Annotated in this window: 43 protein-coding genes and 1 pseudogene (2 of these 44 running past the window's edge); 15 read left to right on the top strand and 29 right to left on the bottom strand. The window is 72.5% G+C overall.

Features of this window, described 5'->3' with window-relative positions; genetic code table 11:
• Positions 1-338, top strand: partial view of a hypothetical protein gene (locus WME75_RS41930; RefSeq protein ID WP_437482880.1) — the end only. The gene continues 859 nt to the left of window position 1, outside the view; 338 of the gene's 1,197 nt are visible here — the last part of the coding sequence; its start codon lies off the left edge, out of view; its stop codon occupies positions 336-338.
• Positions 339-400: 62 nt separating this feature from the next.
• On the opposite strand, the gene WME75_RS41925 is transcribed toward WME75_RS41930, so the two are convergent.
• From WME75_RS41925 to WME75_RS41910, 4 genes are all read right to left on the bottom strand, one after another.
• Entirely contained in the window at positions 401-1,201 is an 801-nt protein-coding gene (locus WME75_RS41925; protein ID WP_437482877.1) for an MlaE family ABC transporter permease, read from the bottom strand.
• 242 nt (positions 1,202-1,443) lie between these two features.
• A complete protein-coding gene (tsaE, locus tag WME75_RS41920; protein WP_437482874.1) occupies positions 1,444-1,995 on the bottom strand; it encodes a tRNA (adenosine(37)-N6)-threonylcarbamoyltransferase complex ATPase subunit type 1 TsaE in 552 nt (183 codons plus the stop codon).
• 3 nt (positions 1,996-1,998) lie between these two features.
• On the bottom strand, positions 1,999-3,147 hold the full coding sequence (locus tag WME75_RS41915) for a hypothetical protein (RefSeq protein ID WP_437482871.1): 1,149 nt from the start codon (positions 3,145-3,147) through the stop codon (positions 1,999-2,001).
• Positions 3,148-3,269: 122 nt separating this feature from the next.
• On the bottom strand, positions 3,270-5,144 hold the full coding sequence (locus WME75_RS41910) for an ABC transporter substrate-binding protein (protein WP_437482869.1): 1,875 nt from the start codon (positions 5,142-5,144) through the stop codon (positions 3,270-3,272).
• 161 nt (positions 5,145-5,305) lie between these two features.
• Between WME75_RS41910 and WME75_RS41905 the strand changes: the two genes are divergently transcribed.
• The 3 genes from WME75_RS41905 to sdhB are packed head-to-tail and all read left to right on the top strand — an operon-like array spanning position 5,306 to position 8,973.
• Entirely contained in the window at positions 5,306-6,079 is a 774-nt protein-coding gene (locus WME75_RS41905) for a succinate dehydrogenase (protein ID WP_437482866.1), read from the top strand.
• A gap of 55 nt (positions 6,080-6,134) precedes the next feature.
• Positions 6,135-8,150, top strand: coding sequence for a succinate dehydrogenase flavoprotein subunit (gene sdhA, locus WME75_RS41900; protein WP_437482864.1), 2,016 nt, complete (start codon positions 6,135-6,137; stop codon positions 8,148-8,150).
• 1 nt (position 8,151) lies between these two features.
• Positions 8,152-8,973 (top strand): succinate dehydrogenase iron-sulfur subunit, encoded by an 822-nt coding sequence (gene sdhB, locus WME75_RS41895; protein WP_437482861.1) that lies wholly within the window; start codon positions 8,152-8,154, stop codon positions 8,971-8,973.
• A gap of 43 nt (positions 8,974-9,016) precedes the next feature.
• On the opposite strand, the gene WME75_RS41890 is transcribed toward sdhB, so the two are convergent.
• From WME75_RS41890 to WME75_RS41865, 6 genes are all read right to left on the bottom strand, one after another.
• The gene (locus WME75_RS41890) at positions 9,017-9,583 is read right to left on the bottom strand and encodes a hypothetical protein (RefSeq protein ID WP_437482858.1); all 567 of its coding nucleotides are present in this window, start codon (positions 9,581-9,583) and stop codon (positions 9,017-9,019) included.
• An 84-nt stretch (positions 9,584-9,667) separates the two neighbouring features.
• Positions 9,668-10,540, bottom strand: coding sequence for a branched-chain amino acid ABC transporter permease (locus WME75_RS41885; RefSeq protein WP_437482855.1), 873 nt, complete (start codon positions 10,538-10,540; stop codon positions 9,668-9,670).
• A gap of 57 nt (positions 10,541-10,597) precedes the next feature.
• Complete coding sequence (locus WME75_RS41880) at positions 10,598-11,797, bottom strand: ABC transporter substrate-binding protein (protein ID WP_437482852.1); 1,200 nt, start codon at positions 11,795-11,797, stop codon at positions 10,598-10,600.
• A gap of 245 nt (positions 11,798-12,042) precedes the next feature.
• A complete protein-coding gene (locus WME75_RS41875) occupies positions 12,043-12,789 on the bottom strand; it encodes a TlyA family RNA methyltransferase (RefSeq protein WP_437482849.1) in 747 nt (248 codons plus the stop codon).
• A complete protein-coding gene (locus tag WME75_RS41870) occupies positions 12,786-13,790 on the bottom strand; it encodes an ABC transporter substrate-binding protein (protein WP_437482846.1) in 1,005 nt (334 codons plus the stop codon). The genes WME75_RS41875 and WME75_RS41870 overlap by 4 nt, the downstream gene beginning before the upstream one ends.
• A complete protein-coding gene (locus WME75_RS41865) occupies positions 13,783-14,967 on the bottom strand; it encodes a trypsin-like serine peptidase (protein WP_437482843.1) in 1,185 nt (394 codons plus the stop codon). The genes WME75_RS41870 and WME75_RS41865 overlap by 8 nt, the downstream gene beginning before the upstream one ends.
• 310 nt (positions 14,968-15,277) lie before the next feature.
• Here WME75_RS41865 and WME75_RS41860 point away from each other — a divergent pair, with 310 nt between their 5' ends.
• The 5 genes from WME75_RS41860 to WME75_RS41840 all read left to right on the top strand — a co-directional run bounded on the left by WME75_RS41860 (position 15,278) and on the right by WME75_RS41840 (position 21,130).
• Positions 15,278-17,761 (top strand): DNA internalization-related competence protein ComEC/Rec2, encoded by a 2,484-nt coding sequence (locus WME75_RS41860; RefSeq protein WP_437482840.1) that lies wholly within the window; start codon positions 15,278-15,280, stop codon positions 17,759-17,761.
• 29 nt (positions 17,762-17,790) lie between these two features.
• Positions 17,791-19,275 carry a B12-binding domain-containing radical SAM protein gene (locus WME75_RS41855; RefSeq protein ID WP_437482837.1) on the top strand — a complete coding sequence of 495 codons (1,485 nt, stop codon included), beginning with the start codon at positions 17,791-17,793 and terminating at the stop codon, positions 19,273-19,275.
• 30 nt (positions 19,276-19,305) lie between these two features.
• A complete protein-coding gene (locus WME75_RS41850) occupies positions 19,306-19,554 on the top strand; it encodes a glutaredoxin family protein (RefSeq protein ID WP_437482834.1) in 249 nt (82 codons plus the stop codon).
• A gap of 67 nt (positions 19,555-19,621) precedes the next feature.
• Positions 19,622-20,272, top strand: a complete 651-nt coding sequence (locus tag WME75_RS41845; protein ID WP_437482831.1) for a TlpA family protein disulfide reductase — start codon at positions 19,622-19,624, stop codon at positions 20,270-20,272.
• Between the two features lie 159 nt (positions 20,273-20,431).
• The gene (locus WME75_RS41840) at positions 20,432-21,130 is read left to right on the top strand and encodes a GbsR/MarR family transcriptional regulator (RefSeq protein WP_437482828.1); all 699 of its coding nucleotides are present in this window, start codon (positions 20,432-20,434) and stop codon (positions 21,128-21,130) included.
• A 34-nt stretch (positions 21,131-21,164) separates the two neighbouring features.
• Here WME75_RS41840 and tssI read toward each other — a convergent pair whose 3' ends face one another.
• The 9 genes from tssI to WME75_RS41795 all read right to left on the bottom strand — a co-directional run bounded on the left by tssI (position 21,165) and on the right by WME75_RS41795 (position 31,261).
• Positions 21,165-23,264 carry a type VI secretion system tip protein TssI/VgrG gene (gene tssI / locus WME75_RS41835; RefSeq protein WP_437482825.1) on the bottom strand — a complete coding sequence of 700 codons (2,100 nt, stop codon included), beginning with the start codon at positions 23,262-23,264 and terminating at the stop codon, positions 21,165-21,167.
• A gap of 171 nt (positions 23,265-23,435) precedes the next feature.
• Complete coding sequence (locus WME75_RS41830; RefSeq protein ID WP_437482822.1) at positions 23,436-23,702, bottom strand: hypothetical protein; 267 nt, start codon at positions 23,700-23,702, stop codon at positions 23,436-23,438.
• A gap of 13 nt (positions 23,703-23,715) precedes the next feature.
• On the bottom strand, positions 23,716-25,422 hold the full coding sequence (locus WME75_RS41825; RefSeq protein ID WP_437482820.1) for a DUF2169 family type VI secretion system accessory protein: 1,707 nt from the start codon (positions 25,420-25,422) through the stop codon (positions 23,716-23,718).
• 58 nt (positions 25,423-25,480) lie between these two features.
• Positions 25,481-26,263, bottom strand: a complete 783-nt coding sequence (locus WME75_RS41820; protein ID WP_437482817.1) for an FHA domain-containing protein — start codon at positions 26,261-26,263, stop codon at positions 25,481-25,483.
• 603 nt (positions 26,264-26,866) lie between these two features.
• Positions 26,867-27,505: a signal peptidase I gene (gene lepB, locus WME75_RS41815; protein WP_437482814.1), complete on the bottom strand. Its 639-nt coding sequence runs from the start codon at positions 27,503-27,505 to the stop codon at positions 26,867-26,869.
• A 72-nt stretch (positions 27,506-27,577) separates the two neighbouring features.
• The gene (locus WME75_RS41810) at positions 27,578-28,426 is read right to left on the bottom strand and encodes a trypsin-like serine peptidase (RefSeq protein ID WP_437482811.1); all 849 of its coding nucleotides are present in this window, start codon (positions 28,424-28,426) and stop codon (positions 27,578-27,580) included.
• 360 nt (positions 28,427-28,786) lie between these two features.
• The gene (locus tag WME75_RS41805; RefSeq protein WP_437482808.1) at positions 28,787-29,314 is read right to left on the bottom strand and encodes a hypothetical protein; all 528 of its coding nucleotides are present in this window, start codon (positions 29,312-29,314) and stop codon (positions 28,787-28,789) included.
• Between the two features lie 140 nt (positions 29,315-29,454).
• On the bottom strand, positions 29,455-30,615 hold the full coding sequence (proB, locus tag WME75_RS41800) for a glutamate 5-kinase (RefSeq protein WP_437482805.1): 1,161 nt from the start codon (positions 30,613-30,615) through the stop codon (positions 29,455-29,457).
• A complete protein-coding gene (locus tag WME75_RS41795) occupies positions 30,608-31,261 on the bottom strand; it encodes a hypothetical protein (RefSeq protein ID WP_437482802.1) in 654 nt (217 codons plus the stop codon). The genes proB and WME75_RS41795 overlap by 8 nt, the downstream gene beginning before the upstream one ends.
• A gap of 858 nt (positions 31,262-32,119) precedes the next feature.
• On the opposite strand from WME75_RS41795, the gene WME75_RS41790 reads away from it, so the two are divergent.
• From WME75_RS41790 to WME75_RS41780, 3 genes and pseudogenes are all read left to right on the top strand, one after another.
• A complete protein-coding gene (locus WME75_RS41790; RefSeq protein WP_437482799.1) occupies positions 32,120-32,491 on the top strand; it encodes a hypothetical protein in 372 nt (123 codons plus the stop codon).
• Positions 32,492-32,498: 7 nt separating this feature from the next.
• Entirely contained in the window at positions 32,499-33,209 is a 711-nt protein-coding gene (locus WME75_RS41785) for a DUF1835 domain-containing protein (RefSeq protein WP_437482797.1), read from the top strand.
• Positions 33,210-34,140: 931 nt separating this feature from the next.
• Positions 34,141-40,188, top strand: a pseudogene (locus WME75_RS41780) (RHS repeat-associated core domain-containing protein); the annotation flags it as partial.
• A gap of 3,331 nt (positions 40,189-43,519) precedes the next feature.
• Here WME75_RS41780 and WME75_RS41775 read toward each other — a convergent pair.
• From WME75_RS41775 to WME75_RS41755, 5 genes are all read right to left on the bottom strand, one after another.
• The gene (locus tag WME75_RS41775; RefSeq protein ID WP_437482794.1) at positions 43,520-44,701 is read right to left on the bottom strand and encodes a hypothetical protein; all 1,182 of its coding nucleotides are present in this window, start codon (positions 44,699-44,701) and stop codon (positions 43,520-43,522) included.
• Complete coding sequence (locus tag WME75_RS41770; RefSeq protein ID WP_437482791.1) at positions 44,695-45,591, bottom strand: hypothetical protein; 897 nt, start codon at positions 45,589-45,591, stop codon at positions 44,695-44,697. Before WME75_RS41770 ends, WME75_RS41775 begins: the two co-directional genes overlap by 7 nt.
• 270 nt (positions 45,592-45,861) lie before the next feature.
• A complete protein-coding gene (locus WME75_RS41765) occupies positions 45,862-46,590 on the bottom strand; it encodes a Crp/Fnr family transcriptional regulator (protein WP_437482788.1) in 729 nt (242 codons plus the stop codon).
• A gap of 98 nt (positions 46,591-46,688) precedes the next feature.
• Entirely contained in the window at positions 46,689-47,414 is a 726-nt protein-coding gene (locus WME75_RS41760; protein ID WP_437482786.1) for a Crp/Fnr family transcriptional regulator, read from the bottom strand.
• 66 nt (positions 47,415-47,480) lie between these two features.
• Positions 47,481-48,389: a hypothetical protein gene (locus WME75_RS41755; protein WP_437482783.1), complete on the bottom strand. Its 909-nt coding sequence runs from the start codon at positions 48,387-48,389 to the stop codon at positions 47,481-47,483.
• A gap of 433 nt (positions 48,390-48,822) precedes the next feature.
• Between WME75_RS41755 and WME75_RS41750 the strand changes: the two genes are divergently transcribed.
• Both WME75_RS41750 and WME75_RS41745 read left to right on the top strand, forming a co-directional pair.
• Positions 48,823-49,416: an RNA polymerase sigma factor gene (locus tag WME75_RS41750; RefSeq protein WP_437482780.1), complete on the top strand. Its 594-nt coding sequence runs from the start codon at positions 48,823-48,825 to the stop codon at positions 49,414-49,416.
• 203 nt (positions 49,417-49,619) lie between these two features.
• Complete coding sequence (locus WME75_RS41745; RefSeq protein WP_437482777.1) at positions 49,620-50,414, top strand: hypothetical protein; 795 nt, start codon at positions 49,620-49,622, stop codon at positions 50,412-50,414.
• A gap of 371 nt (positions 50,415-50,785) precedes the next feature.
• Here the strand turns inward: WME75_RS41745 and WME75_RS41740 are convergent, their stop codons facing one another.
• Genes WME75_RS41740 through WME75_RS41730 form a run of 3 tightly spaced genes read right to left on the bottom strand, consistent with a single transcriptional unit; the run spans position 50,786 to position 54,862 of the window.
• Positions 50,786-51,733: an ABC transporter ATP-binding protein gene (locus tag WME75_RS41740; RefSeq protein ID WP_437482774.1), complete on the bottom strand. Its 948-nt coding sequence runs from the start codon at positions 51,731-51,733 to the stop codon at positions 50,786-50,788.
• 4 nt (positions 51,734-51,737) lie between these two features.
• Complete coding sequence (gene sppA, locus WME75_RS41735; protein ID WP_437482772.1) at positions 51,738-54,368, bottom strand: signal peptide peptidase SppA; 2,631 nt, start codon at positions 54,366-54,368, stop codon at positions 51,738-51,740.
• Positions 54,365-54,862, bottom strand: a complete 498-nt coding sequence (locus WME75_RS41730; RefSeq protein WP_437482769.1) for a DUF2505 domain-containing protein — start codon at positions 54,860-54,862, stop codon at positions 54,365-54,367. Before WME75_RS41730 ends, sppA begins: the two co-directional genes overlap by 4 nt.
• A 174-nt stretch (positions 54,863-55,036) precedes the next feature.
• Between WME75_RS41730 and WME75_RS41725 the strand changes: the two genes are divergently transcribed.
• Positions 55,037-56,254, top strand: coding sequence for an outer membrane protein assembly factor BamB family protein (locus tag WME75_RS41725; RefSeq protein WP_437482766.1), 1,218 nt, complete (start codon positions 55,037-55,039; stop codon positions 56,252-56,254).
• A 9-nt stretch (positions 56,255-56,263) separates the two neighbouring features.
• Here the strand turns inward: WME75_RS41725 and WME75_RS41720 are convergent, their stop codons facing one another.
• Together WME75_RS41720 and WME75_RS41715 are read right to left on the bottom strand one after the other, a co-directional pair.
• Positions 56,264-56,620 carry a hypothetical protein gene (locus WME75_RS41720; protein WP_437482763.1) on the bottom strand — a complete coding sequence of 119 codons (357 nt, stop codon included), beginning with the start codon at positions 56,618-56,620 and terminating at the stop codon, positions 56,264-56,266.
• Between the two features lie 80 nt (positions 56,621-56,700).
• Positions 56,701-57,671, bottom strand: partial view of a diguanylate cyclase gene (locus tag WME75_RS41715; RefSeq protein ID WP_437482761.1) — the 3' end only. Its footprint extends 1,594 nt past the window's final position; only the last 971 of its 2,565 coding nucleotides appear in the window; its start codon lies beyond the right edge, outside the window — the gene reads right to left on this strand; it ends in the stop codon at positions 56,701-56,703.

The following is a 57,671-nucleotide window of genomic DNA, read 5'->3' as shown; positions in this document are numbered from 1 at the left end:
GCGGCGACGTGATCGCGGGGCGCAAGATGGTGGCGCGCTACTACGACGAGGCGGGGCGCGCGGCCTGTGACGTGATCCACCTGGCGCACGAGCGGATGCTGGCGCCGCGCGCGCTCGGGGCCGCGAGGCTCGCGCCGCTCGCGCGGGCGGTGATGCGCGGCGGCCGCGCGCTGGAGTCGCCGGAGCCGCCGAGCGCCGGGCGCGAGCGCTCCATCGCCGGGCGCGAGCTGCTCCCGCACGGGGTCGTGCGCCTGCGCGCGCCGGGGCGGTACCCCGTGCAGCTGTCGCCGGCGCTGATCGCGCTGCGCGAGCCGGAGCCGCCGAGCTCCTGGCGGTAGGGGGGAGCAGGGCCGGAGCCTCTAAGTGCGCGGCTACTCCAGGTCGGGCGGGCCGCCGTGGCTCACATGTCGAGCAGCAGCTGCGTCAGGATGTAGTTCGTGACGAGCACGGTGACGCAGCTCTCGACGACCGCGCGCGTTGTCGCGACGCCGACGCCGCGCGCGCCGCCCGAGGCGAAGAAGCCGTGGCGGCACGAGACCGACGAGACGATGAAGCCGAAGACGCACGCCTTGATGAGCCCCATCGAGATGTCGCTGGGCAGGGCGAAGTCGCGGACGCTCTGGAAGAACGAGCCCGCGTCGCCGCCGAGCCAGAGCACGGCGACGAGGTACGAGCCGCACATGCCGACGCTCGTGTACAGGATGCAGAGGAGCGGCAGCATCACCGTCGCGGCGAAGAGCCGGGGCGAGAGCAGGTACTGCACGGGGCTCACGCCCATCGTCGCGATCGCGTCGATCTGCTCGGTGACGCGCATGTTGCCGAGCTCCGCGGCCATGGCGCTGCCGGCGCGGGCGGTGACCATGATCGCCGAGAAGACCGGCGCGAGCTCGCGGGCGAGCGAGACCGCGACGAGGCCGCCGACGCGGCCCTCGGCGCTGAACGCGCGCAGCGCGTGGGACGTCTGCAGCGTCACGACCATGCCGCTGAAGACGCCGGTCAGGCCGACGATGAAGACCGACTGCGCGCCCATGAAGTCCATCGCCGCCAGGAACTGCGCGGGGCGGAACGGCGGGCGCACGAGCCAGAGGAGCGTCTGGAACGTCAGCGTGACGATGTTGCCGATGTTGTCGAGGAACCCGAGGAGCGGCTCCAGCGCCTTGTTGAGCAGCTCGCTGCGGCTGGTTTCCGCGCCTTCCTTCACCGTGCGCTCTTGTATCATGCAACGCCGCCGCGCACGGGGTCGGGCGCGCAACGACCCCGCGCGCCCGCACTGCGCGTTACCCTTCGCGCCGCGCGTTACCTTACCCTTCGCGCTGGCACGCTGCCCGAGCCGCCGGCGCGAAGGGCAGCGCCCCAGCGTGCGGTCCGAGCCGTCGGTCGAGCTCGTCCGGAGGTGCAGCGGTCGCCGCTCGCCCGCTCCAGCCGCCGGCGGTTCGACGTCGTTCACGCAGCGCCCGGGCCGGCCCCCCGCGATCCGCCGGCGCCGCCTCGCAGCTCGGCCTCGAGCGCCGCGAGCACCTCGCCGCTCCGCGCGCCGGTCGCCCTGATCTCGGCGGCGCGCCCCGGCGCGCCCGGGTCCTCGGGGGCGGCGAGGTGGATCAGGAGCGCGTCGCCGCCGAGCGCCTCCACGAACGGCTCGCCCCACTCCACCACGACGAGCGCCCCCTCCGCGCGGCGCTCGCGCAGCCCGAGCTGGGCGAGCTCCTCGTCCGCGGCGCCGCGCGCGCCCTCCGCAGGGGACGCGCCGCCGAGGCGGTAGGCGTCGGCGTGCGCGATCGGGACGCGGCCGTCGTGCTCGTGGACCAGCGTGAAGGTCGGGCTCGTGACCGGCAGCTCCGACGGCACGCCGAGCGCGCGGCAGAGGGCGCGGGCGAAGAACGTCTTCCCGGCGCCCAGGTCGCCGGCCAGGACCACCAGATCGCCGCCCGCGAGGCGGCCGGCGAGCGCGCGCGCGAGGCGGATGGTGCTGCGGCGGCTCGGCAGCTCGATGCGCATGCGTCAGAACCGGGCCCCCGCGCCGAGCGTCGCGCCGAGCAGGAGCAGCGAGCCGTCCCCCGCGGGGACCCACCGGAGATTGCCGAGCTGGGCCTCGATCTGCACCGAGGAGCTCAGCGCGAGCACGACGTCGAGCGACGCCCCGATCACCGGGCGCACCTCGAGGTCGCCGCGGTACGTCGCGCCGCCGGGGCCCACGACGCCGGCGCCCGACCGGAAGAAGGCGCCGGCGTGGAGCGCGGGGCCGATGTGGAGCGGGAACGCGCGCCACGCGCCGCCCTCGGGCGTCAGGCTGGGGGTCAGCATCAGGCGCGCGCCGCCCTCGAGCCAGGCGGCGAACGGGCCGGCCAGGTTCCCGCCGCCGCCGGCGAACAGCTCGAGCCCGCGATCGGAGACCGCGTAGGCCACGCGCGCCGTGCCGACCAGCGAGGCCGCGCTGCCGCTCGCGCCCGGGAGGCGCGCCGCCGCCACGGCGGCCCCGAGCGACGCGGAGAGGGCGAGCCGGCGCCCGCCCGAGTACGCAGGCCAGACGCGCTCGGGCCCGAGCGGGTACGCCATCTGCACCTCCTTCGCGGGCGGCGCCGGCGGCGGCGGGGGCACCGGCGGCAGCACGGCGGCCCCGCCCGCGGACGGGGGCGCGGCAGGAGGCGGCGCGCCCGCCGGCGTGGCGCCCGCGGGGCGCTCCCAGGGGAGCTCGCCGACGCCGACGCCCTCGGGGCGGAGGAGCACCGCCAGCATCTCCTGCGTCTGCTGGGCCTCCTTACCCCGGTCGACCTCCCGCGCGACCGACTCGACCCGGCCCGTCGAGGCGAGATACGCGGTGAGCTCGACCCGGGAGGTCGTGACCGCAGGCTCGACGGTGCCGCTCAGGATCCAGTCCGCGCCCGTCCGCGCGCCCACGGCGCGGTACTCGTCCGTGGTGTCGGCGATGCCGTCGGCGACGCCCTTGAGCGCGGCCGCCACCGCGCCGTCCGGCACCGGGGTGTGGCCGAGGGCGGCGAGCCCGCGCGCGATCTCGGCCTGGGCGGCGCTCCGGGCGGCCTCGTCGGTGCCTCCGCGCGCGGGGAGCACCGCCACGCGGTCGGCGAACGCGGCCGGGGCGATCGCCGTCAGCGCGGCGGCGGCGGCACAGGAGAGGGCTCGGCGGATCATGCGGCGCCATGCTACGCCCGCCGGGACGCCGGAGCAGCCCCAGGACGACGCGGCGGCACGCTCTCCACGCCACGCGCGAGCCCCGCGCGGCGGCCAGGCGGCCGTCCGGCGGCTCGCTCCGCTCATCGCGCTCTCTCGATCTCGCGGTACGCGACCCCCCTCGGCAGCACGCGCTTTCCACCGAAGCCGGTCGCCGTCGTGGTCCAGAGCTCGGCCGTCGCGCGGCTCACGGCGCTCGTCGCCGCGAGCCGCCGCGCCTTCACCTCGGCCGGGTCCTCGGTGCCCGTCTTCGGCAGCCGCTGCACGCCGGCCCAGGCGAGGACGCCGGCGTCGCGCCCGAGCGCCGCCCAGAAGCTCGGTGGCGACGGGTGGGTGGCGAGCCACACCCCGAGCGCGGCCGGCGCGCCCGAGGGCGCCGCGACGAACGGGAAGAGCCCCGCCGTCGCGACGAGCGACCCCGGCGGCGGCGGCACGGCCGCCTCGAAGCCGAGCGCGATCGTCACCGTGCGCGGGGCGGCGCGGAGCGCCTGCTCTGCGCAGGGCGCGTCTCCGGCCAGGATCACCCCTCGGATGGCCGGCGGCCGGAGGGCGCGCGGATCGAAGGTCCCGTCGCAGGGCAGCGCGAGCGCGATGCCGCGCTCGGCGAGCGCTGCGGCCGGAGCGCCCCCGGCGGCCTCGCCGCCCACGAGCGCCGCCGGCTTCGCGCCCCGCTCCGCGAGCGCGGCGGCGAGCACCTCGATGCCCCTCGCGGGCTCCTCGCCCACGACGAAGACGAACGCCCCGTCCAGCGCCGCCGGCTCCGGCGGGTGCACGAGCAGCACCGGGATCGCGTTCGCCCGCGCGAACCTCGCCACCGCGGTCGCCTGATCTCGATCCGAGCCGGCGATGAGCACCGCGGCGCCCTCGGCGGTGAGGCTGCTCAGCGCCTCGTCGATGCTGCCCTCGCCGCCGTCGTCGCGGCTCACGAGCCGCGCGTCCGACCCCGGCCGCAGCAGCCCGAGCCCGTGCGCCACGCCGGCGGCCATCTCGACGCCCCGCCGGCGCGACTCGGAGGTGCGCGTCGAGAGCAGCAGGCCGACCGTGGGGGGCTCGACGCGCGCGGTCCCCGCGCCGGCCGCGAGCTCCGAGATCGCGTCGCCCTGGCTGCCGAGCAGCGCGCCGGCCCGGTCGAGCAGCTCCTTCGCGAGCGCGACGTCGCGGCGCTCGCGGGCGACGATCGCGAGGCGCTCGGCGACGAGCGAGCGCAGGTCGACCTGCGGGTCCACGACCTCACCGGCGGCCTGGCCGGCGCGCATCGCGCTGACGAGGTGAGCGATGGGCACCTTGCGCAGGAGCGCCCCGATCTGCGCCCGGACGGCGGCGCGGTCGTCGTCGTCCGCCTCGCGCAGCCAGACGCTCATCAGCTCGACCGCCTGCGTCCACGCGCCCGCCTCCATCGCGGCGGCCGTGACCTCCTCGTTGAGGAGCGAGCGCACGTACGCGTCGATCATCTTGCTCACCAGCGGGCGCAGCACCCCGAAGGCGGGCCTCGGCTTGCCGGCGCGCCGGAGCGCCGCGCCGCGGAGCACGCGCGCGAGGTCCGCGGTCGGGCCCGGCCCCCCGGCCTCGATCTCGGCCGCGAGCGCCTCGGCGCGGCGGAGGTCCCCTCGCTCCAGCGCGAGCCACGCGAGGTGGGCGGCCGCGACGCGCGCGAGATCGTCGCCCGCGTAGCGGTCGCGGAAGGCGAGGAGCTCCGGCTCGAGCGCGATGCGCTCCGCGCGCGCGCCGCTCTCGAAGCGCGAGAGGATGCGGTGCAGCTCCGCCTGGGCCGCGGGCGACCCGCCGAGCGCCGGGCTCATCGCCGCCGCGCCGTCCTGCGCGCCGCAGCCGACGACGGCGATCGCCGCCCCGAGCGCGAGCAGCGCCGCGCTCGTGATCGCGGGCACACGCGCGAGCAGCGCCGCGCTCGTGATCGCGGACACACGCGCGAGCAGCGCCGCGCTCGTGATCGCAGGCACACGCGCGCGCAGCGGTCGTCGCGCGGCGCGCCCGGCCTTCGCGCGCTCGGTCGATGCGCCGGAGGCAGCGGAAAATCGGCCCGAAGCGTTGACTGCGTTCACCTTGACGTCACCCGAGCCATCCCATACACCGGCGGCGCCCGCCTTCCATCGAGGTCAGCGTGTCCGAGGCAACCCCCGCCAGATCGCTCTTCCACAAGAGCCGCCGGTCCTTTCTCCTGCGCAAGCTGCATTCTCTCACCGGCGCCCTCCCCGTGGGCGGGTTCCTGCTCTTCCATTTCTGGACGAACGCGAAGGCGCTCCAGGGGCAGGAGCGGTTCGACGCGGCGGTCGCCGAGATCTCGCACATGCCGTACCTGCCCGTGCTCGAGCTCGGGCTCGTCGTGCTGCCGCTCGCGTTCCACGCCCTCTACGGGGTCAAGCTGGTGCTCGAGGGCAAGCCGAACGTCGGCAGCTACACGTTCTCGCGCAACTGGATGTACACGATGCAGCGGGTCACGGGGGTGCTCGCGTTCGCGTTCATCGCGTTCCACCTGTGGCAGTACTGGGCGCAGAAGTGGCTCGGCCGGATGGCGCCCGAGGAGTTCTACCCGCGGCTGTGCGCCGACATGGCGTCGACGGTGGGCGGCGTCCCGGTGATCGCGCTCGTCTACATCTTCGGCATCGCGGCGAGCGTGTTCCACTTCGCCAACGGCCTCTGGGGCTTCTGCTTTTCGTGGGGGGTCACCGTGTCGCGCCGGTCGCAGCGGATGGCCGCGGTGGTCTTCGGCGCGCTGGGCCTCCTCTGCTTCGTGCTCGGCGCCAACACGGTGATCTACTTCGCGACCGGCGCGCCGTTCCCCGGGACGCCGAGCCCGGCCGCGGAGGGCGCCCGCACGTGCGCGGAGATCGCGTCGGCCGGGCGCGCCGCGCTGGTCGCGCCGGCCTCGCACTGACCATCGTATCGGCCGCGCCCCGGTGGGGAGCGGCGCGGGAGCATCGAGAGCGAACATGGCCGCGAAGAGCACGACGAGGAGCGAGGGGGGGAAGGTTCGGCGCGTGATCGTCGTCGGGGGCGGGCTCGCCGGCCTGATGACGGTGATCAAGCTGTGCGAGGCGAAGGTCCCTGTCGACCTGATCTCCCTCGTACCGGTGAAGCGCTCGCACTCGGCGTGCGCGCAGGGCGGCATCAACGCCTCGGTGAACACGAAGGGCGAGGGGGACAGCCCCCAGGTGCACCTCGAGGAGACGGCGTACGGCGGCGATTTTCTCGCGAACCAGCCGCCGATCAAGGGGATGGCGGAGGCCGCGCCCGGCATCGTGAACCTGCTCGATCGCATGGGCGTGCCGTTCAACCGGACGCCCGAGGGCCTGCTCGACTTCCGCCGCTTCGGCGGCACGCTGTTCCACCGCACGGCGTTCGCCGGCGCGACGACGGGGCAGCAGCTGCTCTACGCGCTCGACGAGCAGGTGCGGCGGTTCGAGCTCGCCGACGTGACCGACGAGCACGGCGTGTCGATCCCGGGCGAGAAGATGGTCCGGAAGCACGAGTTCTGGGACTTCATCGAGGCGATCCTCGACGACTCCGGCACGTGCGTCGGCTGCGTCGCGCAGGACCTGAAAACGATGCAGATCCGCGCGTTTACCGGCGACGCGGTCGTGCTCGCGACGGGCGGCTGCGGCATCGTCTTCGGCCGCTCCACGCTGAGCGTCATCTGCACGGGGACGGCCGCGTCGGCGGTCTACCAGCAGGGCGCGGTCTACGCGAACGGCGAGTTCATGCAGGTGCACCCGACCGCGATCCCGGGCGCCGACAAGCTGCGGCTCATCTCGGAGAGCGCGCGCGGCGAGGGCGGCCGCGTCTGGGTGCCGAAGGACAAGACCGACGCGCGGAGCGCGCGCGACATCCCCGAGAAGGAGCGCGACTACCTCCTCGAGCGGATGTACCCCGGCTACGGCAACCTCGTCCCCCGCGACATCGCGGCGCGCGCGATCTTCCGGACGTGCTTCCACGAGGGGCGCGGCATCTGGAACGCCGCGACGGGCCGGAACGAGAACGAGGTCTACCTCGACCTGACCCACAAGGACGAGAAGTTCCTCCGGGCGAAGCTCGCGGGCATCCTCGAGATCTACGAGAAGTTCGCGGGCACCGACCCGTACAAGAACCCGATGAAGGTCTTCCCGGCGGTCCACTACGCGATGGGCGGCCTGTGGGTCGACTACGAGGCGGACGCGCGGGGCTCGCTCAAGGTGGGGTCGCCGCGCAATCACGCGACGAGCATCCCGGGGCTCTATGCGGTGGGCGAGGTGGACTACCAGTATCACGGGGCCAACCGGCTCGGCGCCAACTCGCTGCTCTCGTGCATCTACGGCGGCCTTGTGTGCGGTCCGGCCGTCGCGAGCTATCAGCGGAGCATCAAGCGGAGCGCCCTGGACCTGCCGCGCTCGATCTTCGACAAGGCCGAGAAGCGCGCCGAGGCCGACTACCAGCGCATCCTGACGCAGAACCAGGAGGCGAAGCAGCCGGAGAACGCGTACCGGCTGCACCAGGAGCTCGGCGAGATGATGCTGCGCGACTGCACGATCGAGCGCGACAACGCCGCGCTCGACCGGGTGATCGAGAAGCTCGGCGAGCTCGAGGAGCGGGCGGGGCGGATCAAGAGCACGGACACGGCCCCGCGGGTGAACCAGGGGGCGCAGTTCGTGCGGCACTTCGAGAACATGCTGGTGCTCGCGCGGGTCATCGCGCAGGGGGCGAGGAACCGGGACGAGTCGCGCGGGGCGCACTACAAGCCGGAGTTCCCGGTGCGGAACGACGCCGAGTGGCTGCGCACGACGCTGGCGCGCCACGAGGAGAAGGGCGCCGTGAGGTTTATCCGCGCGTTCGACACGACGTGCGCCGGCCAGTCGGTCCACGTGACCGACGCGGTGGACACGTCGCTGGTGGCGCCGCGGGAGCGCAAGTACGAGCAGGCGGGCGCGGCGAGCGCGCAGGCGACGGGGAAGCTGTCGCAGAAGAGCGTGTAGGATGGCCAAGGCGAGCGGAGACGAGGCGAACGGGGCGGCGGCGCCGGCGCAGGCGCGGGGCGAGGGCCGGCTTGTGCACCTGCGCGTGCGGCGGCAGGACACCGGGGATCGGCCGGAGTCGCGGCGCTGGGAGGAGTTCAAGGTCCCCTACCTGCCGCAGATGAACGTGATCAGCGCGCTGCAGCAGATCCAGCGGGATCCGCGGACCGTGGACGGCAAGGAGGTGGCTCCGGTCGTCTGGGAGGCGGTGTGTCTGGAGGAGGTGTGCGGCTCGTGCACGATGGTGGTCAACGGCCGGGTCCGTCAGGCCTGCTCGGCGCTCATCGACCAGATCGCGCCGAAGGGCGAGGTGATCACGCTGGAGCCCATGTCCAAGTTCCCGCTCGTGCGCGACCTGCTCGTCGACCGGAGCCGGATGTTCGAGGACATGAAGCGGGTCCGCGCGTGGATCGACATCGACGGTACGCACGAGCTCGGCCCGGGTCCACGCGAGTCGCCGGAGCGGCAGGAGGAGCGGTATCCGCTCTCCCGCTGCATGACGTGCGGCTGCTGTGTCGAGGCGTGCCCGCAGTACAACGACGGGACGAAGTTCGTCGGCGCCTTCGCGATCAACCTGGTGCGGCTCTACAACATGCATCCTTCCGGGGCGATGCACGAGGGCGAGCGCCTGGAGTCCGTGATGAGCGAGGGCGGGATCTCCGATTGCGGCAAGTCGCAGAACTGCGTCGAGGTGTGCCCGAAGGAGATCCCGCTGGTCGACTCGCTCGCCGCGGTCGCCCGCGACACGACGAAGAGGATGCTGTTCGGCTGGCTGCTGAAGTAGAGCGGCTCGCGCGGCGTGTACCTGATGTTGCCGAAGACCGCGCTCAGGGGAAAGGCGATCCCGACCCGAACCCGAAGCCTGACCCGAGCCCCACGCCCACCGGCGCCGTCGTGGTCTGCCGCTCCAGCTTGCGGATGCGCATCCCGAGCACGTGCGTGATCAGCGTGCAGGTCTGGTGCGCGCGCGCCGTCACCTCGCACCCCAGCCAGACGCCGAACGGCTCCCGCTCGCCCTCCTCCGCATAGCGGATCACCGGGCCGTTCTGGGCGACCGTGAGCCATGCGTTCGCCTCGCCCGGCAGCGACGCGTGCAGCACGCCGACCTGGCCCAGCGCGTCGTCGTTCGGGCCAATGACCCGGCCGTCCGGCTCGAGCAGCGCCAGCGGCTCGGCCTCCAGACCGAACACCCGCCCGCCGCGATCCACGCTGAGCCGGTGCTCGCCGTTCACGAAGATCTTGCCGTCCGGCGCGATGTCGACCGCGAGGTTCCCGTGGACCCAGCGCGCCCGCGGGATGTCGAGCAGCGCGCCGCCACGGGCCCAGTTGGCAGGGGGCGTCGCGGCGCACGCCGCGAGCAGCGAGAGCGGCACGACGAGAGCGAGGCGTCGCATGCGCCGAGCATACCGCAGCGACGAGCGGCGCGCCGGCGCGTCGGCCGGCGATCGGCCGACGCGCCGACGCGCCAGCGCGCAGCGCTACACCTTCTCGGTCCCGGTCGTGCCGAGCAGCCCGGTCGGCTTCACGAGCAGCACCGCGATTAGCACGGCGAACACGAGGACGTCCTGCAAGCCGGAGTAGGGCGTGAGCTTCGTCATCTCGCCGATGATCCCGATCAGCATGCCCCCGAGCATCGCGCCCGTGATGTTGCCGATGCCCCCGATGACCGCCGCCACGAAGGCGCGGTTGCCGATCACCACGCCCATCGTGGGGTACACCTGCGACTGATCGAGGCAGTAGAGCACCGCGCCCACCGCCGCGAGCATCGAGCCCGTGACGAAGGTGAGCGCGATGATGCGGCTCGTGCGGATGCCCATCAGCCGGGCAGCCTCGACGTTCACGCTGAGCGCGCGCATCGCCTTGCCCGTCCAGGTGCGCCGCACGAGCAGCTCCAGGCCGATCATCACGAGGATCGAGGTGACGAAGATCACCTTGCGCGTGTGCTCGATCGGCAGGAGCTGAGGATAGCCGCGGTAGCGGGCGGTGAAGAGCAGCTGCGCCAGGTTCTGGAGGAGGACGCTCATCGCGAGCGCCGTGACGAGCGGCGTGATCCGGGTGTTCGCGAGGCTCCGGCCCCGGGATCGCAGCGGCGCGTAAGCCACCTTCTCGACCACGACCCCGAGGACCGCCGTGAAGGCCATCGCGCAGAGGGTGCCGGCCACGCCCGCGAACAGCGGCGCGTCCTGGGCGCCGAACGCCGCGATCCCGAACAGCCCGGCGAAGGCGCCCATCATGAAGACCTCGCTATGAGCGAAGTTGATGAGCTTGAGGATGCCGTAAACCATCGTGTAGCCGAGGGCGACGAGGGCGATCATCGACCCCTGGGCGAGCCCCGTGATCAGGGCACTCACGATCTTCTCCATGGAGATCCCTTCACCGCACGTCGAGCGAGCGCGCGGGCACGACCACTACTGCTTCGCGGCCTTCTCGTTGACCGTGGAGTAGTAGGTAAACTGCTTGTCCTTGATCTGGACAATCACGACCGGCTTGTCGGCGTTGCGATTCGCGTCGATGGTGATGACCCCCGTCGCCCCCTGGAAACCCTTTGTGTCCTGGATGGCCTGCCGGATGTCGTCCGGCGTCATCGTCTTGGCGCGGCCCATCGCGTCGGCGAGCAGCCTGGCCGCGTCGTAGCCCTGCGCCGCGATGCTCGACGGCGTGCGGTTGTACCGGTCCTTGTACTTCTTCACGAACGCCTGCGAGTTGGGCCAGGGGACGTCCGGCGCGTAGTGGTTCGTGAAGTACGCGCCTTCGAGCTCCTCGGCTGCGTCGCGCAGGAGCTCGTTCGCGTCCCACCCGTCGGTGCCGACGAACATGTTCCCCGGCACGCCCGCGGCCTTGGCCTGCCGCGCGATGGGGGCCATGCTCGTGTAATAGATCGGCGCGTAGATCATCTCGGGGTTCGCCGACTTGAGCTCGTTGATGTACGTCGTGAAGTTGGTCTCCTTCTTGAGGAAGCTCTTCTCCATGACGATCTCGCCGCCTAGGCGCTTCACCTCGGCGCGGAACTCGTTGGCGAGGCCCGACGAGTAGAGGTCGTCGGAGGCGAAGAAGAGCCCCACCTTCTTCTTGCCGAGCGTGTTCACGATGAACTGCGCGCCCATCTGGCCCTGCACGTCGTCCGTGAAGCAGGCGCGGAACACGAAGGGGCCGACCTTCGTCACGTCCGGGTTCGTGGACGACGGCGAGATCATCGGCACCTTCTTCTTGTTGGCGACGATGCCGCCGGCGCGCGACCGGGACGAGGCGACCTCGCCGAGGAGGGCGAGCACGTGATCGCGATCGATGAGCTGCAGGACCTTGTTGGTCGCCTCCTCGGGCTTCGACTTGTTGTCCTCGTAGAGGACGTTGATCGGCTTGCCCTTGACCCCGCCCGCCTTGTTGATCTCGTCGATGGCGAGATCGATACCCTCCTTCGAGTCGACGCCGAACGCCGTCTCCTCGCCCGAGAGGCTGAAGAAGGCGCCGACCTTCCACTCGGGGTCGTCCTTCGCGTGCTTGGCCGGGTCGCCGCCCGAACCCTCGCTCGTCTTGCCGCACCCGAGCGCCATCGCGCTCAGCGCGAGCGCCCCGGCGATCATCCTCACCAAACCTCGTCGTCCGAGCATGTTGTCGTCCTCCCTGTCGCCGGGCCGCCTCGCGTGTGGGTCGCCCGCCGGTGGCCAGGGCCGCCCACGCAGCGGCCCAGAGCGCGTGTACTCACCGCGTCTACCATTGTCCACGCGGCACGTCAGCTATGTCGGGCCGCGTAGCGCTCGGCGCGGGTCATCTCAAGTGTGCGATTCTCCACGGATTCCGCCGGCTAGCCTCGCACCGCCCCGCGCGGGGCGAGCCGGCGCGGGGCGGTGCGAGGCTAGCCGGCGCGGCGCGCATGGACGAAGTGCTCGAGGTTCCCCTTCGGCCCGCGCACCGCGCTGTCGGCCTCGCCGACGACCGAGAAGCCCGCGGCCTCGATGGCCTCGCGCGCCTCGGCGATCGCCGCGAGGCGGGTCGCCTCGTCACGGATGACGCCGCGCCCGCGGGCGGCGGCCTCGCGGCCCGCCTCGAACTGCGGCTTGATCAGCGCGACGAGGTCGCCCGAGGGGCGGAGCAGGCGGGCGATCGCGTCGATGAGCCGGGAGATGCTGATGAAGGACGCGTCGACGACGACGAGATCGATGGGGCTGTCGAAGTCCTCCCGCTGGAGCTCGCGCGCGTTGACCCGATCGCGCACCTCGACGCGCGGATCGGCGCGCAGCTTGCTGGCGAGCTGGCCGTAGCCGACGTCGACCGCGAACACCCGCGCCGCGCCGCGCTGGAGCAGGCAGTCGGTGAAGCCCCCGGTCGAGGCGCCCACGTCGACGCACGTCTTGCCGGCGACGTCGAGGCCGTGCGCCGCGAAGGCCGCGAGCGCGTGCTCGAGCTTGTCGCCGCCGCGCGAGACGAACCGCGGGCCCGAGGCGACGTTCACCTCGGCGTCCTCGGGGAGCAGCGTGCCCGGCTTGTCGATGCGGCGCGGCCCCGAGGTGACCTTGCCGGCCATGATCAGCGCCTGCGCCTCGGTGCGCGAGCCGGCGAGCTTCCGGGCGACGAGCAACGCGTCGGCGCGGACGCGGGTCACGGCGCCCTCGGAGGCGAAGAGGGCGAAGAGGGCGAAGGGGGCGCGGGGGCCGCGCCGCCGTCCCGGGGGTCGGGGGCGGCCGCCGCGTCGGAGAGCGAAAGCGCGTCGCCGTGGAGCGCCCGGGCGACGGCGGCGAGCCCGTCGCCGATGCGCGGGCCCGGGCGCAGCACGACGTCGGCGCGGAGCGGGCGCACGCGCCCCTCGCGCACGGCGCGCAGGGATCTCCAGCCGAGCGCGTCCCGGAGCATCGCCAGCCTGGAGGCGCCGAGCCCGCCGGCCTCGCCGGTGCCGTCGAGCAGCACATCGGGATCCAGCGCGAGCAGGTGCTCGACGCTGATCGACGGGTAGGCGCCGCCGCGGGCGATCGCGTTCTCGCCGCCGGCGAGCCGGAGGAGCTCATCGGCGAAGCTGCCGGGACCCGCGGCGAAGATGGGTGAGGTGTCGAACAGCATGGCGACCCGGACGCGCGGCATCCCCTTCACGGCCTGCTCGACCGCCTGGCGACGAGCGCGGATCCGGCCGATCGCTTGCTCGGCGCCGGGCACCGCGTCGAGCCGCCGGCCGAGCTCCGCGAGCATCGCCTCGATCTGGGCGAGCGACTCGGTCTCGGGGAAGCAGGTCGCGATCCCGTGCCCGCGCAGCGTCTCGTCCAGCGCCGGCCCCGCGGGGCCGTGGGCGCCGACGACGAGGGTCGGCGAGAGCGCGATGATCGCCTCGATGCTCGGATCGGCGTAGCCGCCGACGCTGGGCAGGCGGAGCACCTCGGGCGGGTGGTCGCAGTGGCGCGAGCGGCCGACGAGCGCCGCGCCGGCCCCGATCGCGCAGACCGCCTCGGTGGTGCTGGGCGACAGGGAGACGACGCGCGCGCCGCCCTGCGCCGCCGGGGCCCGACGCCCGCACGCCGCGAGCGCGACCGCGGCGAGCGCCGCGAGCGCTCCTCGCCGCCGGAGCGCGGTGCCCCGCGCGCGAGAAGAAGAAGACGCGCTTCGCCCTTCAGCCAAGCCGGTCCCGGCGGCGCCGCCGCAGGCTCGCCACGGCGCCCAGGCCCGCCGCGCCGAGCAGCCAGGGGACCGGCTTTGTCGGGTCAGGCCTCGAGTGGAGGCTGCACGACCCGCTCGATGCGTCGTCCTCACCGGCGCCGTCGTCTCCACCGTCGTCCTCGGGCGGCGGCTCCGGGAGCTTCGCGCAGAAGCCGAGCTCTTCGTTGCAGCTGTAGCCGCTCGGGCACGTCGCGACCTCGCTGCACGGGCGGGTGCAGTAGCCGTCGAGGCAAGCGTTCGTCAAGCACTGCTCCGGCTGCTCGCAGGCGGCGCCGACCTCCGCCGAGTAGACGGGATCGGTGGGGAAGCCGGTCGCCCAGCGCGGCGCCTCGTACCCTCCGAGCTCGGCGGCATGCAGGGTCGCCTCCTTGATCCATTCCGCCCAGCCGTACACATAGCCGTAAATCGGATACTCGCAGCGCTCGGCCCCGCGCGAGGTCACGCCGATCACGCGGTGCATCAGATCGAGGCTGGGCCCGCCCGAGTCCCCCTCGCAGATGCCCGTGTCCCCGACCCACTCGGTCGCCTTCACCATGGACGCCGGGCAGCCGTCGGACACGCAGTCGATGAAGAGGTTGTCGCGGCGTCGCCGCAGGCCCGCGCCGGTGCTCATGTCGTTCGTCGCCCCGAAGCCGACCGCATAATACTCCTCGCCCACCGCGAGCGGCACATCGACGCGCGGCACGAGCGGCACGGCCTCGCTCTCCGGGATCAGCTCGTCCAGGATCAGGATCGCCTGGTCGTTGCCGCAGAAGCTGTCCGCCCCGCTGCCGGGGAGCAGCACGAGCTCGCTGCCGCCGTAATAGCGCGAGGACGCGCCGATCTCGGCGTCGGTCGTCACGAAGATCCGCCGCGCCAGGTGCGTATCCGTGAATGTCGTGGAGCGGCAGGTGATCTGGCCGTCGAGCTCATTGGCCATGTCCGATACGCAGTGCCGGGCCGTCAGCACCACGTTCGGGGCGATCAGGCTACCGGTGCAGATGGCGCCGATCTCGTCATTGTAGATGCCCACGACGGCCCTGTCGCCGTTGTCCAGATAGCCGTCCCGGATGGCATCGCGCGTCTCTCCGGTCTCGTCAGGGGGCTCCTCCAGGGCCGAGCTGCACGCTGTTGAAGTGAGTCCCAGGGCAAGAATCAAGGTGACTCTGGGCGAGCAAAACGACATCGAGAGCCTCCAAGTACTGCAATGTAGGTGCGAGCCGCGAGGCGCCGCGCCGAGCAGATGATTCTAGAGGGGAATATGCGGTCATGCACGCGCGCCCGGCGCGATGAGCGATTCGGCTCGTTGCATGCGCCACATCAAGAGGTCGTTTCAGAGGCCTTTCAGACTCATCAGGTAACCGACGAACGCCGGATCCGCCATGGCGGCGCCAGGGGCAGGGCGATCGGCTCCGCCGTGAAAAGCCGTGAAAACGTGCGCGGTCCGGGTGTTGCGGGGCGGTGCGGCCGTGATCGACCCGGTCCTGCTCTTCGGGCTCGCGCTCGCCGCGGGCGCGCCGCTCGCTCTCTCTCCGCTGGCCACGGCGCTCGGCGCGGCGCTCGCCGCCGCGGCGCTCCGCCGCCGGGCCGGCCACGCGGCGCTCGCCGCCGCCGCGGTGGCGCTCGTCGCCGGCGGCCTCCGCGCCCGCGCGCTGCTCGACGGCGCGGGCGGCCTCTACGATGGCGCCGCCGCGCTGCTGCACCCGCCGGCGCGCTGCGAGGTGACGGCCGCGATCGTCAGCTCGCCCATCGTGGTCGGGGCGGCGCAGCGGGAGGCGGGCGAGGAGCCGGCCTCGCGCATCGACGTGGAGCTCACCGGCGGGACGTGCGGCGGGCGAGCGCTGCCGGGGCCGCTCCGGGCGCGCCTCTACGGGGCGCCGCTGGATCTCGCGCGCGGAGACCAACTCGAGATCGTCGTGGACCTCGCGCCGATCCACCTGTTCCGCAACGAGGGGCTCCGCGACGCGACCGCCGCGATCGCGCGGAGCGGGATCGTCGCGAGCGGGACGATCGTCGACGCGCGGCGGACCGTGGAGGGGCGGTCGATCGGGGCGGCCGTCGACCGCGCGCGGGGCCGCGTGCGGGCGCGCATCGAGGCGACGTTCCACCCCGACGCTGTCGCGCTCGGGCGCGCGCTCGTGCTCGGCGAGACCGATCTCGCGCCCGAGGACCAGGACGCCTTCCGCGAGAGCGGCCTCGCGCACCTGCTCGCGGTGTCGGGGACGCACCTGATCCTCGCGGTGGCGGGCTTCGCCGCGGTCCTGCGCGCGATCCTCGTCCGCGTCGGCCCGATCGCGGCGCGGTGGGACGCGGGCCGCATCACCGCGGCCCTGTGCGTGCCGGCCGCGTGGCTCTACGCCGACTTCGCCGGCGGCGGCGGATCGGCGATGCGCGCCGCGGCGATGCTCAGCTGCGCGATGGGCGCCCGGCTCCTGGGCCTCCGTCCGGTGGGCGTGCGCAACTTCGCCCTGTCGCTCGCGGGCGCGGCCGCGGTCGACCCGCTCGTCGCGTGCGATCTCTCGTTCGGCCTCTCCGCGGCCGCGACCGCCGGGCTGCTCTGGCTGCAGCGGCCGCTCGCCGCGGTGCTCGTCCCCGGCGAGCGAGGGCGCGGCGACGGCGGCGCCGAGGGCGGGGGGCTCGGCGCGTCGCCGCGCGCGCTGGCGCGCAAGCTCCTCGCGCCCCTCGCGACGACGCTCGCCGCCATGTTCGGGTGCGCGCCGCTGCTGCTCATGACCGGCGAGACGTTCCCGCTGCTCGGCGTGGCGGCGAACGTTGTCGCCGCGCCGATCGGCGAGCTGGCGGCGCTCCCGTTCTGCCTCGCGCACGCGGTGCTCTGGTGGGCGCCGCCGGTCGAGCGCGGGTGCGCGCTCGTCGGGTCGGGCGCGCTGCTCGCGGTGCGCGCCGTCGCCCGCGCCTCGGCGGAGACCGGCGCGGTGCTGCGCCTGCCCGAGCCGTCGCCCGCCCAGCTGGCCGCGCTCGCCGCCGCGATCGCGCTCGCGTGGGCCGCGGAGCGGCGCGGCCGCCGGCTCGCCGCGCTCGCGGCCGGCGCCGCCGCGTGGCTGCTGCTCGAGGTCGTCGCCGTGCGCGCCGGCGCGCCGCGCGGCGTGCTGCGCGTCAACGTCCTCGACGTGGGGCAAGGCGACGCCATCCTGATCGACCTGCCCGAGGGCGGCGCGATGCTCGTCGACGCGGGCGGCTTCGTGGGCAGCCCGGTCGATCCGGGCGCGCGCGTCATCCGGCCGCTCTTGCGGTCGCGCCGCCGCGCGCGCCTCGACGCGGTCGTCCTCTCGCACCCGCACCCGGATCACTTCGGGGGCCTGCCCGCCGTGGTCGAGGGCGTGGAGGTCGGCGAGCTCTGGGACACCGGCCAGGGCGAGGCCGAGGGCGCGGGCCCCGTGTACGCCAAGCTGCTCTCGGACCTGCGCCGGCGCGGCGTGCCCATCGTGGGGCCCGCCTCGCTGTGCGGCAGGCCGCGGGGGCTCTCGGGGGCGACGATCGAGGTGCTCGCGCCGTGCCCCGAGCTCCACCCCGACCGCGGCGCCAACGACAACTCGCTCGTCCTGCGCATCACCTACGGGGCTCGTTCCGCGCTGCTCGTGGGCGACGCGGAGCACGAGGCCGAGGACGCGCTCGTGGCGCACCACGGCGCCGCGCTGCGCGCCGACCTGCTCAAGGTGGGGCACCACGGCAGCCGGACCTCGACCGGCGCGGCGCTCCTCGCGGCCGTCGACCCCTCGGTCGCCGCCGTGTCCTGCGGCGTCCGCAACCGCTTCGGGCACCCGAGCCCCGAGGTGATCTCCCGCCTGTCGGCCCGCGGCGTGGCGATCGCGCGCATGGACCGCGGCGGCGCCCTGGTCTGGGAGACCGACGGCGAGCGCGTCCTCTGGTCCCGCCCGGGCCAGCCGCCGAGCCCGGCGCCGGACCGGGCGTCCTTGCGCCTGAACGTCCCCTGAGGGACGCTCCGTCGATGTCTCGTAGCGCGATGACGACAACGATCCGCCGCCGGCTCGCGAGCGAGATCGGTCGTATCGACAAGCAGGCGCCCTTCCGCGTCGCGCTGTCTTACCCGTCCCCGTACCGGGCTGGCATGAGCTCGCTCGGCTTCCTCCAGATCTACAAGATGATCCAGGCCGAGCCCGGGATGGCGTGCGAGCGCGCCTTCCTGCCGGACGACGAGGGCCCGGGCGCCTCCGGCGTGGAGAGCGCTCCGGTCACGTACGAGGGGCTCCGCCCGCTCTCCGACTTTCCGGTCATCGCGCTCTCGGTGGCCTACGAGCTCGAGCTCGCCGGGGTCGTCCGCCTGCTCGAGCTCGCGGGGCTGCCGGCGCTCCGGGAGGAGCGCGACGGCCGCCACCCGTTCGTCCTGGCGGGCGGTCCGCTCACGTTCTCGAACCCGCTGCCGCTCGCGGTGTTCGCCGACGCGATCCTCATGGGCGAGGCCGACACCCTGGCGGTGGACGTGCTCCGCCTGCTGCGGGAGGCCCCCTCGCGCGAGGCGGCGCTCGACGAGCTGGCGCGCGTCCCCCACGTCTTCGTCCCCGCGCGCCACGGCGCCGAGATGCCCCCGGTCGCCCAGTGCGACAACGCGCTCCTGCCCGCCTGGTCGCCGATCCGCGCCGAGGAGACCGAGCTCTCGAACATGTTCCTCATCGAGGCGGAGCGGGGCTGCTCGCGCGGGTGCACCTACTGCGTGATGCGCCGCTCGACCAACGGCGGCATGCGCATCGTCCCGAAGGAGCGCCTCCTCGAGCTCATCCCCGAGGACGCGCGGCGCGTCGGCCTCGTCGGCGCCGCGGTCAGCGATCACCCGAAGATCGTCGAGGTGGTCCGGTCGCTGGCCGAGCGGGGTTGCGAGGTCGGGCTGAGCAGCCTCCGGCCGGACCGGCTGACCGACGAGTTCGTCGGCGCGCTGCGGCTCGCGGGCTACAAGACGCTCACGACGGCGATGGACGGCACGAGCGAGCGCGTCCGCGAGACCCTCGAGCGGCGCGCGCGGCCCAAGCACCTCCAGCGGGCGGCCGAGCTCGCGCGGCAGCACGGGATGAACCGGCTCAAGCTGTACCTCATGGTCGGCGTCCCCGGCGAGACCGACGACGACGTCGACGAGTGCGTCGCGTTCGTCGCGGAGCTCTCCCGGATCGTGCCGGTCGCGCTCGGGATCGCGCCCTTCTGCCCGAAGCGCAACACGCCGCTCCACGGCGCGCCCTTCGCGGGGATCGGCGTCGTGAACAAGCGGCTCGACCGGCTCCGCCGCGGGCTGCGCGGCCGCGCCGACGTGCGGGCCACGAGCGCGCGCTGGGCGTGGGTCGAGGCGGTGCTCGCCGCCGGCGGCGAGGCCGAGGGGCGCGCGCTGATGCACGCGGTGCACGCGGGCGGCTCGTTCCGCGACTACGAGCGCGCGTTCGAGAAGATCCAGCGGGTGGAGCCGCCGCGCCGCCAGAGCCTGCCGCTCCTCGCGGCGGGGTGAGCGGGGCGGGCCGCCGCCCCGGAGGAGCCGATGAAGAGGCTGACGCTGTTCACGCGCGAGCGCTGCCACCTCTGCGAGGACGCCCACGCCGCGCTCGAGCGCGTGCGCGCCCGCCTCCCGTTCGAGCTCGCCGTCGTCGACCTGGACCGCGAGGCCGGCGCGGAGAAGCGAGCGCTGTACGACTGGGAGGTCCCCGTGGTCGAGCTGGATGGGCGGAAGATCATGAAATACCGCGTCGACGAGCAGCGGCTCGAGCGGCTGCTCTCCAGCCCGGGGTGACATTCTGTCGCGCCGGGACGGTTCGGCCCGCTTTCACCCCGCGTCGCGCTAGGCTATGGCCACCCCCGTGAAGTGGACGACAATCGCGCAGATCCTCTTCATCCTCGTCGCTGCCGTCGCCGTGTACGGCTTCGTGCACGCGGCGCAGAATGACCAGCGCAGCACCGGCTGCAAGGCCATGTGCGCGCTGCGCCCCGCGTACGCCGGCCGCGACCGGCTCGCGCCGGACTTCGAGCTGCCGGACATGAACGGCAAGCCCGTCCGGCTGTCGTCCTTCCGGGGCAAGACGGTCTTCCTGAACTTCTGGACCAAGACCTGCGGCCCGTGCCTCGAGGAGATGCCGGCGCTCGCGGAGCTCGGCCGGATCGCCCGGTCGCGCAACGACATCGTCCTCCTCACGGTCTCGACCGACGAGGGGCCGGACGACGTGCGCGACGCGCTCAAGGTGGCCCTGAACGGGGATCCGCCGTTCCCGGTCCTCTTCGATCCCGAGTCCAAGGTCGTGCTGGACAAGTACGGCACGCAGCTCTTCCCGGAGACGTGGATCATCGACCCGAACGGGATCATCCGGGCCCGCTTCGACGGGGCGCGGGACTGGTCGAACAGCCTGGCCATCGACGTGGGCGAGATGGTCTCGCGCTGGGGCGGGTGCCCGGTCGAGATCTTCAAGGGGCAGCCGCGCGGCGGCTTCGCGGGCCTCTGCACCGACGATTCCTGAGCGGGCTCCGGCGGCGGGGCAATCCGGCAGGGAGCGCGGGACGCGCAGGGAGCGCATGCGGGGCACGCACCGGGAGCGCATGCGGGGCACGCACCGGGAGCGCGGGGCACGCTCGCCGCTTGGCGCTTTCCCGAAAGATCGTTATGTGAGTCACCCATCATGACCGCCCGCAGGCCGACGTCGCCGACCGCGCATCCGCCGCAGCCGCCCGCAGCGAGCGAAGGGGGCGACGGCCCAGCCTCGGACGAGCGGGTCACGGCCGCGCGAAAGGCGCTGCTCGAGGGGGTCGGCGCCGAGATCGCGGCCTCGTTCCCCGGCATCACCCGGCTCGGAGGGCAGGTCGTCGCGGCCCTCTACCTGGCGGACGTGCCGCGCTCGATGGATGAGCTCAGCCAGGAGCTCGGCCGCTCCAAGAGCAACATCTTCGCGAACCTGCGCGGCCTCGAGGCGGCCGGGATCATCGAGCGCCGGCGGGAGTCGGGCGCGCGGCACGACTCGTTCGCGCTGCGCGGCAAGTACCCCGACGTGATCGTCGGCGCCTACCTCGGCCGCCTGCGCCGCGTGGTGCAGGACAAGCGCTCCCTCGCACGGCGCGCGCTCGCGCTGCTCGGCGACGCACAGGGCCCGGAGGCCGACGCGATGCGCGCGCGGCTCGACGACCTGTCGCGCAAGTACGACCTGTTCGCCGAGCTGATGGAGCAGCTCCTGCCGTCGATCGACGGCCCCGTCGATCTCGAGCGGCTGATCGCGCAGGTGCCCGAGGCGGTGGTCCGCTCGCTCAACGCGGCCGCCCGCGTCGCCTGGGCCGCAGGCGACGCGATCAGCCGGCTGAGCAGCCGCGCCACCCGCAAGCGCTGAGCGCCGCTCGGGCCGCACGGGGGCGCGCGCGGCGTCATCCTCGCGGCGGGCAGTCCCTCATCTCGATGAGGATGCCGGTCGACGTCTCGATCCGGTGCATCAGGTTCTCCTCCCGGGTCACCGGCGACGGCGTGATCGGGTTGGGCGCGGCGCCCACGATCATCGGTCGATCGGGGTCTCCGTCCACGAAGACCATCAGCACCTCGATCCCGGGCTTGAGCGGGAAATGGACGCCGTAGTTCGGCCCGGCGTGCGGCTGGATCATCCGCACGAGCCGCGAGGGGAACGCGCGGGACGCGGGATCCCCCGCGTCGAAATGGAAGCGCACCCGGTAGCGCCCCTGCTCGTCGATCGGCGACGTCTGCCCGATCTCTCCGTTCGGGAGCGGCTCGACGAGCGCCGTCACCACCCCGTGGATCTTCGGCCGCGGCGTCGCCCGCGGGGGGCGATAGGCCTGCTCGGCGCGCACGAGCCGCGCGCGATTGACATACTCCTGCTCGCGCCCGGCCCCGCCCTCGATGGCCACCGGCTGCACGGCGCGGTGCTCCACCTCGACGACAAGGAACCGCTGCCCGTCGAGCCGCGGGTGGCCCTCGAGCGCGAAGACGGCCCCCGGGATCAGCCGGAGCTCGTCGCTCCGGCACTCGAAATAGCGGCCCGATGAGGCGCGCTCCTCGGCGCGGATCTGCGCCAGCAGCTGGCCCTCCTCCGGCGTCTTGTGATGGGCGCCGACCTCGACCACCCCGCCCCCGAGGCCCGCCGCCGACTCGTGTGCTGCCGTGAGATCGAGCCTGGGAGTCCGGTAGTTGTACTCCTGCATGACGTACGTCGCGGGGAAGGCCCTGGCCTGCTCCTTGAGCTCGAACACGTCGCGCCGCTCGCCCCGCGTCCGGAACACCACCGCGTCGCCGCCCGGCAGCGGCTGGAAGCCCGTCTGCTCGTCGGTGAAGACCATCACGTCGCGCCCCGACTCGTGCTCGAAGAAGAAGGAGATCCCGAGGTGCTCGGCGAGCCGCGAGATGAAGGCCAGATCCGTCTCCTTGTACTGGACGATCATCTCCCGGTCCGGGTGAGCGCGGTAGAGGCGCATCATCACGTCGTCGGGCCCGAGCCCCACCATCGCGAGCTTCTGCTGGATGAGCGCCGGCACGCTGATGTCGAGGAAGACCTGCTGGAGCTCCACGAGCGTCGCGCGGAACGCCCGCGGCACGAGCCGGAGCCGGTAGGAGCGGAAGGCGGTCTCGGTCTCGTGCCCGTCCTCGATCGCGGCGATCATCCCGTACACGGTCCGTTCGTCCGCGCCCTGGACCTCGAACACGAGCGACGCGGTCGCCCCGAGCACCTGCTCGATCGGGAGCTCGGCGTCGTCGCTGCACACGACGTCGATGTCGAACGAGAAGAGCTGGCCGACGGCCTCGGTGCCGCGCACCTCGCGCACCCGGACATGGCTGCAATCGAAATCCGGGGAATCGAGCCGCAGGACGGGGCTTTGCCGCGCCCGGTCCCGGAGCGCGGCCTTCGCCTCCTGCAGCGGTTCGATCGGCCGGAGGCGCGCCTCGCGGAGCGCTGATTCCGCCGTATCCGGCGCCGAGAAAGGCAGGTGATCCGGCGTCGGCAGGCCGCCGGAGGGGGGCGGGAGATCCCTCGAGCCCGAGACGCTCGCCTTCGGCGACGGCGAGCTCTCGCCCGGCCCCGCGAGGCGGGCCCTCGGCGGCGATGGCGAGAGCTCGCTCGGCCCCGCGAGGCGGGCCCTCGGCGGCGATGGCGAGAGCTCGCCCGGCCGCGCGAGGCGGGCCCTCGGCGGCGATGGTGAGAGCTCGCCCGGCCCCGCGCCGCTCGCGCGCGCCGGGGCCGCGGCGATGCCCTCGTCGCTCGCAGGCGGCGCCGCAGCGGCGGCTTCCTCCACCGCCGGCCCGGGCGCCTCCTCCGCTCTCTCCGCGCACGCCGCGGGCGCGATCGGCTCCGTGCACGGCGGCCCTGCGCCGGGCGCCTCGCGAATGCGGGCGGCGGCCGACTCCGGGCCCATCTGCAGGGCGCTCGGCGCGCGGTGCGCTGTCGCGGCCATCGGTTCGCCGCACGGCCGGTCGGCGCTCGGCTCGCTGCACGTCAGGGTTTGGATCGGCTCCCCGTTCATCCTTAGCGCCTCCTCCGCGGCTCGCCTGTTACCGTACCCGATGCGGAGGCACGCATGGGTACGCACGAGGGTGACGGTATCCGCGGGAAGTACCTCCTCATCGAGGTCCCGAACTTCAACACGCCGGGGCCGAGGCCGCGGCGATGGGCTCCTATCTGCGCCTCGGCGCGGTCAAGGCCCCGGGCCTCGCCGGAAGCCCGGGCGCGCCGGAGGCGAGCCGGCGTCGATCACCGTCGGCGCCACCGAGGAGGTCACGCTTGGCGGCCTTGTCGAGCTGACGATCGTGGCCCTGCTCGAGGTCTCGCTCACCGCGGCGGTGTCGATCGACATGGGCCCCAAGGCCGAGCTCAACCTGACCAACCGGCAGGAGCTCTCCATGTTCTGCACCAACGTGAAGAACCTCTGCTCCAGCGTCTCGTCGGCTGAATCGGTGAGCACCGCGCGTTCCGGCTCAGTCCTTGCGGAAGCGCCTGTACAGGCTGCCGACGAGATCGGGCCGCTCCTGCTTCCGCACGGGCGCCGCCACGGGGGCAGGCGCCGCGACGGGGGCAGGCGCCGCGACGGGGGCATGCGCAGGCGCCGCGACGGGGGCAGGCGCCGCGACGGGCGCAGGCGCAGGCGCCGCGATGGGCGCAGGCGTGGGCGCCGCGACGGCGGCAGGCATGGGCGCCGCGACATCGGCAGGCGCCGCATCCGCCGCAGGCGCCGCGCTCGGCACCCGCAGATCGACCGTGCCCTCCAGCGGTGACGCGGGCACCGGGATCGCCGTCGCGCTGCCCTCCGACCACGGCGCGCCCGGGGGCTCGCCGCGCTCCCGCGCGCTCCGTTCCCCCGGCGGCGCGATCCGAAACGGCGCGCGCACCGCGTCGTGATGGCCCTCACCCCGGATCCGCGCCGCGGGCGGGAGCGCTGCCTGCGCCGCGCGTGATCGCGCCTCGCTCCCCGGCGGCAGCGTGTCATCGAGCGAGAACGTGCGCTCGAGCGGGTGCGCGCCCGCGACCGGCTGCGTGCTCCCGAGCGGAGGCTGTCGCACGGCCGCCACGCTCTCCGGCGCGTCCACGATGTCCTCGTCGTCGAGGGTCACCGTCGTGCTCCAGTCCGTCAGCTTCACGGTCTCCGGCGCCGCCTCCGCGAGCGGCGCGCCCGCGAGCACCTCGGCGAGGCTCGGCCACGGCACCGGCTGGCCCCCTGCCTCCACGCCCACCGCGACGCGCAGCGCCGAGAGCGCCTCCTCCGAGGCCACCTGGAAGCTCCCGCGGAAGACCACCGCGCAGCGCGCGGCGTCGGAGTGCACGATCAGCATGTCGCCCGGGAGCGACAACCAGCGCTGCGCGCCGTTCGGCAGGTGAATCGTCGCGAGCGCCCGCAGCGCCGGCAGGCGCGTGGCGAGCGTCGGGTGACGCGGGCTCAGGCCCTCCAGCACGATCTCCTCGCCGCCGAGCACCCGGTCGAAGCGCTGATCCAGCGGCGCCGACTGGAAGTACGACCAGTCGAAATCCTCCGGGATCGACGCGATCCCCTCCAGCTCCCCGCGCGCCAGGCCGCGGAGCAGGCGCGCCCGGCTCGGCACGATGGACGGGATGGGCCCGAGCCCGATCGACGCGCGCCGCCCGCCGGGCGGCAGCAGGTTGGGCAGCGCGATCGCGCCGCCCGTGTCCTCGAACGCGCCGACGCCGAAGGGGTTGTCCGGATCGCCGGGCCCGCCCCAGGCGCGCTGGTACTCGATCGGCATCTTCACGAACGGCTCGGGCTCCGGAGCCGGCGACCCCATCGAGGCCGCCCGATCGCCCACGACCTCGAGGCGCTTGTCGACGAGCGCCGCCGCTCCGCGCAGGACCGCGAGCCGCACCGGCATCCGCCGCACCGGCGCCCCGCCCGGCGCCCACGCGTGCCCCGTGAGCACCACCTCCGCGCGCTCCAGCCACGGCGCGAGCTCGCTCGTCGCGAGGAGCGGCTTCATCGGGTGGCCGCGCGTGTAGGCCTCGCTCCGGATCACCTCCAGCGGCTCGATCCGCCGCGCGTCGCCGCCCGGCACCATCGCGAAGGTGGCCTTGGCGAGGAGCGTCACGTGGAGCTGGCCACGGCTGCGCCACAGCTTCGCGCCCGCGGCGACCGGTCCGGCGCGGAAGACGTCGAGCGGCCAGCGCGCGGAGGTCACGGGCGACACGCCCCCCGGAGGAGAGCGCTCCGGCGCGGCCGCGCGCGGGCGGGCGGCACTAGTTCGTGTTGAGCTCGACGCGCAGGAGCTTGCGGCCGATGAAGAGGTAGTCGCCGTGGGCGAGCTCGCGCTCGCTCTTGATGCGCACGTACGTGCCGTTGCGGCTGTTGAGGTCGGTCAGCGTGAACTTGCCGTTGTGCTCCTCGAGGCGGCAGTGCGAGCCCGACATGTACAGGTCGACGGGGAAGTTCAGGTCGCCGCCCTCGCGCCCGATCTGCAGCGAGCTGCCGCGCGCGCACACGGTCATGCCGACCGCGCCGCCCTGGAGCACCTGCGTGAGACGGAACGGGCTCGGGTGCTTGGGCGAGGAGTAGAAGAAGGTCCCGTCCGTGTCCTGGCCGTCCGAGGCGCGCGGCGTCGGATCGAGCCGGAAGAGCTGCTCGCCCGCGAGGAATGTGTCGCCCGGCGTGATGTCGATCGTGCCGCGCACGCGGATGTACACGCCGTTCAGCGAGCCCTCGTCGCGCACGACAAGCTTGCCGTCGCGGTAGAAGAAGTTCGCGTGCTTCGGCGAGACGAACGGATCGTCCGGGAAGACGAGCTGCCCGTTGCGGCCGACGATGTGCTGCTCGGCCTTGAGGTGGAAGGAGAGGCCGTCCATGCCCTCGCCACGGATGAGGATCAGCTTCGCCTTCGCCGGGTTCTGCATGTCCCCGAAGAACAGCGTCTGCGCGTTGAGGATCTCGGGCGGGACCGCCGTTCCGCACCTCCCGCAGAACTTGTGGCCCGAGGGAACTCCGCTCGAGCAGGAACGGCAGACGTAGTTACGGGCTTGCTCCATCAGCTCCTCCTGGGAGAGTTCGGCAAATTCGCCTTTGGACGAGGTGGTCTTGGGGCTCCGCCCCGCGCCGCGCGAGCTCGTCGGGTCGAGCCGGGCCTCCGCCCTCACGCTCCCGCTGCCGGCGGCGGGCGTCGGAGAGCGCCGGACCGATACGGCCTGCGGGCTCGCCCGGCGCGGCGTGAACAGGGCCAAGTCGTTCGCGCACTCAGCACAACGCGCGGTGCCCATCGGGCTCCACAGGTCGCACTGGCCACAGACGATGCCAATCTCGTGCTGTTCTGTGTGCAAACGTCTCCTCGGTGCATTGGAGGACCGCGGATCGCGGTTCTCCGACCCGCGCCAGTGGAAGGCCGCCTGGGCGGACCTCCGACCGATGAAGCGAGCCCGGGCGCGGGACCCGGCCCGCTGCTCGCGCTGGATCCATGACCCGGGTGGAGAGAACCACGGTTCTAGACGTCGAAGAGCGGAGGGGTCAAGCACGAGCTGACGCAGATCCGGGACTTCTGCCTGGAAGACGCTCCGTCGAGCGGGCCGCCGGCGCGGTCGCGGGGCCGCCGGCGCGGTCGCGGGGCCGCCGGCGCGGTCGCGGGGCCGCCGGGGCCGTCAGCGCACGAAGGTGAAGCGGCGCTCGTCGTCGCCCCAGCCCCCGGCGCCCAGCAGACGGAAGACGATCCGCTGGCTGCACGCGGCGCGCGGCTGCAGGCCGAAGTCGCGCGAGTCGTCGTGGTAGCTCCGGTTGTCGCTCAGCAGGAAGACCGTGTCGGGCCGCACCTCCACGCGGTGGCGGCGCTCGCGCGGAGGCTTGCGCCCCGTCGCCCGCAGGTGAAGCCCGGGGCCCATCATCACCATGTCGCACGAGATCGGGACCGCGTTGCCCGTGGCCGGGTCGGCGATGCTCAGCTTCGGCTCGGTGCACGCGACCTCGGCCTCGTAGCGCTGCCCGTTCACGACGAGGGCGCTGTGGTCGACCTCGACCGTGTCGCCCGGCACGCCCGCGATCCGGCCCACGATGTGGCTGTCGGGGGTCTCGGGATCCGGGCACCGCACCAGCTCGCCGAAGCCGGGTGTGCCCCGCGTCAGCACGACGACCACGTCGCCCGGGGCGAGGCTCGGCGCGATCGAGGCGCCGAGGCTCGGGTCGTTCGGCACCGTCCAGACGTCGAGGACGAGCGCGCGGAGCACGACGCCGATCACCAGCAAGGTCCCCACGATCCAGAGCAGCCCGTTGAACAGCTTCCGCATGCGGCCCCGCAGCCTAGCGCAGCGGCGGCCGCGGGCGGCGAGCAAGGCGAGCTCGCGGACGCCGCGGCCCCGTCAACGCAGGCAGCTCCGGTACGGCGGCAGCTCGCTCGGGCTCGCGCCCGCCGCGATCTCGCGGGCGGCGGAGAACAGCTCGGGCCACACGTCGAGGCGGCTGAAGTACGAGGTGCCGGTCGTGATCTCGTCGCCGTCCATCACGCTCGACGAGATCACGCCGACGACGTCGCCCCCCATGTCGCTGCGCGCAGGCCCCCCCGAGTCGCCGGGGCAGATCGAGGCGGTCGCGACGAAGTGCCCGGGGCCCACCGTGTCGATCGTGCCGCCCGGCCGCGGCACGAGGTGGACCGGGGAGCGCGAGAGCGCGCAGCGGCCGAAGCCGTACGGCGTCACGTACTCGCTGGACCCGGGCACCGCCTCGATCCGCGGCGCGAGGGTCGGGATCCCGATCAGGCGGCGCGACAGCACGAGGATGGCGATGTCGCCCTCGCCCGACGTGTACCCGCAGTCCGGCGACACCACCGCGCGGACCGAGACGTCGCCCCAGGGCAGGTGGTCGCCCCCGAGCTCGATCGAGATGGCCTCGGGCTCCTGATCGCGGCGCAGCGTCCTGCCGTTCTCGTCGCGCGCCGCGACGCAGTGGTGCGCGGTGAGCACCAGGTCCTCGGTGATGAGCGTCCCCGTGCAGGTCACGTCGGTGACGATCCGCACGATCGCGTCCTCGTTCGTCGCCAGCTCGAACGGAGGCCGCAGCTGGAACGGGCGCTGCTCCTGGCCCGGCTTCGCCGCGGGGATCGGCAGCCCCGCGTTGGTGATCGGCGCCGCGCAGCCCGCGGCGGCGGTGAGGGCGAGCGCGGCAGCGACCACGGCGCCGCGCCGGTACAACCCTGTCGATGCGGGCGACAAGGCGCCCAGCGTGCAAGCGTGCGGCTGTTCCACCTGAGGGAGACCCTCCCAAGCGCAACCGGTTGTTCAATCGGACAGCGCCCCCGGTGTCGACGCGCCGAACAAGACCCAAGGCTACGACATGAAAAGGTGACCGTCATTCGACATCGACAGGGTTTCCAAGCTTGGATACGACCTCAACGATCGTCGATCTCGCCGTCGCGCCGCCGTCGCGCCGCCGCGCTGTCACAGACGCCTTCCGCCGGACTGCCACCCTGTCCAGCCAGACCGAATAGATTGGTTCCGGGCAGAACGATTCCGACGCGCGCGTCGAGATCGTGTCGCCTCGGCCGTCGCTGACGCGCCCTCGGCGCGCTGCGTTCAGCGCATCGCAACGAGGCGCACCTCGCTCGCGCTGCGCTCGTAGGCGGCGCGCACGGCGGTCGCGTCGATCTGCGGATCCTCGACGCCCGCGGCGACGAGCTGCTCGAGGAACGCGCGCTGGCGCTCGGACTTCGCCTCGAGCCACGCGGGGCAGCCGCCGGTCGCGCAGGCCGCCGAGGCCTGCTCGGCCGCGGCGAGCGCGTCGTGGACGCGACCGCGGCGGAGCAGCGCGCGCGCCGAGAGGTGCGCCGCCTCCGGGAGCTCGCGCACCTCGCGGGGGGCGGCCTCGAGCGCCGAGGAGGCGAGGCCCGGCTGCTCGCGCTCCAGGTAGGCCGCGGCGAGCGCGGTGACGCTCGCCGGCGTCCGGCCCTCGGCGTAGCGGGCCTCGAGCGCCGCGAGCTCGCCGAGCCCCGCCGTGGCGCGCGGCGGCAGAAGCTGCGACGCCTTGACGCTCGGCCCGAGCCCGACCGTCCAGATGACCCCCGCCAGCACCACGCCGTTCGCGACGAACAACCCGAAGCGCATCACTCGACCTCCAGGAAGCAGACTGGAACTGCTGACTGAGACTGAGCGACAGCCGGGCGGCGCGAAGGTTCCCGCGAGGTGCGAGGGACGCGCGATCGGGGGGGCGGCTCACCCACAGGGCGGCCTGGACGGCGGCGGGGCTACTCGCTCGGGAGCACCACGAGGTCGTCGCGGTGGACGACGACGTCGTCGCCGGACTCGTCGCGCTTCTTCCGCGCGATGCGCGCCGCGTCGCCGGCGGATATCCGCGCGAGCCCGCGCGCGATCTCGGTGCCCTCCGGGTCGAAGACGGCCACGGCGTCGCCCGGGAGGAAGGTGCCGCGCACGCCGAGGACGCCGACGGCGAGGATGCTCCGGTTCTTCGAGGCGATCGCCTCGGCGGCGCCCCGGTCGACGAGGATCGCGCCGCGCGGGCGCAGCGTGTAGGCGATCCAGTGCTTGCGCGCGTTGAGCCGCTGCGGCACGGCGGCGAAGAGGGTGCCGACGTCCTCGCCCGCGAGGATGCTCGTGATGATGCCCGGCTCGCGGGCGGCGGCGATGACCACGTGCGAGCCCGCGAGCGTGGCGCGGCGCGCGGCCTCCACCTTGCTGGCCATGCCGCCGGTGCCGACGCCGGAGGTCGAGGCGCCGGCGAGGTGCCGCGCCTCGCGGGCGACGCTGCGCACGAACGGCACGCGGCGCCCGTCGCCGTCGAGCAGGCCCTCGACGTCCGAGAGGAGGATCAGGAGATCGGCCTCGCAGAGCGGGGTCACCATCGCGGCGAGCTGGTCGTTGTCGCCGAACTTGATCTCCTCGACCGCGACGGCGTCGTTCTCGTTGATGATCGGGATGGCGCCCGCCTCGAGCAGCGCGGCGAGGGCGTTCCTCGCGTTGTTTGTGCGGGTGCGGTCCGCGAGGTCGGCGTGCGTGAGGAGCACCTGCGCGACGAGCAGGCCCACCTTGCCGAAGGCCTCCTCGTAGCGCTGCATCAGCACGCTCTGGCCGGCCGCGGCCGCGGCCTGGAGCCAGGCCATGTCCTTCGGGCGCGCCTTCAGCCCGAGCTTCGCCACGCCGAGGGCGATGGCGCCGCTCGACACGATGACGAGGTTCCGGCCGGCGCGGGCGCGGAGCGCGGCCACCTCGACGGCGAGCCGGTCCCAGGCGTCGCCGGACAGGCTCTTCGAGCCGATCTTGATGATGACGCGGCGGCAGCGCTTGAGCGCGGCGCGCGCGCCCTCTGGATCGGGCTCGGGCGTGGCGACGCCCGCGTGGCGGCCCGTGGCGGCGCCCTTCGCGGCGGTGCGTTCCTCGTGCTCAGTCATGGGGGAGGCCGGCGGCGGCGATCTCGTCGAAGGCCGCGTCGAGGCGGCGCTCGATGTACTCGGGGGCGGCGGCGCCCGCGAGCAGGAACGCGTCGATCCAGCGCGTGAACTCGTCGCGCAGGTCCTCCGCGCCGCTCGGCAGGATGGTGACGCTCGCGCGGAGCGAGGGGGACAGCGCGCGCCGCACGGCGCGATCGACGGCGTCGCGGATCCAGCGCGCCTCCTCGGCGTGGATGCGGACGGCGCTCGTCCGCCGGACGCGCGTGATGTAGCGGTTCAGGAGGTGGCCGAGGGCGTAGACCTCGAGGCCGCGCGCGGCCGCCGCGAGCGCGAGGGCCGGGTTGAGCCGCCGGAGGACCTCCTTCGTGACGAGCTGCGCGGCCTTGCGGAACGGGGTCTGATCCGTGCCCGGCTGGATGAGCAGGGCGCGCGCGTCGGTGGTGAGGCTGAGGCCGTGGCGGGCGACCGTGTCCTGGACGATGGCCCCGCGGATGCGCAGGAGCATCCGATCGGGGAGGACCGGGACCGGGATCCACGAGGCGCCCACCGCGAACGCGGTGAGCACGGCGAGTCGACCTCCGGGAGGCGGGCCGCCCGGAGTGACCTGAGCGGCGGACGGCGGGTTCGCGGCGGGTTCGGATGACATCGCGCGCACGGTACTACGGCGCCCGACGGGTGGCGAACAGGTGGCGATGCCGGCGCGCGGCGGAGAGAGGCGGCGAGAGAGAGGAGGCGAGGGCGGGTGAGACGGCGGAGCGGGGAGCCGGCGAAAGGGCGAGGGCGAGCCCGAAGGCGTCCTCCCACGCGCCCCCAAATCGCGCTGCCACGGCCGGGAAACGCGATGATCCCGCGGCGAGCCGCGTTCCGAGCCGTTCCCCTCGGCCGTCGCCGCGGGCGCAGCCGTTCCGAAGCGTTCGGCGGCGCCGTCGCCGCCGGCTCTCGCCTTTCTGACGGCCCGAGCGCCGCCTCGCCCCGGGATCGTCGCCCGCGGAGCGGCTGCTGCTCCGTCTCGCCCTGGGATCGTCGCCCGGGGAGCGGCTCTCTGGCCGTGCGTCCGGACCAGCTCCTCGCGATGCTCGCCACCTGGCCGAGCTCGGGCGCGATGCCGGCGACGAGGAGCACAGGTGCGAGCGCGGCGCGGGGTCGAGGTGGACGCCGGCGAGCTCGGCACCGGGCGTGAGCTCGGCGCGACCCCCTTCCGCCGCTACGGCTGGCCGCGGTCGAGGCGCACGTCGCGTGAGAGCGATGCCGTCGCAATAGTCAAGACGAATCGTCGCGGCGCTGTGGGGTTCTGAGTGGTGGCTGTTCGCCAACCCCATGGTTGACGAACACGCCCGCCGCGCAGCCGCGTGCGCACCAGACGCGCCCGGGACGGTCGAACTGGCCTTCTGTCGATTCGACTCGCCGAAACCCTCAGCCCTTCCTTGACGCCCAAATCTCACCCAGAAAAACTGTTCACGCCCCCGCGCGGCGCGTGTCGGGGCTCGGCCGGGGGACCTCCACCATGTCGTTGCGCTCACACGGCAACGTCTGCCTGCTCTGCGCATCTGCGCTCGTCCTTGTTGCGGCATCGGCGCAGGCACTCGAGTTCAGCGGTGGCGTGAGCGTGGGCGGGATCCAGGTCGGGACCGAACCCAAGCTGGCCGTGAGCCCCTTCTCCGGCTGGCTCTGGCGAAAAGAGAGGGACTTCCGGATCGAAGTCCACAACATGCTCAGCATCATTCCGGGGGCACGCGAAGGGGTCCACGATCGAACGGCGGTTACCGTTGGATACGTCGCGAAGACGGGCAATGTCAGCCTTGATCCATCCCTGTCGCTCTACTCGATGCAGGTATGCGGTGCCGTGATCTGTGACCGCGAAAAGTGTTTGTTCTGAGATCTCAATGACTATTCACGTCACTACAAATGAGGACATTCGGAAAGCGATCCGGCGCGGGCTTCGCCTTCCTGTGCGTTTCGTGCGCGATAACTTGCTCGAGGGGCCGTGCGCGTCCGCTCCCGAAGACCATTGTGAGCGGCGGTGCGATTATTGGAACCTTCGAGGACGGGAAAGGACACGATTCCGTTCGCGGTTTCATGATGTTATCGATGCGTTGAAATCGCAGCAGAGAATCGTCGTATGGACGTCCGGGTTGTGGAGCGATAGGCTGAAGCTGTGGGCGCTCTGCGCGTGGAGGCTCCGCTATCGGCCCGATCACCCGGATCTCGACATCGTCATCCTGGGAGATGCGCCGGAGGATGGGTTTAGCCGTGGATTCGTCCACGTGAAGCCGGCTGACGCGCGCCGCGGTCTGGACGACGCGCGCGCTCTATCTCGGACGCGCGTCCAGCACATGGCGCGCTCTTGGCGAAAGGTATCCGGTCGGTCTCCAGTCCTGTCCACCGAGGGTGGGCGCGCAGATCGAGCACGGAAGGATCTCGTAGAGCTGGGCACCCACCAAGCGGCATTCCTTCCTCGGGTGGACGGCAGCAAGCTCACCCTATCTCGGATTGACGAGCTCTTGTTCTCGTGTCTCGGGAAAGACTGGTCGACGCCCGTGGACGTGTTGATGCACCGTTCATCGGCTGGCGCAGAGCTGCTTAAACTTGGATGATACGCATCAGCGATTGCTATTTCGCCATGCGGCTGCGACAGTGGGCCGAGCACCGTGGGGCTGAGGCCGCGCTGGAGAGTGTGCCCTACAGGACGGATAGACCACCTATGCTGGAGGCTCGCTATAGGTTGACGGCTGTCGGCGATGAAATAAAGCGACACGGTCTTGCCGAAATCGCTCAAGGAGCGCCGCTGCCGGTGTGGGGTGTCACAGCGTACGATCCGCTGGCTCCTTGGGTGGTGGTGGTGGTGGTGGACGATAGGCTTAAAATCGAGCTTGCCCACAGGCCCTCGGACAATCCTGCGGGTTGCCTACAATCCCCACGGCCACGACGGTGACGACCGTACGTTCGCGGAATTTTTTCGGCCCGGGTTTCGACGAAGAGCGGGAAGGTCTGCCCGGCGAGGCGGAGCGGTCTGTCCGGAGGGGGAGATGTTCGCCCACGAGGGCAGCATGAGACGGGTCGACCCAGACGAAGCGCGCAGCGATCAGCCCTCGTCCCTGTTGCGATGGCGGGGCGCCGCGGCGGCGTGGTCGAGGGCCGAAAAGAAGTCCGACGCGCGCTTGCTGGTCGAGGCGACGACCGGGGGCGGCTCTTGTGCGGCTCGATGATCTCTTACCTAGCGAGCAGCACGGGGCGCGTGGGCGCCCAGAGGCGCAGGCGCGTACTGGGACGCGCTGTGTTGTTCAGGACGAACGGCGATAGCGCCTCATCGTGTTTCACTCCCGGCGCGGTGTCTTTCCGATGACGTAATCAAGCCCCCCACCCGAGAAAAGCCGCATTTAGGTCGAACCAAGATGTCCCGAGGGCGCTTGACATGCGCTGCAGAACCATGCGCTGCTATCTGCGAGGGAGGTCGCCATGGCGGCGATTCTGCAATCCATCGTTCGGTCGCTGATCCATGCGGTGCTTCGGGTGAGGCAGGCCGCGATGGCGTCGTTTCGGCGATGGTTCGGCCGGGCGCTGTTCCCGCTCGCGATGTTCCTGCTCTGCGTGCTCGCGCAGGCGGGGTGTACGTGCATGCCGGAGCGCCCGCCGGTTCATCCTCACAGCACCATCGCCTGCCGGACGCGCGACCCGAGCGATCCCGTGAGCGCCGGACGCGCACCGGGGGTCAAGACCGTCGCTGCCGGCGCCATGGCGGGGACGTTCTCGGTCACGAGCACGGGAGAGGCGACGTACGTCATGCCGCTCGTCTCGGTCCCGGGACGCGCGGGCGTGGAGCCGCGGCTCGCCCTCCAATTCGATAGCGGCGGCGGCGAAGGCGTCCTCGGGGCGGGGTTCTCGATCGCCGGGCTGTCGGCGATCACGCGGTGTCCGAAGAGCCTGGCCCAGGACGGGGAGATCCGCGGCGTCCGGTACGACGGGGACGACGCGCTCTGCCTCGACAGCAAGCGGCTTGTCGCGGTGGGGCGAGCGCCCGGGACCATCGAGTACAGGACGCTGCCCGACACGAGGGTCAAGGTGGTCGGCCACCATGCCGAGGAAGGGCAGGCGCCCGCGGAGGCGCTCTTTTTCGAGGCGATGATGCCGTCCGGGCTTGTCATCGAGTACGGCAGCGGCGACAGCGGCAAGCCGCTCGCGCTGGGTGGCGCCCCGCGCGCGTGGCTCGCCACCAAGGCGCGCGACGGGCGCGGCAACGCCATGACGTACGACTACTGTCTCGCCAATGCCGAGGGGGGGCTTCACGGCGGAGTACGCGCTCGATGAGATCCGATATACGAGCTTCGAGGGAGAGCCGGAGCTCGATCCCTCGCGGGCAGTGCGGTTTGTGTATGCCACGAAGGAGCCGGCCGAGGTCCGGGGTCATTACGCCGGCGGCATGGAGCTTCAGAGCGCGCTGCGCCTCGACGAGATCCAGATGCTCGGGCCGGACAACACGCTTGTGCGGCGCTACGGGTTCACGTACGAGGTGAGCGAGACGACGCGGCGGACGCGCTTGACCGAAGTCGAGGAGTGCGCGGGCGACGGCGTGTGCAAGCCCCCCACGCGATTTCAGTACAGCCGCGGCGAGGCGGGGTTCCAGCGGATCGCGACGAGCGTCGCCAGGCCGACCTCCAGAAAGGCGAGCCCGATGCTCCTCGACATCGACGGCGACGGGCTCGACGACCTCGTGCTCCCGGACACGGTCGCGGGGCTGAGCACGCCCCGCAATCCGATCACCGGCTGGCTCGTCGCGCGCAATCGAGGGCCGGGCGCGGCCGTGCCGTACCCGGAGCCGGCGACCCTGGCGCTCTTCGAGGACTGGCCCGTGGTCGACCCTTCGTTCGAGGCCGCCGATCCGGCCTTCCTTCAGCCCGAGCTCGGGACGAGCATCGATTACAACCAGGATGGCAGGACAGATATCCTGCTGCACGACGTTCATGACGCGACCGACACCTGGCACGTGCTCCTGGCCCGGCCGGACCGCACCTTCGAGGTCCACGATACCGGCATCCGGCGGCCGTTCCCGCTCGGCGTCCGCCCCACGCCGCCCGGATTGAGCATGCCCGGGGGCGCGATGCACCTCGCCGACGTGGACGGCGACGGCGTGCCCGATCTGATCCAGTGTGACGATCACAGCCGCGAGCTGACCCTGAACCCGCTCGACGCGACGTGGCTCGTCCACCGCTGGAAGCCCGAGCGCGACGGGACGCCGGCGGGGTTCGACCGCGTGGGGGAGTCGCTCGAGCCGCTCAACGGGTTTCCCTGCGAGATGGAGATCCAGACGCTCGACCTCAACGCGGACAGCAAGGTCGAGCTCGTCGTGGCGACCGTGCTGACGTTCAGCGATGGCGCGATGCTCCCCGCGTCGACGTGGGCCGCGCTCACCCGCCGGCACGACGGGAGCTGGGAAGTGTTCGACACAAAGCTCCCTCAGATCGGGGGGCGTGTCGTATTTCTCGACGTGAACGGGGACGGCTTGCCCGACGCCGTGCAATCCGGCTTCAGCTACCGCGGGCTCCGCACGTACCTCAACACGGGGGCGACGTTCGCCACGCCGGGGGTCGAGAGCCTCGGCCAGGTGGGCTTCATCGTGAGCCTTGACCCGGAGGACCTCGACGACAGCCTCGCCCTTGACCCGGCGGAGCTCGGCGCACAGGACACGTTCTTCAAGCTCGCGACACCCCTGGACTACAACAACGATGGAATGCAGGATTTGCTGATGCCGGTGCCACCGGGCATGCTGCCGGGCTCATCCCTCGCGCTGCCGTCGTGGGCCGTCCTGCAGGCCACGGGCGCGCGCGACGGGCCGACGTTCGCGCTCGTCGACCCGAAGATCCCGTTCGAGGCGGCGGTCGGGGCGGCCGTCACGCTCGCCGAGCCGCACGGGCCGAGGGTCGGGGACATCAATGGCGACGGGGCTCAGGATGTGGTGCTGCCGATCGACGGCGTATTCACGATCTTCCAGAACCTCGCGGCCGATCAGGATCTCCTCGTCGCCGTGTCCGACGGGATGAACGCGCACGAGCCGGGCGAGCCGGGCTTCGTGCCGAACGTGAGCGTCGCGTACGGCCATCTCACCGACGCCTCGATCACGAACGACACCGCCGTGGGAGATCCGGAGCGGGAGGGCATGCTCTACCTCGCTCGCGACGACGCGGCGAACGACTGCGATTACCCGCGCCGCTGCGCGGTGGGGCCGCGGCGGGTCGTCAGCGGCTACGCTGTCAACAACGGCGCAGACCGGTTGCGGCGCTTCGAGGTGCGCTACCGCGATGGGCGTTATCACCGCCTCGGGCGGGGGTTTCTGGGGTTCGGGGAGCGAATCGTTGTCGATCTCGACACCCGCGCCGGGACGGCCGAGCGGTACGACAATGCCACGTTCGACGAGGAGCTCGAGGTCTTCCCGTTCACGGGGCAGGTGAAGCAGCAGCGGCGCTGGGCTCCGGGGCTGCCGGGCCAACCCAGGCCGGACCCGATCGAGCTCTCGTTCCTCGACGTCGAGCGGACGCTCGTTCTGACGAACGAGGCGCGAGCTATTTCACGCTCCCGACCGAGCGCCGGACCCGGCGAGCGCAAGGGGTGGTTCCGCCGGAGAACGGCGAGGCGCCCACCGTGGAGGCGTACGTCGAGCAGGTCGCGTCGGGCGACGGGGACGGGGCGACGATCCTGCGCGACACGCTGGCGGAGGTGACCGAGTTCGATGCGTTCGGCAACGTGATCACCGAGGAGGTGTCGACCCGCGATGTCGACCTGACGCTCGACGTTACGCGCACCTACAAAAACGACACAGAGCGCTGGGTGCTCGGCCAGCTGGCGACGGAGCAGGCGTGCAGCGCGGCCGCGGGGCGCTCGCAGTGTCGCCTGCTCACGCGCACGACGACGGACCATGGCGAGATCGACACCGAGTCCACGGACAGCGACGAAGGCATCCTGGACACGAAGCTCGATGTCGTATACACGCGGGACGACTTCGGGAACGTCACGGGGGTGACGGCGGACGACGCGTTCGGCCACCACCGGGCGTGGAGCACGACGTACGACCCCGAGGGGATCTTCCCCGAGACGCACGTCAACGCGGCCGGCCACACCACGCGCGTGGAGCTCGATGAGGGGCTCGGCGTGCTCGTCGAGCGGGTCGATCCGAACGGGCTCGTGACCGAGTGGAGATACGACGGCTTCGGCCGCCTCGGGCTGGAGATTCGGCCCGATGGGACGCAGACGACGATCGAGCTGTCGCGCACAAAGGACGGCGGCCCGGACCAGGACGGTTGGCGCGTGACGCAGCGGACCACGACGCCCGGCGGCGCCGACGATACGGTCGAATACGACAGCCTGGGCCGTCCGATCCGGTGGTTGTGGCACGGACCTTCCGTGGAGGGCGCCAGGGACGAGCTTCCGCGCTTGATGCAAGAGATCGCGTACGACGCACTCGGCGAGCACATCGCGCGGCGCTCGGTGCCGGCTCGCGAGGGCACGCCCGAAGACGAGATCCTGCACGACGTCTACGAGCACGACGCGGTGGGCCGCGAGGTGCAGCACACGACGCCGTGGAACGCGGTCGTGGAGACCGACCACGACGCCTTGCGCGTCGAGGTCACCGATGCGCTCGGTCACGTGACCGCGGTCGAGAAGGACCCGCTGGGACGGCCGGTGGCCGTCACCGATGCGGCGCTGGGCGTCACGCGTTATGGGTACGGTCCGTTCGGCGCGCTGCACGCCGTCACCGATCCGGGCGGCGTGGTTACGACCACGACCCATGACGCGTTCGGCCGCATCCGCAAACGCGAGGATCCGGATCGGGGCACGACGGTGTCCACGAACGATGGCTTCGGGGAGCTCGTCACCTCGACCGACGCGCTCGGGCGAGTCACGACGTTCGAGTACGATCCTCTCGGGCGCGCCCGATCGCGTCTGGACGAGCACGGCGCGGAGCGGCGGACAACGACGTGGACGTGGGATACGGCGGCGAACGGCATCGGCAAGCTCGAGGCGCTCGCGAGCCCCGATGGACAGAAGACGTACACCTACAACGCGGAGAGCAATCTCGAGACGGTGACGCTCCGCATCGACGGAGAGAGCGCGGCCCTGGAGAGCAGGCTCGACTACGACGAGCTCGGCCGCGTCGAGACCATCACGTACCCCACGCCGGCCGGCGCGGCACCGTTCGTCGTGGCCCACGACCACGACGCCCACGGCCACGTGCTCGCGGTGCGCGACGCCGCGACGCGCTCTGCCTACTGGCGCCTGACCGATGTGGACGACGCGGGACGCTTCCGCGCGGAGGCGTTCGGCAACGGCACCGTCACGGAGCGGAGCTACTTCGCCGACAAGCAACGCCTGGAGAGCCTCGTCACCCGGCGCGGCACGGCCGAGGTGCAAGACCTGTCGTACGACTATGACGCGCGGCGGAGCCTCACGCTCCGGACCGACGCGCTCCAGCCACAGCACCGGACCGAGCGCTTCCGCCATGACGCGCTGGAGCGGCTGACGTGCGCGTACTTCAGCGCCACCGACAGCGCGTCGGTGCCGTGCGCGCTCCGCTACGAGGTCGCGCCCGACGGCAATCTCACCTTCAAGTCCGACGTCGGCACGCTCGCCTACGACGACCCGCTGCACCCGCACGCCGTCACCGGCGCGGGCACGGACCGCTTCAGCTACGACGCCGTCGGCAACCAGATCGCGCGCCCGGGCGGCGTGACGGTGCGTTACACGCCGTTCGACCTGCCGGAGACCATCACGCAGGGCGCGAGCACCGTCTCGTTCGCCTACGACGGCGACCAGCAGCGAATCCGCAAGACCACGCCGGACCAGGAGACGCTGTACTTCGGCGATCTGTACGAGCGGGTCACCGAAGCGGCGGCGGGAAGCGCCGAGCATCGGTACCACGTCCACTCGCCGGAGCGGCTGGTGGCGATCGTGACCCGAGGGGGCGCCGCGGCCGGCACGCGCTACGTCCATGTCGACCACCTCGGCTCGGTCGATGCGCTCACCGACGAAGACGGCGACGTGGTCGAGCGGCGGAGCTACGATCCGTTCGGCCAGCGGAGAGACCCGGTGTGGGGGGAGCCCGTGCCGGCGTCGTTCTCCAGCGAGACGACGCGGGGGTTCACAGGGCACGAGGGCGATGAGGAGCTCGGCCTCGTCAACATGAAGGGGAGGATGTTTGACCCCAGGATCGGTCGGTTCTTGACGACCGATCCGATCGTGCAAGCGCCGCTGTCGGGCCAGAGCTGGAACCCGTACAGCTACGTGCGCAACAGCCCGCTCAACTACGTGGATCCGAGCGGGTTTCAGGAGGAACCCCAAGCCGCCGGGGGATTGCCAATTTCAGCGGTCCACGGGAGCGACGGAGTCGTCACCCCTTGTGTGCGCGGGTGTTCGGTAACGATCCAAGGAGTTCGGCCTGCGAGACCCAATCGCGAGTCCGTGACGGTCATCGCCGCGAGCCCCAGTCGCGAGCCCTTGGAGGTCGGCGCCACGACGGCGCCTGTCGACGTGGGCACGACCGGCACCTCGTCCGGGTACGTGCCGCAGCCGGTGACCGTCTCGCCGGAGCACGCCGGCGCCGGCGGCCCTGGCACCATCGTGGGCCAGACCTTGCTGGGCGCCGCGGAGGGCACGGGCGACCTCGGCTTCGGCATCGCACGGTCGCTGGTGCTCAATGCGCTGACGTTCGGGATCTACGGCGGATACGAACTGGGCGGCGCGCTCTGGCAGGGCTACGAGCAGGACGGGCTCCTCGGCGCGCTCAACGCCGTGAACCCGCTCTTCCACATCGGGCAGGGCGCCGCGGACACGGCGCTCGCGATCGACCGAGGCGACTACTGGGCAGCGGGCGCGGCGGGGACGAGGTCGGTGATCTTCGCGGCAGCCACCGTCTTCGGGATGGGGAGGGGGCTGGGGGCGCTCGCGGAGGAGTCGGCGGTTGCGGCGGGGGCCGCAAGGGGAGCGGCGCTGCGGCCATACGGAGGCCCTGGTGGTGGGCACCATGTTCCGGCCAAGAACGCGTTCGCAGGAGCACCTGGGTATGACGCGAATGCGGCGCTGGCAATTCCAAAAACGGAAGAATCAATTTGGCGCTGGCGGGGCGAAAGTCCATCCATCCTTAGGCTCATGCTCACAGATTCCTGCGGATCTCCGCGGCCATCTACACGCTGCCAGCGGTTGCCCCTTACAGCCGAGCGAGCCGTCCATCTTCGAGCAGCCCCCAGGGGGACGAAGGCGAGTACGCCTCGGTCCCAGCGATGGCCAGGCTTGGCCCATCCGTGAGCCGGTCGAGTCCCTTGTCTCGGAGCCGCATGCCACGCTCGGTGAGGCGGTAGACCTCCGAGAGCATCGGGTAGCCAGCGTTAGGCGGCTTCGGGCCAGGCGCACGCTCCACGAATGCGCTCGAACCATGGTCTGCCCAGTGCTCTAGCCGGCGTGGCAGGAACAGGTCTCCTGTGCAGGAGAGTATCCTCCATAAATCCATTCCAGATCGCATGTCGCGACTAACCACCGCGAGAGGAGTCTGCCATTCTGCCGAAAGGATGGTCATGAGAAGCTCGTCGAATCGGCTGAGACGCAAGGGGCCGCCCGCAATCCTTCTTGGAAAGAAGCAAGCGAGGAGTGCCCATAAGGGAGCGAGCTCTGGAAACCCCTCGACACCACGTGCGCAATTCTGCGCGAGCGGCCTCGGGTCCGCAGCGGTGTACTGGCTCCAGAGGCGGACGGCACGCCGGTAGCGTTCGCGTGGCCAGGGGCGCGCTTCACTGAGCCGCGCCGGGAGGGTACCCAGCTCGGAGGCGGAGCACCGCGTCGGCACGGCAGATTCGCGCGTATCCAGCCCGCGAGATGGCGGGTCCAGCTCGACGATAACGATGTTCTTCCGCGGAATGCCGCACTCGCGCAGCCTACCGCAGACTCTCCAGATGCCCACGCGCTCGCGCAGATTTGCGGACGAAACCCACACGACAACCACGAAACCTATCTTGCTATCAGCACCGATGGGGTCGACGAAAGAGCCCCACCATGCCTGACGCGCAAGAACGTGCTCTGACGTGCCCATACGGGACGGCCCAACAAGAAGGCAGTCGGAGTCAACGACCACGTTGGTGGCGCCTAGCGACGCAATGCGATCCGCCACACGAGACTCAAACACGACGTGTGTCGCACTAGCGATATCCACGGCGAAGGCACTCACTGAATTCATATGGTTCGTCACGAAGGCAATAGTCAAGACAGTCGCGGCAGAACGTGTGGCCGCTTGTCGTTATGCGCGTGCAAGGCCACCCTTCGGCCTGACAATGTTCGAAGTACTCGCTGCACCTAGCGACCGGAACGCATCCTGCCATCGCCAGCGATGCGCTACCCATTTCTTCGGCTCCGCCTTCACCTTCGTTGCCATCTCTGATGGTAGTCTCCCGCCCCTACGGATTCTGTCGGGTATCCCGCGCCCACTCCGACAGACTCTGTTGTGTCGCATACGTAAGTGGGCAATTCACATGCCGACGCGAGCACCATCGCGAGCCCGCCACATAGCACGAGCGCGCTCGCCTTCAGCTTCAAGCTGCACCCCATGTCTTCCTCTCTTTCCGGATGAGCGCACCGATCTCCCAGGAAGAGGGGCGGCGTCAACAGGCGACCTGGACTACGTTACGTCCATGCAGCCCTTGCACATGGGAGCCGGAGCGCGACCGGCCGGGTGAGTGATCGAGGCGCTCGGCAGCGAGCTCGGTGGGATCTCGTCTACCCGCTGGCTTGCTACGTTCGCAGCGGATCGACCGGCGGCTCCGGCCCTGGTTACAGGCAGCCCGCCGGGTTTGGCACGCCGCTTACAACGACCCAATCGACGCCGAACTACTCGCACGCGGCGGGGCAGGAGCCGCCGCAGTCTATGCCGGTCTCCTCGCCGTTCTGCGTGCCGTCGGTGCATGTCGGCGCACGGCATACGTTGCCGATGCACACGCCGCTCGTGCAGTCCCGGTGATACGCGCAGCGCTCACCGCCGGAGCACGCAGGCGCGTCACGGCCGCCGCAATCCACGCCCGTCTCGCTGCCGTTCGTCCGCTCGTCGCTGGCGGTCGGCGCGACGCAGCGCCCAGACTGGCAGGCGTTAGAGGAGCAGTCCGCATCAACCTCGCATTTCTGGCCGTCGTCGCATGGCGCGCAGGGGCCGCCGCAATCGGTGTCCGTTTCGTTGCTACTAAGGCGGCTATCCATGCAACTCGCTGGGATGCACTTATGTGCGCCGCAAACGGCGTCCGGCAAGTCCTCGCAATCGCTTTGCCGCATACATTCCACGCACTGGCCGGCGACGCAGTAGCCCTTGCCGCCTTTGCAGCCTGTACCATCCGGGCTAACCTTGTGAGTTGGTCCGGTCTCGTCGCATTGATCAACAGTGCAATCGTTCCCGTCATCATGCGTATCGGCGAAATCGACGACATACTCGACGACGCCCAGGCCGTCACACCTCCGCCGCGTGCAGTCCCCCAACTTTTGGACTTCCGTCGTCCCGGCCTGGAAGGTGTGCCCGCATCGCCCGAGCTCGCACGAGCTAATGTTCGGGCAAGTGGTGGGTACGGGGGCGCAATCAGCAGGCGAACGGCATTCAAAGTCCGCGCCCTCGCAGCCCCTGGTGCCCTCGGGACATGACCAGCAAGGGCGGCACGCGAGCTCACAATCCGGATCGTCGGCCTGCTTGAAGTCGCAGCAGATGACCTGGGTCCGGCTTTGGCATGTGCAGACTTCGTCCACACAGACTGTCCCCGGAGCGTTCTGAGCGTCAGTGTGGCAATCGTTGGTTTCGCCGCAGTTGAGATACGTATATGGCGACTGGCACGCCAACGGTATCGTAAACCATATCGCCGTCACGACGGCGGACGCGATGATGCGGAATGACATGTCACCTCCTAGCTGACCGAGGCATCGTGCACGAATACCATCCTTCGGACTCGCAAAGCTCCTCCATCGGCGTGCGCGCTCTTCGCCGGGGGGACGGCGCAGGGGACGAGGGCGGGGGCGTCGGCGCGGCGGCGGGCGCCGGCTCCGCTTTCGCGGGCGGCGCCGTGGCGGATGGCGGCGGTGCAGCGGCCGGCGCAGGTACCTGCACAACGATGGGCGATGGGCGGAGCAGCACGGCCAGGCTCGCAGCGGTCCCGAGCGCCAGCGCTGCGAGGCCGAGCGCAACGACGGCCACGGGGCCCGTCACACGGGAGGCCTGCACGGGGAGCTCGGGGACCGACGACGCCGGGTGCGGCGCGGCCCCGCGCCGCACGGCTCGTATTTCTATCGACGCCGGGACCGTCTGCCGGCTCGATGGGCCGCGGGGCGTCTTCGGCCCGTCGTCGATCGCGACGGGGGCCGTATCGCGATCGTCTGGCACGACGAGCTGGGCCGCGAGCACCTCTGTCGATGCGTCTCGCAAACGATCGAAGAGCTCGAGCATGTCGGTGTAACGCTCCTCGTGGTGCTCCGCCGTGCCCCTCGCGATGAGCTCGGCGAGCGGCGCAGGGAGAACGGCGCCCGCCGGCAGGCGATCACGCACGACACGATCAAGGATCGCCGCCAGGCTGTAGACATCGGCCTGCGGGCCGGTCGGATGGCCGCGCCTCAGCACCTCGGGCGCTTGGGGCCGATGCGTCTCACAGAGCTCGACCCGGAACAGCGCCAAGAATCCAAGCCGCGCGATGCGCACTTCACCCCGCGCGTCGAGGCTCAGAGATTCGAGCGTCAGGTCCCCATGACACACGCCCATCTCGTGAGCCGCTAACAGCGCCCCCGCAGCGTTCAGGGCGTGACGAAGCATCTCTGCGATCCCCTGCCATCCACCCGACAGGGAAACAGGCGTCCCTGCTGGCTCGGTGACGACGTACGGGCAGCCCTCTTCAGTCATCCCTCCATCGACGATGGCCGGTGACCACGGAAGCTTTACGCGCCGCAGGCGCTCCAGGCGCTCTGAAAAGCCTGTGTCACCTTGGGGCGCCGCGTAGATGCACCACGGTTCGCCCTCCTTGGTGCATTGCCACCCTTGGAGCGGCGGAGGCGCGTCGATCCGATCGCCGATCTCGTAACCCGGAATCACCATCGGCGTGCCACTGCCACGGATGCGCCATCGGGCCGAACGTACCAATAGACCCCCGTTCCGGCGCCGAGGACCGCGGCGCCGATGAACGCGCCTATCGCGACCGTGCGAAGCGTGAAATGCTCCTCCGTGGTCTCGGTCACCTCGTCACAACCGGGCCGGGGCGCGATGCATCCGTTCGTCGGGCTGATCTGCCGCGCGCGCCGGAACGCGGCGACGCGCCGGTCCTCCGCTATCGCGAGCGCGGTCCCGCCGGCCACGGCGGCAGCGGCGGCGCCAGCCAGGCCGGCGTAGATCGGCCACGTCGGGCCCGGTTCGGGCGGCGGAGGGGGCCGGCGCGCAGCGCGGGCGGGCCGCTCCGGGGGGCTGGCGGGCCGCTCCGGGGGGAGCTCGAGCGTCACCTGCCGACGCTCGCCCGCAGGCACCAGCACGGGAGCAGACGCACGCCGCCCTGCGCGCTCAATCTCCACGAAATGGTCGCCGGCTCGCACCCACGTCTCGCGTGCCCCGGGCTCGAGCTCTCGCCCGTCGACGCGCACGGTCACGCCGGGATCTGCACGGACGATCAGGCGCCCGAGCCGCGCCTCGACCCGCGCGAGCTCGATCCTGTGCGCCTCGCGGGGGTCCAGGCGCACGCAGATCGCCAGGTACTCCTGGGCCGTGACGAGCTCGCCCATGCGGCTCGATAGCTGTCCAATGTTACAGGCGGCCTCCGGCGCCCGCTCGGACTCCCACAGCGCCCGCCAGAGCTCGCGACCGTCGGCCAAGCGCCGCTCCCCGACAGCTCGGTTGGCCGCCTGGATCGTCTGCTCGCGCATGCCGCGCCGCGACGGCTCGGCATGCGCGCCCGCCGACACGAGGAGGACCGCGAGACACACACCAAAGGAACGCACGTTGGCGAGGCTACCGCAAGAAAACGCAAAAAACCACGGGGAAGATTGGGAGTCCTCGTCCCCCGTGGCATTACCGGCCATCCCGATCCTTCATTTGTATTTTTTCGAGACCGGATCGTTCGATTTTGAGGAAATTTCGCCGCGCTAAACGTAAAGGCGATCTGAGTTACGGAAAGGCGGCGTGGCGCACAGGTCCTACGGGAGAGCCATCCTTCATCAACTCCCTACGATATCCAACCACGCGCCGGTGCAGAACGAATGGTTCCGGCGCTACCTGCTCGACGGCGGCCCCTCGTCGCCGGCGATGCGCGCGAGGACCTCCGGGAAGAGGTGCAGGCCGCCGCCGCTCCCTCGCTCGATCGCGCGGAGCGCCTCGAGCTTGTCGAGGTCCCTCTGGACCGTCTGCCGGACGACGCCGAGATACGCGGCGATTTGAGAGGCGGTCGGCTTTTCGTCGAGGACGATGTGGTTCGCGCCGGCCCGCTCGGCGCCGAATCGGCGCGCGTAGTTGAGCAAGAACGCGGCGAGCCGCACGTGCGTGGTCGCCCCGAGCGAGCCGAGCCGCAGCTGGGTCTCGACCATGCGCCGGTGCTGCTCATTCCCCCACGCGAAGTTGAGCTCGGCATCCGAGGCGAGGGCGGCGCGCAGGGCACGAGCCGGCAGCCGCACGAGCATGACCGGGCTGAGCGCGATGGCCGTCGTGCGGTACGTGACCTGATAGACGGCTTCGTCGCCGATGATCTCCCTGGCGCGGTACCACCCGATCGGCACCGTGCGCTCGGTGATCGTGGCGTCGAGCCGGACGGTGCCGCGGACGAGGAGCAGCGCGTAGGCCGCGGGGCTCCCCGCGGTGTAGATCGGGTCCGGCCCCTCAATCTGCGCCGTGCTCCCGGCGCTCGCGATCTGGATCAGCGTGTCGGCGCTCGCCCGCTTGAGGACCGGCGAGCGCGCGAGCAGCTCGACGCGGTCACGCAGGGCGTCGTCGGGGAGCGGAGGCACGCGCTTACCGTACACGAGCGCGACCCGTGCGCAAAAGGCCTGCTCTCGACCGTCGTTTGTACCTCAGCTCGACACCGGGGGCGGGTCCGCGACTCGATTCACCTGCTCGAGGGCGGGCCTTCCTGGTCGGCGATGCGCTCGAGCACCGCGGGATGGAGGTACAGGCCGCCGCTCACGCGCAGGATTCCGCCGAGCTCCTCCAGCTTGTCATAGTCCTTCTGCACCGTTTGCCTCACGACCCCGAGATATGCGGCGATCTGCGAGGCGGTCGGCCGATCGACCAGCAAAAGCTTGTTCGTCTCGAGCTCCTTGCTGCCGAAACGGCGCGCGTAATCCAGCAGGAAGCCCGCGAGACGAACATGCGTTTTCGCGGCGAGCGCGCCCAGGCGCAGCTGCGTCTCGACCAAGCGCTCATGCGCCAGGTGCCCCCACGCGATCGCGAGCGCTGCATCGGACGCGAGCGCCGCGCGCAGGGCGCCGGCCGGCAGCTGGACGATCGACGTCGGGCTGAGCGGGACCGCCGTGGCGCGGTACGTGGGCTCATACGCGGCTTCCTCTCCGATGAGCTCCCCGCCGCGGTGCCACCCGGTCGGCACGGTGCGCCCGCGAATCGTCGCATCGAGCCGGACGGCCCCGCGGACGAGCAGCAGCACGTGCAGCGCGGGGCTCCCCTCGGAGTAGAGCGGATCGGGTCCCTCGGCCCGCGCGGTCGTGGTGGCGCTGGCGATCTGGGTCAACGTGTCGGGGCTCCCACGCTGGAGCACCGGCGAGCGCGCCAGCAACTCGACGCGGTGACGGAGGATCTCGTCGGGGTGCGAGGGCACGGGCGCATGGTACGCGAGCGCGACCCGTGCGCGGAAGAGCGGAGGCGCAGTGTCGCTTTTACGACACTACGACAGGCCCACACCGGGCAGGGTGCGATCCGGTCGGAATTGCGAGGTGGGCTCATCTCCCTCGTCGGGCTCGCTCAGCACGGGGAGCTCGGTCAGCGCGGCGGCCTGGCGATCATCGGCCGGCCTCCACGGCCTGCGCCGCTCGCCAGCGGGCGGCGCCGGGACCGTGGGCGGCGGCGGCGCGATCGGCGGGGGAGGCGGCTCGCCCGGGCGCACCGTCGGCACGGGCGGTGGCGCCGACGCCTTGACCGGGGCGGGCGGCGGCTCGGCGCTGTCGGCGGGAGCGGGGCCGCCGGGGAGCTCGGCCAGCTCGGCGAACGCGGCACGACGACGCGAGATCGCAGCCGTGAGGGCGTCGCGCGTGCGAACCATGGTCGTCTCCGAGAGCAGGCGATAGGCGCCATGGATGCGGGAGAGCATGAGCCACGCGTTGACAGAGACCCCCGTGAAATCCGCGAGGTGCCGCGCCATCCTTTCGTTGATGGCGCGACGCCCGTCCATGACGGCCGCCGCGGCACCGGGGGACAGGCCAGATGCATAAGCAAATCGGGTCTGCCAATCGTCGTCCCCGCGGCAGAGCAGCCTGAAGGCTTCCGCCGGAGACGGCACGGATCGACCGCGAAACTCGTCGATCTCGGCGACCATGGCATCGGCGGTCGTCACGAACAACCCGAGGAGACGCCGCATCTCCTCCACGTCCCAGTTCTGAATCGCACCGACCGTTTCTTTCGCCGCGCGCTCGCGCTCGACCGCGGCATCCCGCTCGCCTCTGGCTCTGCCAAGCCTTCGGTTCGCGAGGGCGAGCTCCCCGACGAGACCGGCGATGACGAGAACAGAGACAAGCAGACCGAGCGCGAGCACACCGGCGTTGATGCGTAATATCTCATGTACCTGAGCCCATGTCATAGGCACCTCCGGACAAAGCGCGGCCCGGCCGGCCTTGAACGCGCCACGCGTCGGCGCTGTCCCCCCGGGTGGGGTGGTCGGGGAACGGGCCAAGCGGCCTGGACCGCGTCGGGACACCATGTCACATTTGCGACACTGTGAGAACCCCCAAATTGGAAATCGAGAGGTGTTGCGAGGTCGGGTCCGCCTGCTCCCCGAGTCGCACCGCCTGCGCGGTGGTGGGCGCGGCGAGGCGCGGCGGGGCTCGTCGCTGACGCGGGTGAACGCCTGGCCAGAGATGGCCGGTCGACGCTCTCGGTGTGCGTCGCGACGGCGCTCCTGCTCGGCGTGCTCTCCGAGCTGCGGGGGCTGGCGCGGCGCTCCCGCGCACGGTGCTCACGGAAATTGGCGCATCGGCCTTTACGCGATGTCGCATTTGTGACACCATGAGAGCATGGCGAAGAGGGACGGTCGCTATCCTGGGATTGACGTCCTTCTTTCGGAGCGCGCCCTCAAGCGCCTGGCTCGATGGCTTGTCCGCCTGGGTGTTCCGTCGTCAGACGTGCACGACGTGGCGCAAGATGTCTTGGAGCAGATGCTCAAGACATGGGGCAATTACGACGCGGAGCGCTCGCCGGCCGATCGATGGCAGAACCGAATCGCGGTCTTCACGGCGTCGCACTACCACGAGAAGGTCAAGCGCCGCCCACGGGAATGGCCAGGCACCGAGCCAGATCCCGAGATGCCCGACGAGAGCCCGACGGCCCTCGAGCTCGTCGAGGACGTGTCGCGACGCCAGCAGGCGCGCGCCCTCATTCACCAGATCCCCCCCGAGCTGCGCGACGTGCTCACGCGGTATCTGGCAGGGGTGTCGATGAACGAGATCGCAACGCAGCTCTCGCTCCCGGTCTCGACCGCGTACAAGCGCCTGGCCCGCGCCTGCGATGAGCTCGGGCACCTATGGCGGACCGCCGAGGCCACGGCGAATCAGACGCCCATTCCCCAAGCCCCGAATCCCCGAGCGCGACCGCCCCGGGATAAGGGGTGAACGCCGTAGGGGGCCCCATGGGCCTGCAAACTGGCACGTGCCGCTTCGCAAGATCGTGGCCACGATCGCCGCGACGCGGTTGCTCGGTGGGGCGCCGCCGGCCCACGGCGAACGGGCAGACTCTTGCGATGCGCTCGCGGATCGACGAGCCTGTCGGGCCATGTCGCGGCCGTTCCGGCCGCGCTCCCCGAGAAGGAGGATGCATGGCGTCGAAATTGGTGACCGACAGGGACAAGTCCAGCCGCGCCGTGGCCGCGTCGGCCGAGACGCACGCGGACGAGAGCGCGAAGGGGACCGCGGCAGAGCTCGCGCCCTTCCTGAGGTCCGGCGAGAAGATGCCCGACGTGGCGTTGCTGATGCGCCTCGTCGCGCGCCGGCTCGCCGCGGACACTGCCGCGCTCGTGGCGGCCGACGACGCGCACGAGCGCGAGCTCGCCGACGATGCCGCGCCACGCGAGGCGCGCGACGAGGCGGCCGCCCGGTTGCGCTCGGTGCTCGTCGACGGGCGCGCCGCCATCGATGCGGCGTTCGGGCCGGCGGGCCTGCGCAAGCTGCTGCTGGACGGGGCCGTGCCCGAGGACCCCTCCGTGCTCGTGACGAGCGGCGAGCGGGTCGCGAGCGCCCTGCGGGACGCGGAGATCAAGCTCCCGAAGCCGAGGCGCGCGTCGATGAAGCTCGATCGCGCCGCGCTCGCCGACGAGATCGCGGCCGAGCTGCCGGCGCTCAAGAAGGCGCTCGCGAAGGTCGCGACCGAGGAGCGCGAGAAGGAGGCGACGCTGCGCGCGAAGCAGAACGCCCTGCGCAAGAGCGACAAGAGCTTCGGCCAGGGCGCCGCGCTGCTCGCCGCGAGCTTCATGTTCGCCGGCCTCGAGGATCTCGCCGCCAAGGTGCGCCCGTCCGGCCGCAGGCCCGGCCGGACCGCGGCCGAGGAGGACGACGCGCTCTCCCCCGAGGCACCCGCCTCGCCCGAACCTCCTCTGTCGCTCGAAGGCGGCTGACCGCCGGCCGAGCCTGAAAGCGGCCCCCACGCTCCCCCAGATCGCGCTGCGACGGCCGGGAAACGCGATGATCCCGCGGCGAGCCGCGCTCCGAGCCGTTCCCCTCGGCCGTCGCCGCCGGCGCAGCCCTTCTGAGGCGTTCGGCGGCGCCGGCGCCGTCGGATCTCGCCTTTCCGACGGCCCGAGCGCCGTCTCGCCCCGGGACCGTCGCCCGCGGAGCGGCTGCTGCGCCGTCTCGCCCCGGGATCGTCGCCCGCGGAGCGGCTGCTGCGCCGTGTCGCCCCGGGATCGTCGCCCGCGGAGCGGCTGCTGCGCCGAGCACCACAGCCGCTGCTGGGCCTGCGCTCCGGTGGACGCTCGACCCAAGGCCCTCAGAAGAGGGGCGTGAGCTCGACGATCGCGGCGCGGCAGCGCGTGGCGGCCAGGACGAGGTCGCGGGTCGTCGCGCCCTCGGGCAGCGCGGCCGAGAAGCGCGCCGGCCCTCCGCGCAGCGCGATGCCCCGGGCGGCGAGCTCCTCGCGGAGGAGCTCCGCGTTGCTGCGGACGGTGAGGGTGTAGACGCGGCCCCCGGCGGCGATCTCCGCGAAGGTGCCCGAGAAGGCGAGCTCGCCGCCGGCGAGCACGAGCACGTCGGTGGCGCCGCGGACCAGGACGCCCCGAGGGCCCTCGACGTCGAGCCGCGCCGCCGTGAGCAGCGCGCCGCGGCCCTCGGTGGCGCCCGCGAGCGCGGCCAGGACGAAGCCGGCGGCGCCGTCGTCGAGGCCGACGAGCGGATCCTCGGCGATCAGCACGGCCGGCGCCGTCACGATCGCCTGGGCGAGGACGAGCGCGCGGCGCTCGGGCAGCGCCAGCGTCCGGAGCGTGCGCTTCCGGGCGGCCGCGAGGCCGACCCGCGCCAGGGCGGGCGGCGCCATCTCGGCGGCCGCGCGCGGCGAGGCCCCGGAGAGCCGCGCGCTCCACGCGACGTAGGCGTCCGCGGTCCACGCGAGCGGCAGCGGCGGATCGAGCGGCGCCGCCCCGCTCGCGGCGCGGTGCGCGGAGCGCCCGACGTCGCGGCCCGCGACCTCGAGGCGCCCGGCGACGACGCGCGCCTCGCCGGGCGCCGCGTCGTCCGCCGCGGCGCCCGGCGCCGGCGCGCGGACGGCCGAGAACGGGATGCCGGTGAGCGCCGCGAAGAGCGCGCCTGTGTCGCCGGCGCAGAGCACGCGATCGCCGCGCGCCTCCGCCGTGAGCGCGTCGATCGCGACGACGTCGTCGACGGCGATGCGCGCGGCGCGGGCGTCGAGGAGCGGCGGGCCGGCGGCCTCGGCCTTCTCCATGGGCTCAGCGCTCCGCCTGCGCGCGCGGGGCGGGCCCTCGGGGCGCGTCCTCGCGGGCCGTGGTGGGGACGCCGAACGAGATCTCCCCGGCGAACTCGCTGCGCGCGAGCGGCCTGTCGGCGCCGAACACGAGGAACGGCGTGAGGGCGCGCGCGGCGTCGAGCATCACGGGCGGGAGGGTCGCCGTCGCGAGCTCGCCCTGGGCCTGCGCCGAGAAGCCGACAAGGCTGAGGGCGTAGCCGAGGAGCGACGTGTCCTCCTCGGGGAGCGACAGGACGGGCGCGTCGTCGGGCAGCCGGCCCAGCCGGCGCGCCTCGGCGAGCGCCTCGCGGAGCCCGCCGATGCGATCGATGAGCCGGCGCTCCAGGGCCTGGGCGCCGGTCCACACGCGCCCGCGCGCGACGGCGTCGACCTCGTCGGGCCGCATGCGCCGGCCCTCGGCGACGCGGGCGACGAACCGGTCGTAGAGCTGCTTGACCTTGACGCCGAGCTGCTCGCGCTCGTCGTCGGTGAACGGCCTGTAGAGCGACTCGGCGTCGGCGCGCGGCGAAGAGCGGAACGTCTCGAGGCCGACGCCGAGCTTCTGCAGCAGCCCGGTGACGTCCACCTTCCCGTAGAAGATGCCGATCGACCCGGTGATCGTGGAGCGGGTCGCGAAGAGGGTGCCGCCGGCGACGGACGCGTAGTAGCCGCCGCTCGCGGCCTGCGAGCCCATCGAGACGATGAGCGGCTTCACGCGCGCCGTGAGGATCGCCTCGCGGAGGATGACGTCCGACGCGAGCGTCGAGCCCCCGCCGGTCTCGACGCGGAGCACGACGGCGCGGACGTTGCGGTCCTCGCGCGCGCGGCGCAGCGCGCCCGCGACCGTGTACGAGCCCGCGAGCTTGACGCCGAGCAGCGGGATCGACCGGCTCTCGCCGTCGATCATGTCGCCGTCGAGGTAGACGAGCGCGATCTTGGGCGAGTAGCCCCAGCGCTCCGGCGCCTCGTCGCCCGGGTCATCGTCGACGAGGCGGGAGGAGCGCCCCATCACCTCGTCGACGACGCGGCCGAGCTCGTCGTCGTAGGCGAGCAGGTCGACGAGGCCGCTCTGCCGCGCCTCCTGCGCGAGGAACGGGCCGCGCGCGAGCCGCCGCTTGAGCTCCTCGACGGGGATGCGGCGCCCGGCGCTCACCTCGCCGAGGAAGGCGCCGGAGAGCTCGTCGAGCAGCGCCTGGTGGTCGTCCTTGCCGACCTGGGTGCTGCCCTCGCGGGCGAACTGCTCGGCGGCGAGCTTGTGCGCGCCGATGCGGACGATGTCGGCCTGCACGCCGAGCTTCTTCAGGAGCCCGCCGAAGTAGAAGTAGCTCGACGAGATGCCGGAGAAGCGCAGGCCCCCCGCGGGGTTCATCGCGATGGCGTCGGCGTGCGAGCACACGTGGAGCGAGCGCCCGCCGGCGTCCTCGAGGTGGCAGAGGACCTTCTTGCCGTGGCTCCGCAGGTTGCGGATCGCGTCGGCGACCTCCTCGGCGTGGGCGAGCGAGCTGGCCGGCTCGGCGCGGAGCACGAGCGCGACGCCGGAGACCTCCGGGTCCTCGGCGAGGCGCCAGAGCTGCTGGAGGAACCGCGTGTGCCTGCGGACGCCCGGGGTCGAGTCGAGGCGGACGCGGACGACGCGGGCCGGCAGCTGGACGCCCGGCTCGGAGAAGCTGCGGAGCGCGACGCCTGTGTAGAAGCCGGTGCCGCTCTTCGTGACGGCGTCGCCGAAGACGCCGCCGGCGGAGGCCTGCAGCTCGCCGACGTTGACGTCGAGCCCGGCCATGGCCGCGATGTGCGGGCCGCCGTCGGCCGCGAGGTCGCGCAGCGTCACGTCGCCCCGGAGGGTACCGACGTAGGGCACCCGCAGGCCGAGGGTGGCCCGCGGCGTCCAGGCGCCGCTCTCGTCGGGGTCGCTGTCCTCGACGTAGGCGGTCTCGAGCCCGATCTCGAGCGCGCGCCGGCCGCCCACGGGTCGCACGGCGACGCCGAAATCCCAGCTGCGCTCGAGGGCCACGCGGAGGCGGCTCTCGGGGCGGTTCCAGTCGCGCGCGACGGCCGAGAGCGAGAGCCAGGTGAAGGGCCGGAGGGTGACGCCGCTCGTGAGCGAGAAGTACCCGTCGAGCGCCGGCGCGTCGGAGCTGCCCCAGCCGAGCGTCGTCCCGAACGCGAAGCCCGGGCCTGTGTCGAGCGCGAGCCCCCAGCGGACCCAGCGCGCGGCGCTGTCGAGCGGCGCCGCCGCGGCCTCGGGCGGGTCGAGGAAGTCGAAGCGCAGGCCGGTCGACACGTACCAGAGCGGCACGCCGAGCGCGATCGAGTGGCCGCGCGCCGGCAGCGGCGAGGCCGAGCCGGTGGAGACCCAGGTCCACCGGAGCTCGGTGCCTGGCAGGAAGGAGAGGTTCGCGGGGTTCACCGCGATGGCCGAGGTGTCGTCGCTGCTGGCGACGGCCTTGCCCGGATCCGGGATCGGCTGCGAGGGCCCGTCGGTCGGCGCGGCGAGCGCGGCGGTCGGCGCGGCGAGCGCGGCGAGCGCGGCGGTCGCGTACACGCCGAGGAGCGCGGCGGCGCGGGCGAAGGGGGCACGGCGGGCGGGGCTTTGGGGGCGGGGTAGGTCGTTCATGCGCTGACGAGCTCCCGGAGGGTATCCGCTTCGGCGTCGTACGTCCGCTGGACCTCGGCGAGGGCGAGGCGTTCGACGAGCGGGCCGAGCAGGCGCAGCCGGATCTCGATGTCGCCGTCGACGCGGCGGCGGGTGCGTCCCTCGGGCAGGGGCTCGAGCTGGTACGTGCCTGTGGAGCGGAAGTAGCTGCGCCACTGCTCCTTCGGGCTCACCTGCCAGGTGGAGGCGTGATCCGAGAGCCGGTAGGTCGAGCGCTCCTCCCAGGACATGGCGTCCTTGGCGACGGGATAGCCCTTGAAGATCGGCAGCGGCGCTCTGGCCTGGAAGCGGAGGATGCGCAGGAGCTCGCCGTCGTGGAGCGCGTGCTCGATCGTGACGACGCTCTCGATGGAGGCGACCTTCCTGGCCAGCCGCGGCCCGAGCTCCGGCGAGAGCACGGCGAGCTCGATGGCGTCGAGGGGCGCGTCGAGCTCGTGACAGATGGTGAAGTGCACGCGGGCCTTCTAGCACGCCCCCTTCGAGGACCGGGGGCGGGGGCGGGGGCGAGCGCGAGGAGCGCCCGCGGTAGCTCGCCGCACCCCTCGTGCGCTCGCATCACCCCTGGCCGCCCCGACGCTTCCTTGCTCGGCCAACCGGAGCCGCGCTACGACCGCCGCAGGACACCTCGCATGCGACCCCCGCGCTCGCCCCGCGCCGCCGCCCGCGCCCGCGCGCTCGTCCTCGCGCCGGGCGTCGCGATCGCGGCCCTCTCCGGCGGCTGCGGCGGCGGACAGACGCAGGGCGAGGCCTTCGACCCGCGCTGGAAGGACGACGGCGGCGCCGGCATCGCGGCCTTCCAGCAGCGCTTCGCGGGCAGGCCCATCCCCCTCGGCGCCGACGTGGCGGTCGGCGTCGTCGCGGGCTCAGGGGCGCGCCAGCTCGTCGGGGTGCCGCTCGGCGGCGGCCCGGCGTGGACCTTCGCGCACCCGCTCGACGCGCGGCCGGCCGTCGCGGGGAGCGTCGTCGTCGGGCTCGGCCAGGGCGAGCTGTTCGCGCTCGACGCGCGCACAGGCCAGCTGCTCTGGACGCGGAGGGCCGGCGGCAGGCTCCGCGGCGCGGGCGACGACGGAGAGACCACCGTTGTGTCGCTCGTGTCGACCACCGGCACCCTGAGCGTGGTGCTCGCCATCGGCCACGACGGGATGGTGCAGCGCCAGATCGAGGACTCCGCCACCATCGGCGTGCCGGCCGTCGTGGGGCGCTACGCGTTCCTGCCCTGGCAGGGGCGGTACGTCACCGTCTTCGACCTGCAGACGGGCGGCGAGGTGGCGCGGGCGCTCCTCCGCACCGAGGTGAGCCGCGCCTTCCTGCTCGGCGGCGCCGTCTTCTTCGGCGGCGGCGCGGCGGCGACGCGCCTCGACGAGGCCATCGGGCTCGGTGCGGCCGGGCACGCGTCGACGGCGCGGCTGCCAGCGCGCGAGCTGCCCGGGGCGCCGGTCTGGATGACCGACGGGACCGAGGTGCTCGCGCCCATCGCCTCGGCCGAGGACAAGGTACGGCTCTACGCCCGCCCCCGCGCATCCGGGCCGCCCGGCGTCGAGGCGGAGCGCTTCGTGGCGACGTACTACCGGGCCGCCGTCGGCCTCGACGCGCGCTCGGGCGAGCTCGCGTGGGCCCACGCGGGAGACGCGGACTTCCTCGGCGGAGCGGCCTATGTCGGCGGCTTCGCGCTGTGCGACGCGCGCGGCGGGATCTCGTTCCTCGACGCGCAGGGCGGGGCCGTGGCGGGGCGCGCCTCGCTGGGCCGGCCGGTCCAGGCGTGCGTGGTGCAGGCCGACGGGCTCACCGCCGCGGCGCTCGCCGCACCGCGCCCCGAGCGCCCCACGACCGCGGCCGGCCCCCCGTGAAGCCCGCCCTCAGCGGGGCTTCTCGTCCTTGTCCTCCGGGTCGACCGCGATGCGGAACCCGGGATCCTCCGGGGTGGGCCCGGTGGGCCGCGCCGCGGGCGCGTCGGGCCCGGCGCCGCCCTCGGGGCGGTCCTCGCGCGGCGGCGCCGGCGGCGGCTCCTTGCTCAGCTCGGCGCCGAGCCGGCCGACCACGTTGGACGCCGCCCGCACGAGCTCGCGCCCGGCGTCGTCGATCGCCTTGCCGACGCTCGTGCGATCGATGTCCTTGCGCAGGTCCACGGCCGTCTTGCGCGCCGCGCGCCAGAGCAGGCTCAGCCCCTGCTTGAGATCCTCCTTCGGGTCGTCGCGATCCGGGTCCGAGCTCATCGCGCCTCCTTGGCTTCGCCTCGCCGCGCCGAGGTGGCTTATGTTCCCGCCGCGCTGGCGCCGCAAGCGGCGCGCCCCGCTCAGGCCGCGGTCTTCGGCTTGCTCGTGGGATCGACCTCCGGCGGACGCCTCGGCTTGCTCCGAGGCTCGGCCTCAGCGGGCGTCCTGGCCGGCGTCGGCGAGGGCGAGGAGGCCGCGGCGCGCTTCCCGCCGGGCGGTGCGCCGTCGTGCCCCGCGGGCGCCGGGCCGCCGCCCGCCGCAGACGGCCTGCGCTGCGGCGCGGGCGCCGTCGCCGGGGGCCTCGCGGTCGTGCTCGCCGGCGCGGGGGGCCTCGCGGTCGTGCTCGCCGGCGCGGGGGGCCTCGCGGTCGTGCTCGCCGGCGCGGGGGGCCGCACCGTCGTGCTCGCCGGTGCCGGGGGTCTCGTGCTCGCCGCCGGGGGCCTCGCCGACAGGGCCTCCGTCCCGGGCTTCGCCGGCGCGGTCGCCTCGGCCGCGGGCGGGGGCCCGCTGCTCGACCGGTTCGCCGGCGACCACGCCGTGGAGCGGTTCCGGCCCGACCGCTTCGAGACGTAGAGCGACTCGTCCGCGGCCTTGAAGAGCTCCTCCCACGTGCTGCCCGCCTCGGGGTAGGTGGCGATCCCGATCGAGCAGGTGACCTGGCACTGCACCGGGCCGCCGCTCCCGGCCGCGTGGAACGTCGTCCGCTCGAGCTCCTCGCGCACGCGCTCGGCGAGCAGCATCGCGCCGCGCGCGTCCGTCTCCTCGCAGATCACCACGAACTCCTCGCCGCCGAAGCGCGCGACCGCGTCGGTCGTGCGCTTCGCGCGCCGGAGCACGTCGCCGAGCCCCTTGATGATCACGTCGCCCACGTCGTGGCCGTACGTGTCGTTCACCTTCTTGAAGTGGTCGATGTCGGTCACGAGCACCGAGAGCCGCCGCGAGAACCGCCGCGCCGCCGTGATCTTCTGGTCGGCCACCTCGAGCATCGCCCGCTTGTTGAGCAGCCCGGTGAGCCCGTCCATCGTCGCGAGCTCCTCGAGGCGCCGCATCA

The organism is Sorangium sp. So ce1014 (assembly GCF_051521505.1).
GTDB lineage: Bacteria > Myxococcota_A > Polyangia > Polyangiales > Polyangiaceae > Sorangium.
This window is presented reverse-complemented; position numbering and strand designations above follow the sequence as displayed.

Bases quoted from the DNA above. Each gene is read 5' to 3' on its own strand.
- tsaE (WP_437482874.1), bottom strand. From the start codon at position 1,995: ATGCGCATCGAGCTGCCGAGCCGCCGCAGCACCATCCGCCTCGCGCGC.
- WME75_RS41915 (WP_437482871.1), bottom strand. From the start codon at position 3,147: ATGATCCGCCGAGCCCTCTCCTGTGCCGCCGCCGCCGCGCTGACGGCG.
- sdhA (WP_437482864.1), top strand. From the start codon at position 6,135: ATGGCCGCGAAGAGCACGACGAGGAGCGAGGGGGGGAAGGTTCGGCGC.
- sdhB (WP_437482861.1), top strand. From the start codon at position 8,152: ATGGCCAAGGCGAGCGGAGACGAGGCGAACGGGGCGGCGGCGCCGGCG.
- WME75_RS41890 (WP_437482858.1), bottom strand. From the start codon at position 9,583: ATGCGACGCCTCGCTCTCGTCGTGCCGCTCTCGCTGCTCGCGGCGTGC.
- WME75_RS41880 (WP_437482852.1), bottom strand. From the start codon at position 11,797: ATGCTCGGACGACGAGGTTTGGTGAGGATGATCGCCGGGGCGCTCGCG.
- WME75_RS41855 (WP_437482837.1), top strand. From the start codon at position 17,791: ATGACGACAACGATCCGCCGCCGGCTCGCGAGCGAGATCGGTCGTATC.
- WME75_RS41850 (WP_437482834.1), top strand. From the start codon at position 19,306: ATGAAGAGGCTGACGCTGTTCACGCGCGAGCGCTGCCACCTCTGCGAG.
- WME75_RS41840 (WP_437482828.1), top strand. From the start codon at position 20,432: ATGACCGCCCGCAGGCCGACGTCGCCGACCGCGCATCCGCCGCAGCCG.
- tssI (WP_437482825.1), bottom strand. From the start codon at position 23,264: ATGAACGGGGAGCCGATCCAAACCCTGACGTGCAGCGAGCCGAGCGCC.
- WME75_RS41820 (WP_437482817.1), bottom strand. From the start codon at position 26,263: ATGGAGCAAGCCCGTAACTACGTCTGCCGTTCCTGCTCGAGCGGAGTT.
- lepB (WP_437482814.1), bottom strand. From the start codon at position 27,505: ATGCGGAAGCTGTTCAACGGGCTGCTCTGGATCGTGGGGACCTTGCTG.
- WME75_RS41805 (WP_437482808.1), bottom strand. From the start codon at position 29,314: ATGCGCTTCGGGTTGTTCGTCGCGAACGGCGTGGTGCTGGCGGGGGTC.
- proB (WP_437482805.1), bottom strand. From the start codon at position 30,615: ATGACTGAGCACGAGGAACGCACCGCCGCGAAGGGCGCCGCCACGGGC.
- WME75_RS41795 (WP_437482802.1), bottom strand. From the start codon at position 31,261: ATGTCATCCGAACCCGCCGCGAACCCGCCGTCCGCCGCTCAGGTCACT.
- WME75_RS41790 (WP_437482799.1), top strand. From the start codon at position 32,120: ATGTCGTTGCGCTCACACGGCAACGTCTGCCTGCTCTGCGCATCTGCG.
- WME75_RS41785 (WP_437482797.1), top strand. From the start codon at position 32,499: ATGACTATTCACGTCACTACAAATGAGGACATTCGGAAAGCGATCCGG.
- WME75_RS41775 (WP_437482794.1), bottom strand. From the start codon at position 44,701: ATGGTGATTCCGGGTTACGAGATCGGCGATCGGATCGACGCGCCTCCG.
- WME75_RS41755 (WP_437482783.1), bottom strand. From the start codon at position 48,389: ATGACATGGGCTCAGGTACATGAGATATTACGCATCAACGCCGGTGTG.
- WME75_RS41750 (WP_437482780.1), top strand. From the start codon at position 48,823: ATGGCGAAGAGGGACGGTCGCTATCCTGGGATTGACGTCCTTCTTTCG.
- WME75_RS41745 (WP_437482777.1), top strand. From the start codon at position 49,620: ATGGCGTCGAAATTGGTGACCGACAGGGACAAGTCCAGCCGCGCCGTG.
- WME75_RS41740 (WP_437482774.1), bottom strand. From the start codon at position 51,733: ATGGAGAAGGCCGAGGCCGCCGGCCCGCCGCTCCTCGACGCCCGCGCC.
- sppA (WP_437482772.1), bottom strand. From the start codon at position 54,368: ATGAACGACCTACCCCGCCCCCAAAGCCCCGCCCGCCGTGCCCCCTTC.
- WME75_RS41725 (WP_437482766.1), top strand. From the start codon at position 55,037: ATGCGACCCCCGCGCTCGCCCCGCGCCGCCGCCCGCGCCCGCGCGCTC.
- WME75_RS41720 (WP_437482763.1), bottom strand. From the start codon at position 56,620: ATGAGCTCGGACCCGGATCGCGACGACCCGAAGGAGGATCTCAAGCAG.